This window comes from Candidatus Blochmanniella vafra str. BVAF, assembly GCF_000185985.2.
In the GTDB taxonomy this organism is placed as follows: Bacteria; Pseudomonadota; Gammaproteobacteria; order Enterobacterales; family Enterobacteriaceae; genus Blochmanniella; species Blochmanniella vafra.
The window spans coordinates 403,701-461,371 of record NC_014909.2; the positions used below are offsets into that span (position 1 = coordinate 403,701).

At 26.2% G+C, this 57,671-nt stretch carries 52 protein-coding genes and 1 tRNA gene (1 of these 53 only partly in view); 19 read left to right on the forward strand and 34 right to left on the reverse strand.

Going from position 1 to position 57,671, the window contains the following annotated elements; genetic code table 11:
* The 8 genes from pheT to BVAF_RS01815 form a co-directional block, all read left to right on the forward strand.
* Nucleotides 1-1,094, forward strand: the 3' portion of a protein-coding gene (gene pheT / locus BVAF_RS01780) for a phenylalanine--tRNA ligase subunit beta (protein WP_013516678.1). Its footprint begins 1,318 nt before the window's first position; the window shows 1,094 of its 2,412 coding nt (coding positions 1,319-2,412); the start codon falls outside the window, past its left edge; its stop codon occupies nucleotides 1,092-1,094.
* A gap of 205 nt (nucleotides 1,095-1,299) precedes the next feature.
* Nucleotides 1,300-2,316, forward strand: a complete 1,017-nt coding sequence (locus BVAF_RS01785; RefSeq protein WP_013516679.1) for a lipoate--protein ligase — start codon at nucleotides 1,300-1,302, stop codon at nucleotides 2,314-2,316.
* A gap of 323 nt (nucleotides 2,317-2,639) precedes the next feature.
* Nucleotides 2,640-3,029 carry an iron-sulfur cluster assembly accessory protein gene (locus tag BVAF_RS01790; protein WP_013516680.1) on the forward strand — a complete coding sequence of 130 codons (390 nt, stop codon included), beginning with the start codon at nucleotides 2,640-2,642 and terminating at the stop codon, nucleotides 3,027-3,029.
* Nucleotides 3,030-3,040: 11 nt separating this feature from the next.
* Nucleotides 3,041-4,540, forward strand: a complete 1,500-nt coding sequence (gene sufB / locus BVAF_RS01795) for a Fe-S cluster assembly protein SufB (RefSeq protein WP_013516681.1) — start codon at nucleotides 3,041-3,043, stop codon at nucleotides 4,538-4,540.
* A 73-nt stretch (nucleotides 4,541-4,613) separates the two neighbouring features.
* The gene (gene sufC, locus BVAF_RS01800; protein ID WP_013516682.1) at nucleotides 4,614-5,354 is read left to right on the forward strand and encodes a Fe-S cluster assembly ATPase SufC; all 741 of its coding nucleotides are present in this window, start codon (nucleotides 4,614-4,616) and stop codon (nucleotides 5,352-5,354) included.
* Nucleotides 5,338-6,630 carry a FeS cluster assembly protein SufD gene (locus BVAF_RS01805; protein ID WP_013516683.1) on the forward strand — a complete coding sequence of 431 codons (1,293 nt, stop codon included), beginning with the start codon at nucleotides 5,338-5,340 and terminating at the stop codon, nucleotides 6,628-6,630. Before sufC ends, BVAF_RS01805 begins: the two co-directional genes overlap by 17 nt.
* Nucleotide 6,631: 1 nt before the next feature.
* Nucleotides 6,632-7,867 (forward strand): SufS family cysteine desulfurase, encoded by a 1,236-nt coding sequence (locus tag BVAF_RS01810; protein ID WP_013516684.1) that lies wholly within the window; start codon nucleotides 6,632-6,634, stop codon nucleotides 7,865-7,867.
* Nucleotides 7,868-7,916: 49 nt separating this feature from the next.
* On the forward strand, nucleotides 7,917-8,393 hold the full coding sequence (locus BVAF_RS01815) for a SufE family protein (protein ID WP_013516685.1): 477 nt from the start codon (nucleotides 7,917-7,919) through the stop codon (nucleotides 8,391-8,393).
* A 77-nt stretch (nucleotides 8,394-8,470) separates the two neighbouring features.
* Here BVAF_RS01815 and BVAF_RS01820 read toward each other — a convergent pair whose 3' ends face one another.
* Nucleotides 8,471-8,707, reverse strand: a complete 237-nt coding sequence (locus BVAF_RS01820) for an LPP leucine zipper domain-containing protein (protein ID WP_013516686.1) — start codon at nucleotides 8,705-8,707, stop codon at nucleotides 8,471-8,473.
* Between the two features lie 187 nt (nucleotides 8,708-8,894).
* A tRNA-Val gene (locus BVAF_RS01825) sits at nucleotides 8,895-8,968 on the reverse strand.
* A 265-nt stretch (nucleotides 8,969-9,233) separates the two neighbouring features.
* Between BVAF_RS01825 and BVAF_RS01830 the strand changes: the two genes are divergently transcribed.
* Both BVAF_RS01830 and grxD read left to right on the forward strand, forming a co-directional pair.
* Nucleotides 9,234-9,866: a riboflavin synthase gene (locus BVAF_RS01830; protein WP_013516687.1), complete on the forward strand. Its 633-nt coding sequence runs from the start codon at nucleotides 9,234-9,236 to the stop codon at nucleotides 9,864-9,866.
* A gap of 50 nt (nucleotides 9,867-9,916) precedes the next feature.
* The gene (grxD, locus tag BVAF_RS01835) at nucleotides 9,917-10,249 is read left to right on the forward strand and encodes a Grx4 family monothiol glutaredoxin (RefSeq protein WP_013516688.1); all 333 of its coding nucleotides are present in this window, start codon (nucleotides 9,917-9,919) and stop codon (nucleotides 10,247-10,249) included.
* 64 nt (nucleotides 10,250-10,313) lie between these two features.
* Here grxD and rnt read toward each other — a convergent pair whose 3' ends face one another.
* Nucleotides 10,314-10,979 (reverse strand): ribonuclease T, encoded by a 666-nt coding sequence (rnt, locus tag BVAF_RS01840; RefSeq protein ID WP_013516689.1) that lies wholly within the window; start codon nucleotides 10,977-10,979, stop codon nucleotides 10,314-10,316.
* A gap of 482 nt (nucleotides 10,980-11,461) precedes the next feature.
* Here rnt and slyA point away from each other — a divergent pair, with 482 nt between their 5' ends.
* From slyA to tyrS, 3 genes are all read left to right on the forward strand, one after another.
* Entirely contained in the window at nucleotides 11,462-11,896 is a 435-nt protein-coding gene (gene slyA, locus BVAF_RS01845; protein WP_013516690.1) for a transcriptional regulator SlyA, read from the forward strand.
* Between the two features lie 251 nt (nucleotides 11,897-12,147).
* Complete coding sequence (pdxH, locus tag BVAF_RS01850) at nucleotides 12,148-12,798, forward strand: pyridoxamine 5'-phosphate oxidase (RefSeq protein WP_013516691.1); 651 nt, start codon at nucleotides 12,148-12,150, stop codon at nucleotides 12,796-12,798.
* 128 nt (nucleotides 12,799-12,926) lie between these two features.
* Nucleotides 12,927-14,207: a tyrosine--tRNA ligase gene (tyrS, locus tag BVAF_RS01855; protein WP_044026195.1), complete on the forward strand. Its 1,281-nt coding sequence runs from the start codon at nucleotides 12,927-12,929 to the stop codon at nucleotides 14,205-14,207.
* A 67-nt stretch (nucleotides 14,208-14,274) separates the two neighbouring features.
* On the opposite strand, the gene nth is transcribed toward tyrS, so the two are convergent.
* The gene (gene nth / locus BVAF_RS01860; protein ID WP_013516693.1) at nucleotides 14,275-14,925 is read right to left on the reverse strand and encodes an endonuclease III; all 651 of its coding nucleotides are present in this window, start codon (nucleotides 14,923-14,925) and stop codon (nucleotides 14,275-14,277) included.
* A 102-nt stretch (nucleotides 14,926-15,027) separates the two neighbouring features.
* Nucleotides 15,028-16,431, reverse strand: a complete 1,404-nt coding sequence (gene fumC, locus BVAF_RS01865) for a class II fumarate hydratase (protein ID WP_013516694.1) — start codon at nucleotides 16,429-16,431, stop codon at nucleotides 15,028-15,030.
* A gap of 130 nt (nucleotides 16,432-16,561) precedes the next feature.
* Here fumC and BVAF_RS01870 point away from each other — a divergent pair, with 130 nt between their 5' ends.
* Nucleotides 16,562-18,811 carry an inverse autotransporter beta domain-containing protein gene (locus tag BVAF_RS01870; protein ID WP_044026130.1) on the forward strand — a complete coding sequence of 750 codons (2,250 nt, stop codon included), beginning with the start codon at nucleotides 16,562-16,564 and terminating at the stop codon, nucleotides 18,809-18,811.
* Nucleotides 18,812-18,856: 45 nt separating this feature from the next.
* Here BVAF_RS01870 and BVAF_RS01875 read toward each other — a convergent pair whose 3' ends face one another.
* The 12 genes from BVAF_RS01875 to BVAF_RS03255 form a co-directional block, all read right to left on the reverse strand.
* Nucleotides 18,857-19,465, reverse strand: a complete 609-nt coding sequence (locus tag BVAF_RS01875; protein WP_013516696.1) for a UbiX family flavin prenyltransferase — start codon at nucleotides 19,463-19,465, stop codon at nucleotides 18,857-18,859.
* A gap of 114 nt (nucleotides 19,466-19,579) precedes the next feature.
* Nucleotides 19,580-20,377 (reverse strand): 3-deoxy-manno-octulosonate cytidylyltransferase, encoded by a 798-nt coding sequence (kdsB, locus tag BVAF_RS01880; RefSeq protein WP_013516697.1) that lies wholly within the window; start codon nucleotides 20,375-20,377, stop codon nucleotides 19,580-19,582.
* A 6-nt stretch (nucleotides 20,378-20,383) separates the two neighbouring features.
* A complete protein-coding gene (locus BVAF_RS01885) occupies nucleotides 20,384-20,575 on the reverse strand; it encodes a Trm112 family protein (RefSeq protein WP_044026196.1) in 192 nt (63 codons plus the stop codon).
* Between the two features lie 68 nt (nucleotides 20,576-20,643).
* Nucleotides 20,644-21,651, reverse strand: a complete 1,008-nt coding sequence (gene lpxK / locus BVAF_RS01890) for a tetraacyldisaccharide 4'-kinase (protein WP_013516699.1) — start codon at nucleotides 21,649-21,651, stop codon at nucleotides 20,644-20,646.
* Nucleotides 21,651-23,408, reverse strand: a complete 1,758-nt coding sequence (gene msbA / locus BVAF_RS01895) for a lipid A ABC transporter ATP-binding protein/permease MsbA (RefSeq protein ID WP_013516700.1) — start codon at nucleotides 23,406-23,408, stop codon at nucleotides 21,651-21,653. The genes lpxK and msbA overlap by 1 nt, the downstream gene beginning before the upstream one ends.
* A gap of 315 nt (nucleotides 23,409-23,723) precedes the next feature.
* Nucleotides 23,724-25,451: a 30S ribosomal protein S1 gene (gene rpsA / locus BVAF_RS01905; protein WP_013516701.1), complete on the reverse strand. Its 1,728-nt coding sequence runs from the start codon at nucleotides 25,449-25,451 to the stop codon at nucleotides 23,724-23,726.
* Between the two features lie 101 nt (nucleotides 25,452-25,552).
* Nucleotides 25,553-26,275 (reverse strand): (d)CMP kinase, encoded by a 723-nt coding sequence (gene cmk, locus BVAF_RS01910; RefSeq protein WP_236608338.1) that lies wholly within the window; start codon nucleotides 26,273-26,275, stop codon nucleotides 25,553-25,555.
* A gap of 97 nt (nucleotides 26,276-26,372) precedes the next feature.
* Nucleotides 26,373-27,698, reverse strand: a complete 1,326-nt coding sequence (aroA, locus tag BVAF_RS01915) for a 3-phosphoshikimate 1-carboxyvinyltransferase (RefSeq protein WP_013516703.1) — start codon at nucleotides 27,696-27,698, stop codon at nucleotides 26,373-26,375.
* 110 nt (nucleotides 27,699-27,808) lie between these two features.
* Nucleotides 27,809-28,912, reverse strand: coding sequence for a 3-phosphoserine/phosphohydroxythreonine transaminase (gene serC, locus BVAF_RS01920; RefSeq protein ID WP_013516704.1), 1,104 nt, complete (start codon nucleotides 28,910-28,912; stop codon nucleotides 27,809-27,811).
* Nucleotides 28,913-29,083: 171 nt separating this feature from the next.
* The gene (gene serS, locus BVAF_RS01925) at nucleotides 29,084-30,397 is read right to left on the reverse strand and encodes a serine--tRNA ligase (protein WP_013516705.1); all 1,314 of its coding nucleotides are present in this window, start codon (nucleotides 30,395-30,397) and stop codon (nucleotides 29,084-29,086) included.
* A gap of 595 nt (nucleotides 30,398-30,992) precedes the next feature.
* Entirely contained in the window at nucleotides 30,993-31,679 is a 687-nt protein-coding gene (gene lolA / locus BVAF_RS01930) for an outer membrane lipoprotein periplasmic chaperone LolA (RefSeq protein ID WP_236608339.1), read from the reverse strand.
* Nucleotides 31,680-31,691: 12 nt separating this feature from the next.
* Nucleotides 31,692-34,106, reverse strand: a complete 2,415-nt coding sequence (locus BVAF_RS03255; RefSeq protein WP_320408527.1) for a DNA translocase FtsK — start codon at nucleotides 34,104-34,106, stop codon at nucleotides 31,692-31,694.
* 383 nt (nucleotides 34,107-34,489) lie between these two features.
* Here BVAF_RS03255 and trxB point away from each other — a divergent pair, with 383 nt between their 5' ends.
* Together trxB and infA are read left to right on the forward strand one after the other, a co-directional pair.
* Nucleotides 34,490-35,461 (forward strand): thioredoxin-disulfide reductase, encoded by a 972-nt coding sequence (gene trxB, locus BVAF_RS01940; protein ID WP_013516708.1) that lies wholly within the window; start codon nucleotides 34,490-34,492, stop codon nucleotides 35,459-35,461.
* 138 nt (nucleotides 35,462-35,599) lie between these two features.
* Nucleotides 35,600-35,818, forward strand: a complete 219-nt coding sequence (gene infA, locus BVAF_RS01945; RefSeq protein WP_013516709.1) for a translation initiation factor IF-1 — start codon at nucleotides 35,600-35,602, stop codon at nucleotides 35,816-35,818.
* A gap of 77 nt (nucleotides 35,819-35,895) precedes the next feature.
* Here infA and BVAF_RS01950 read toward each other — a convergent pair whose 3' ends face one another.
* Nucleotides 35,896-38,088, reverse strand: coding sequence for a TonB-dependent receptor domain-containing protein (locus tag BVAF_RS01950; protein ID WP_013516710.1), 2,193 nt, complete (start codon nucleotides 38,086-38,088; stop codon nucleotides 35,896-35,898).
* Between the two features lie 347 nt (nucleotides 38,089-38,435).
* On the opposite strand from BVAF_RS01950, the gene BVAF_RS01955 reads away from it, so the two are divergent.
* Nucleotides 38,436-39,077, forward strand: coding sequence for a winged helix-turn-helix domain-containing protein (locus BVAF_RS01955; RefSeq protein WP_013516711.1), 642 nt, complete (start codon nucleotides 38,436-38,438; stop codon nucleotides 39,075-39,077).
* 247 nt (nucleotides 39,078-39,324) lie between these two features.
* On the opposite strand, the gene BVAF_RS01960 is transcribed toward BVAF_RS01955, so the two are convergent.
* Complete coding sequence (locus BVAF_RS01960) at nucleotides 39,325-40,005, reverse strand: transglycosylase SLT domain-containing protein (protein WP_013516712.1); 681 nt, start codon at nucleotides 40,003-40,005, stop codon at nucleotides 39,325-39,327.
* A gap of 750 nt (nucleotides 40,006-40,755) precedes the next feature.
* Here BVAF_RS01960 and mnmA point away from each other — a divergent pair.
* Together mnmA and purB are read left to right on the forward strand one after the other, a co-directional pair.
* The gene (gene mnmA / locus BVAF_RS01965; protein WP_013516713.1) at nucleotides 40,756-41,856 is read left to right on the forward strand and encodes a tRNA 2-thiouridine(34) synthase MnmA; all 1,101 of its coding nucleotides are present in this window, start codon (nucleotides 40,756-40,758) and stop codon (nucleotides 41,854-41,856) included.
* 185 nt (nucleotides 41,857-42,041) lie between these two features.
* Entirely contained in the window at nucleotides 42,042-43,430 is a 1,389-nt protein-coding gene (purB, locus tag BVAF_RS01970; protein ID WP_044026200.1) for an adenylosuccinate lyase, read from the forward strand.
* A gap of 148 nt (nucleotides 43,431-43,578) precedes the next feature.
* On the opposite strand, the gene BVAF_RS01975 is transcribed toward purB, so the two are convergent.
* The 15 genes from BVAF_RS01975 to rpmF form a co-directional block, all read right to left on the reverse strand.
* Entirely contained in the window at nucleotides 43,579-44,823 is a 1,245-nt protein-coding gene (locus BVAF_RS01975) for an FtsX-like permease family protein (RefSeq protein WP_013516715.1), read from the reverse strand.
* 17 nt (nucleotides 44,824-44,840) lie between these two features.
* Nucleotides 44,841-45,554 carry an ABC transporter ATP-binding protein gene (locus tag BVAF_RS01980; protein ID WP_013516716.1) on the reverse strand — a complete coding sequence of 238 codons (714 nt, stop codon included), beginning with the start codon at nucleotides 45,552-45,554 and terminating at the stop codon, nucleotides 44,841-44,843.
* Entirely contained in the window at nucleotides 45,547-46,758 is a 1,212-nt protein-coding gene (locus tag BVAF_RS01985; RefSeq protein WP_013516717.1) for an FtsX-like permease family protein, read from the reverse strand. Before BVAF_RS01985 ends, BVAF_RS01980 begins: the two co-directional genes overlap by 8 nt.
* Nucleotides 46,759-46,903: 145 nt before the next feature.
* Nucleotides 46,904-47,479: a hypothetical protein gene (locus tag BVAF_RS01990; protein ID WP_013516718.1), complete on the reverse strand. Its 576-nt coding sequence runs from the start codon at nucleotides 47,477-47,479 to the stop codon at nucleotides 46,904-46,906.
* A gap of 125 nt (nucleotides 47,480-47,604) precedes the next feature.
* Nucleotides 47,605-47,961 carry an HIT domain-containing protein gene (locus BVAF_RS01995; RefSeq protein ID WP_013516719.1) on the reverse strand — a complete coding sequence of 119 codons (357 nt, stop codon included), beginning with the start codon at nucleotides 47,959-47,961 and terminating at the stop codon, nucleotides 47,605-47,607.
* 60 nt (nucleotides 47,962-48,021) lie between these two features.
* Nucleotides 48,022-48,810 carry a YchF/TatD family DNA exonuclease gene (locus tag BVAF_RS02000; RefSeq protein WP_013516720.1) on the reverse strand — a complete coding sequence of 263 codons (789 nt, stop codon included), beginning with the start codon at nucleotides 48,808-48,810 and terminating at the stop codon, nucleotides 48,022-48,024.
* Nucleotides 48,811-48,814: 4 nt separating this feature from the next.
* Nucleotides 48,815-49,843: a DNA polymerase III subunit delta' C-terminal domain-containing protein gene (locus BVAF_RS02005; RefSeq protein ID WP_013516721.1), complete on the reverse strand. Its 1,029-nt coding sequence runs from the start codon at nucleotides 49,841-49,843 to the stop codon at nucleotides 48,815-48,817.
* Between the two features lie 7 nt (nucleotides 49,844-49,850).
* Entirely contained in the window at nucleotides 49,851-50,486 is a 636-nt protein-coding gene (gene tmk / locus BVAF_RS02010; RefSeq protein ID WP_013516722.1) for a dTMP kinase, read from the reverse strand.
* A gap of 218 nt (nucleotides 50,487-50,704) precedes the next feature.
* Nucleotides 50,705-51,523, reverse strand: a complete 819-nt coding sequence (gene pabC, locus BVAF_RS02015) for an aminodeoxychorismate lyase (protein ID WP_013516723.1) — start codon at nucleotides 51,521-51,523, stop codon at nucleotides 50,705-50,707.
* Nucleotides 51,524-51,814: 291 nt separating this feature from the next.
* Nucleotides 51,815-52,060, reverse strand: coding sequence for an acyl carrier protein (acpP, locus tag BVAF_RS02020; RefSeq protein WP_013516724.1), 246 nt, complete (start codon nucleotides 52,058-52,060; stop codon nucleotides 51,815-51,817).
* Nucleotides 52,061-52,218: 158 nt separating this feature from the next.
* A complete protein-coding gene (gene fabG, locus BVAF_RS02025; protein WP_013516725.1) occupies nucleotides 52,219-52,953 on the reverse strand; it encodes a 3-oxoacyl-ACP reductase FabG in 735 nt (244 codons plus the stop codon).
* Nucleotides 52,954-52,997: 44 nt separating this feature from the next.
* Nucleotides 52,998-53,960, reverse strand: a complete 963-nt coding sequence (gene fabD, locus BVAF_RS02030; RefSeq protein ID WP_013516726.1) for an ACP S-malonyltransferase — start codon at nucleotides 53,958-53,960, stop codon at nucleotides 52,998-53,000.
* 34 nt (nucleotides 53,961-53,994) lie between these two features.
* Nucleotides 53,995-54,951 carry a beta-ketoacyl-ACP synthase III gene (locus tag BVAF_RS02035; protein WP_013516727.1) on the reverse strand — a complete coding sequence of 319 codons (957 nt, stop codon included), beginning with the start codon at nucleotides 54,949-54,951 and terminating at the stop codon, nucleotides 53,995-53,997.
* A 6-nt stretch (nucleotides 54,952-54,957) separates the two neighbouring features.
* Nucleotides 54,958-56,004, reverse strand: a complete 1,047-nt coding sequence (plsX, locus tag BVAF_RS02040; protein ID WP_013516728.1) for a phosphate acyltransferase PlsX — start codon at nucleotides 56,002-56,004, stop codon at nucleotides 54,958-54,960.
* An 11-nt stretch (nucleotides 56,005-56,015) separates the two neighbouring features.
* On the reverse strand, nucleotides 56,016-56,198 hold the full coding sequence (gene rpmF / locus BVAF_RS02045; RefSeq protein ID WP_013516729.1) for a 50S ribosomal protein L32: 183 nt from the start codon (nucleotides 56,196-56,198) through the stop codon (nucleotides 56,016-56,018).
* Nucleotides 56,199-57,671: the final 1,473 nt, after the last annotated feature.

Sequence of the window (57,671 nt, forward strand, 5' to 3'; positions counted from 1 at the left end):
AAATAAATGTCAAAGATAATCTATGGATTGTATCGATTCCAACTTGGCGTTTTGATATCAATATAGAAGAAAATTTAATATCTGAAATTATACGTATATATGGATATAACAAAATCCCACAAGATTCAATTAAAACTGTATTAATCCCAAATTCTCTGCATACCCAACTTTCAAATGAAACAGTTACATTATCTAAATCCAAAATTATATTAATAGATCGAGGATATCAAGAAATAATTACATATAGTTTTATAAATCCTAATATTCAAAAATTAATGAAATTTCAAGATATAACTCCATTCACTTTAATTAATCCTATAAATCAAGAAATGTCTGTTATGAGATTATCTTTATGGCCAGGCCTTATTAAAACGATGTTATATAATCAAAATAGACAACAAAAAGATATTCGATTATTTGAAAGTGGAATGTGTTTTATCCCAAATAAAAATAATAATGACCAAGTATCTCACCAATTTATGTTATCCGGAATAAGATCCGAATTTAAAAATAACGAACATTGGGACTCAAAAATATCTTCAATAGATTTTTATGACATTAAAGGAGATGTGGAATCTGTATTAAATATGATTTATAGACACAATCAAATTATATTTAAAAGCTGTATTCATCCTGCACTACATCCTGGACAAAGAGCTGAAATATATTGTAATAATATACTAATAGGATATATAGGAATGATTCATCCTAAAATACAACATTTATTAGGTTTACGTGCAAATATATTGATGTTTGAATTATTTTGGGATGCAATCCCTAAATTTACATTATCTCAAATTACCTCTGTTTCTAAATTTCCGAAAAATCATCGAGATATTTCTTTTGTTCTACCAATATACATTTCTGCATCAGCTGTAATTGATGAATTAAAAAAACTTAATATTAATCAATTGATTTGCATTAAATTAATTGATTTATATACAGGAAAAAAAATTCCAATTGGATTCAAAAGCTTTACTATTAAACTAACTTTTCAAAGTAATACGCATACATTCCAAGAACAAGAAATTAAAGAAATACTGAATACATGTATTATTACATTACAAAAACGTTTTCATATTATTTTAAGATAAAATTTTATTTTTTAGAATTATCTTAAACTCTTATTAAATTTATCAATAAACTGTATTGTTCTTATAATAAAGAATACCTTTTATAAAAAAATGATATTAAATAACTGTTTATAATTTTATTTATTGTACAATATAATAAAATTATTTATATCCATACATTAAAAGTAATACTAATTTTTATTAAGCTTATTATAAAGGAAAAATTATGACGTCTCTACGATTGTTAGTTTCTAACTCTTATAATCCATGGTTTAATTTATCCTTAGAAGAACATACATTTCAAAATATGGAGAAAAATCAATCCATATTATTTCTTTGGAGAAATCAAAACACAGTAGTTATTGGAAGAGCTCAAAATGCTTGGAAAGAATGTAATACCCGCCGTATGACCCGAGATGGAATTAAGTTAGCTCGGAGATATAGTGGAGGAGGAGCTGTATTTCATGATTTAGGAAATACCTGCTTTACTTTTATGTCTACTCAACCAAAATATAACAAAAATATATCTTTAAACATAATTTTAAATGGATTAAATACTTTAGGAATTAAAGCTATAATTTCCGGAAGAAACGATATAGTTGTAGATACAACACAAGGACAACGAAAAATTAGTGGATCTGCGTATCGTAAAACAACGGATCGCCAATTACATCACGGTACGTTACTGTTAAATGTAAATCTCAATAAATTAACTTATTATTTAAACCCAGATTTTAAAAAATTAGAAAGTAAAGGTATTTCTTCCATAAAATCAAGAATAATTAACCTTAACAAACTAAAACCAGATATTGATCATGAAGAAGTTTGTCATACGATACAACAAGCTTTCTTTAAATATCATCAAGCATCTGAACAACAACCAGAATTAATTTCTATAAATGATTTGAATCATGTAATAGAATTTTCTAAACAATTTAATAAACAACGTAGTTGGGATTGGAATTTTGGCAATACCCCATCATTTACTCATTTATTAGACAAAAGATTTGATTGGGGAGGAGTAGAACTACACTTTGACATTGAACATGGAATAATCAATCGTAGTCAAATTTTTACTGATAGCTTAGATCCTGCTCCATTAGAAGAACTATCAAAAAAACTAATAGGAATCCCGTATAATTCTAGTAGTATACAAAACTGCTGTATAAAATGGATGGAAAATTGGCCTAAATTAAAAGAATTAGAAGAAGTAAAACTTTGGTTAGTAAAGAGTATTATTTAATTAATATTTTAAACTATTTTAGTATAAAATATATACCATTGTCTCAAAAGTTATTTAAATTATATATAACTATTATAAGACTAAAAGTTAATCGAGGCACATATAATGCTGAAAAATTTATAATAACTATTGTATTATATTAATAATAATATTAACTATACTCTGTAATTTATGCATTTAATTACGTAAATAAATAATTATTTATGTAATCTTTAAAAAAAAAATAAAGAGAATATTGACATATTCTTCAATTATTTCAACAAATTTTAATAAACGCTAATTATAATTTTATAAAAATTAATTAATTTTAATGGGTAGTTACAATGCAAAACACTATTGTACATAGTAATACATTTTTAAAATCCAATAAAAACATTCCTTGGAAAGGAGTTACATTAACAGATTCTGCAGCACAGCACATTCTTCAATTAATAAATAGAGAATCAAAAATTTTAGGATTAAAAATAACCATTAAAAAATCAGGATGTGCTGGATTAACTTATCAATTAAGTAAAGTGTTTTATCCTGAACAAAATACCGTAGTTTATGAACATAATAGAGCTAAACTATTCGTTCCAATAAATATCATGCCTATTATTGACGGTACAGAATTAGATTACATTCAGGACGGTTTAAACTATTCATTTAAATTTAATAACCCTAAAGCTCAATTTCACTGTGGTTGTGGAGAAAGTTTTAGAATATATAAATAGGTATAATAATTATGTTAAATAAAATTTCTAATATGGATGATATAGATCCAAAATTCAAACATAAAAATACAATAAATTATAAAGAGGGATTTTTTACAACGTTACAAAGTGAAGAATTTAATAAAGGAATTAATGAAAACGTAATTAGAGCTATTTCAAAAAAAAGATTAGAACCAGCATGGATGTTAAAGTTTAGATTATCAGGGTATCATGCGTGGAAAAATATGAAAGAACCACATTGGTTAAAAGGACATTACGACAAATTAGACTACAATGCTTATAGTTATTATTCAGCTCCCATTTGCACTGCAAATAATCAAAACAATAAACAAAAAAACGATCCAGTAAATACTTCAGATAAATCTAAATTTTTAAATAAAGAAGTAGAAAAAACATTTAATAAATTAGGTATACCACTCAATGACGAAGGGCAAGTAGCAATTGATGCGATTTTTGATTCTGTTTCTGTATCTACTACATATCGACAAACTTTATTAAAAAAAGGAATCATTTTTTGCTCTTTGAATGATGCTATTCATGATTATCCTCACTTAGTACAAAAATATTTAGGAACAGTAGTATCCTTTAATGATAATTTTTTTGCTGCATTAAACGCTGCAGTAATGTCTGATGGAACTTTTATATATATTCCTAAAAATGTACGATGCCCTATGGAATTATCTACATACTTTCGCATAAATTCAAAAATCACTGGCCAATTTGAGCGTACAATTTTAATTGCAGATATAGGTAGTTATGTCAGTTATATTGAAGGATGTTCAGCTCCAGCCCATAATAATTATCAGCTTCATGCAGCTGTAGTAGAAGTTATCGTGTTAAAAAATGCTCAAGTCAAATATTCAACAGTACAAAATTGGTTTTCTGGAAACACGAAAAACTCTAAAAACGGAATTTTAAATTTTGTTACTAAACGAGCATTATGCGCTGAAGAAAATTCTAAAATGTCTTGGACCCAATCTGAATCCGGATCCGCTATAACTTGGAAATATCCAAGTATCATTTTAAAAGGTAATAATGCTGTTGGAGAATTTTTTTCAGTAGCTATCACCAATGGATTTCAACAAGCTGATACTGGTACAAAAATGATTCATCTTGGAGAAAATACTCGTTCTACTATTATTTCAAAAGGAATTTCTGTCGGTAATAGTCAAAACACTTACCGAGGATTAGTGAAAATTATGCCAACTGCTTTTCACGCACGAAACTTTACTCAATGTGATTCCATGTTGATTGGCAACAAATGTGGGGCTCATACTTTTCCGTACATAGAATCTCATAATAATACCGCTCAACTAGAACATGAAGCCACAACCTCAAAAATTAATGATGATCAATTATTTTATTGTAGACAACGTGGCATTACTGAAGATAATGCTATTTCTATGATTGTAAATGGATTCTGCAAGGAGATATTATCAGAATTACCTTTAGAATTTTCTGTTGAAGCTCGTAAATTATTAGAAATAACCTTAGAGCATAGTGTAGGATAAAATCATAGTTTACATTAAAGATAATATATTTTTAATTCGACAAAAATTTCATAAATATCAGAGGAATAAAAAAGTGCTACTATCAATACAAAACTTAAATGTTAATATACAAGAAACATCTATTCTTAAAAAGTTCAATTTAGAAATTAATTTTGGGGAAATACATATAATTATGGGACCCAATGGATCTGGAAAAAGCACATTATCATCTGTCATATCTGGTCAACAAAATTATATTGTTACTAATGGAAAAATTTTATTTAAAGGAAAAGACTTGCTATCATTAAAACCAGAGGAACGCGCAGGAGAAGGAATTTTTGTAGCATTACAATATCCGGTAGAAATTCCAGGTATTAGCAATCAATTGTTTTTATATAGTGCTGTTAACGCGCTTAGAAAATACAGAAAACAACCTCCTATAGATCGTTTTACATTTCTTAATTCTGTTCAAGAAAAAATGAAATTATTAAAAATGCCTGAAGATTTATTATCTAGATCAGTAAATGTTGGATTTTCAGGGGGAGAAAAAAAACGAAATGATATATTGCAAATGATGATGTTAGAACCCATATTATGCATTTTAGATGAAACAGATTCTGGATTAGATATTGATGCTATCAAAATTGTTTATAATGGACTTAATTTTTTACGTAATAAAACACGAGCATTCATCATTATCACTCATTATGAAAGAATTTTAGAATATATTAAACCAGACTATGTACATATTTTATATAAAGGTCATATTAGGAAATCCGGAGATCTAACATTAGTCACCAAACTCGAGGAAAAAGGTTATGGTTGGATATGTTAAGGATAGTAAAACTCAAATATTGCGCCAATGGTATCTATTATTCAAACAACAACATAATAATTGTCTTTCTAATGCAGATATCAAACATTGGGAATTTGTAAAAAAATATAAAGCAACAGATAATACATATAATCTTAATAATTTTAATTTCTTTGAAAATTTGTCGAAATATCATTTTATAATTAATTCAAATTTAAATATTGATATATGTCTATACAATTCCATAAAACTTCCTATCGACTGTTATCGTGTGGTATTTATTAATGGGCAATTTTCCTTCAAATTCAGCGATAAAATAATTGATCCATGGATATTAACAATCCATCAAGGTTCTAAGCGGTATAACATATTTAATCCTCCCATTTGTCCAACAATGTTCTCGTATTTAACTGAATGTTTAAGTGATACTACAATACATATAAAATTACCTAAATCAATTGAAACAAAAAAACCATTATATTTACTACATATTAATTCAGGCACTAAAATACCTAATCAGTTATCTCTATCGAATTCTCACTATTATTTAGAAACAGAACAATACACTAACACATCTATTATAGAACATTTCGTTGGTATAAATGAAAATAGTTATTTGTTTAATACTAGATCATCCATCCTTATAGGCAAACAATCTAAACTCAATCATATTAGTTTAATATATGAAAATCAATCCAGCTATCATATATCAAATCAGGATATCAATATCAATAGTTGCGCTCATGCAAATAGCAACGTATTTATTATTTCAGGTTCTAAATTTACATCCCATCAAATAAATTCTAAAATTAATCACTCCCAATCATTTTTATCTTTAAATAGTTTAACTATTTTATTAAATAAAGAAATTGGTAAAATACAAACATATGTAGAACATAATAATCAAAATCATGCTACAAGTGAGCAATTACATAAAATTATAGCAAATGATCATAGTACTGGAGTATTTCAGGGTTTAATTAAAGTCAATAAAAATTCTATAAAAACTGATAGTAAAATGACTAATAATAATTTATTATTAAATAAATCTGCTTCGGTATATAGCAAACCAAAGCTCGAAATTTATTCCGATTCTGTTCAATGTGGTCATGGAGCAACAGTAGGATGTATTGATATGAATCATGTATTTTATTTAAATACACGAGGTATTGTAAAAAAAGATGCAATTAATATGTTAATTTATGCATTTACTATAGAAATTACAAAAAACATTACGCACCCGTTTCTGCAAGACGTAACAACACAAAAAATTAATCATATCTTATCAGGAATGTAATATGACAGTCGATTATCCCATAAAAAAAATAAGATCAAATTTTCCTATACTAAATAAAATGATTAATAAATATCCATTAACCTACCTGGATAACGCTGCTACTACTCAAAAACCTGATGTTGTTATCGAATCGCAAGCTTATTATTATAGAAATGAATGTTCTTCTGCTCATAGAAGTGTGCATAGTTTAAGTACTTTATCCACTGATTACATGGAAAAAACTAGATTATATGTAGCAAATTTTATTAATGCATCTAAATCAGAAGAAATAGTTTTCGTTAAAGGAACAACCGATGCTATTAATTTAATTGCCAACAGTTGGGGTCGTAATTTCATTAATTATGGAGATAATATTTTAATTAGTGAAATGGAACATCATTCTAATATTCTACCATGGCAAATTTTGGCAAAAGAAAAAAATATTAAGTTAAATTATATCCCGTTATTATATGATGGATCGTTAAATTTAACTAAATTATCCACATTGATAGATCACCGAACGCGGTTGGTATCAATAACACATATGTCTAATGTTGTGGGTATAATTAATCCATTAATTGAAATAATTAATATAGTACATACTAAAAGTAATGCGATAATATTAATAGATGGGGCTCAAGGTATTGCTCACCAATTAGTAGATGTACAAAAATTAAATTGTGATTTTTATGTATTTTCTGGACATAAAATATATGCTCCATCTGGAATTGGAATAATGTATGGAAAATCAGAATTACTAAAAAAAATGAAACCATGGATAGTAGGGGGTGGAATAGTTAAAGATGTCAGTTTAACACAAAATGCAACATTCATAGATTCTCCATGGAAATTTGAATCAGGTTCTTCTAATGTTAGTGGAATCGTAGCTTTAAGAAATGCTATTAAATATGTTAATTCTATAGGAATAGAAAATATTTTTAGACATGAAACCCAATTAATGTCTTATACAAGACATATGTTATTGAAAAAAAATTTAAATTTAATGCTATATAATAAAAATAATAAATCAAGTAGTATGATTGCCTTTAATTTTAAATTACATAATTCCTATGATATAGGAACATTGTTAAACCAATATGGGATTGCTATTAGGACAGGCCACCATTGCGCAATTCCTTTAATGAATCATTTTAAGGTTTCTGGAATGTGCAGAGCTTCTTTTGCTATGTATACTAATACAGAAGATATAGACCGTTTTATAGATGGACTAATTCGAATACAAAATTTATTTATATAAAATAATTTATTTGATTGTTGAAAATTTTAATTAATTAAAACAGCACAAAATGCTCCCTACAAAAAATCAATTGTTAAAAAATTTTTATAGTTGTGCTAATTGGGAAGAAAAATATCTATATATAATAGATCTTGGAAAATTGCTCCCAATCTTTCCTGAAAGATTTCGAACAACAAAATATTTAATCAAAAATTGCCAAAGCAATACTTGGATTGCTTTAATCCCTATTTTAAATAAGAAGCCCGATCAACATTTAAATAAAAATCAAAATACGTCCTTTGTAAAGTTTTATGGAGATAGCGATTCTGTCATTATTAAAGGAATTATTACAATAATCTTTATCGTATATCAAAATTTAAGCATTGAATCTATTATAAATTTTGATATACGACATTTCCTCACTCAATTAGCGCTAAATCAACATTTAACCATATCCAGATCCCAAGGGGTATATTCTATACTAGATGATATTCAAACTCAATCAAACAACTTATTATTATCAAGTTCAAAAACTCACCTTACATAATCCCCCTAACACAATAAGTTTATTAACTTAATAAAAGTCTCATATCCTTTTTTACATTATTAAACTAAATTATATTTTTATTTACGATATAAAGATATTTGATTATCAAGTCGTTTGTTAGCTCTATGTGCTTCATTTTTAGCTTGTTCTATTTCAGGTTTTAAAATATCAACATTGCTATTTAGCTGATCTAATCTAGTACTTAATTCTTGTACTTCTGCGGATAACTCCGTTATTTTCGTAGTACTTGCACAACTTACTAAAATTAAAGTACTGAAAACTGTCACAAAATACATTAATATTTTATTATTCATTTTTACACTCCAAAAAACGATTAAATTTTAATTACCTCATTTTATCTTAACCTTCATTTACCAAATAATCAAACTTTAATATTTATTAATATAAATAAAAAACGAATCATTGTAATATTAAAATTATCGATTTTTTCTTATTGTATATACTTAATATATTATACACATTATAATTTTTGACTTATTATGCGTTCTAATGGATTTGAACCATTGACCTCTACCATGTCACGGTAGCGCTCTGTCCATCTGAGCTAAGAACGCATACAATAAAATTATTTATTTAAATCTCTTATTACTATTAAAAACTTATTTAAGATTAACATTTAAATCTAGTAACATATCATCATGTATCATGATTAATTAAATGTAAAACAAATACAAAATAATAAATTAATTGTATTAATAATTATATAATAAAATTGGTAATTTTTATACTCAATACAAGACAATCATAATTTTATTTATCACAAGAATCTGTTACACTGCCATATATATGAATTTTATTACTAAAAAGTAGTTTGAGAATATGTTTTCAGGTATTATACAAGCTGTAGTTCCTGTACATCAAATTTATAAAGAAACAACTCACTTTATAAAATATACAATTAAATTTCCCCCTCATTTACTTATTAAATTAACAATTGGCTCTTCTATCTCCAACAATGGATGTTGTCTCACAGTAGTTTCTATTAATCAAAATTTAGTCAGTTTTCATATAATACATGAAACATTAAAATTAACTAATATGAATAAATTAAAAATAGGAGATTTAATTAATATAGAAAAGTCAATACGTTATAATTCAAGGATCGGAGGCCATTTAATGAATGGGCATGTTGATTGCACAGGAGAAATAAAAAAAGTAATAAATTTTAAAAAAAATAAAATAATATGGATTAAAATAAACAACAATTACTTTCAAAAATATATTATACAACAAGGATCTATTGGAATTGATGGAGTAAGTTTAACAATTAACAAAATTTTAAACAACTATATACGTATTTGTTTAATTCCACATACAACAAACAATACTACACTTGGAATAAAAAAGACAGGGAATATAGTCAATATTGAAATTGATTTCATAACTAAAATTATTACTAATACTACAGAAAAAATATTGTATAATGCAAATTATACCTTAATAAGGAAATAAAAATTTTTATCACCAAATATTATATATATGCTATAACTGGAAACATCACAATGAACAATACAATAAAAACAATCAAACAACAAATTAAAACACATCCAATCCTTTTATATATGAAAGGAACTCCTAATATATTTAAATGTGGATTTTCTTCAAAAGCTTCTCAAATCTTATCTGAATATATAAAATCTTTTGTATATATAGATGTTTTAGTACATACAGACATTCGATCAGCTTTACCAAGTTTTTCTAATTGGCCAACTTTTCCTCAATTATGGGTAGAAGGAAAATTAATAGGAGGATTTGATATTCTTTCTGACATGCATCAAGATGGAAGTTTGAAAAAACTTATTGACCCAATTAAAATAAAATACAATTTGGATTAATTAAAAATGTAAATAATTATTTAATCTGTGTCAAGCTTAATTTTAATTATATACATTATCCAAATCAATTATTAATACTTGATGATGGTGGCCATCCTCCAAGTCGTTTCCATATGTTTACTAATTCGCAAAATAAAATAGCAGTTTTTTCAGTATCATATAACGCAGAATGCGCTTTGCTTTTATCAAAAACAATACCGGCATGTTTACAAGCTGTAGCTAAAACTGTTTGACCAAATACTAATCCACTCAAAGCAGCAGTATCAAATGTAACAAAAGGATGGAATGGATTAACATTCATATTATTATTAGTATCACTAATACGTTCTATTGCAGCCATTATAAAACTATGGTCAAAAGAAGCATTATGAGCTACTATTATGGCCTTATGACATTCATGGATTTTAATACCCATATTAACCATTTTAAAAATTTCATTTAAAGCTTCTTGTTCTGTTACCGCAAACCGCAAAGGATTATTTGGATCAATTTTATTAAGAGCCAATGCTGAAGGGTGTAGATTAGCCCCAGGAAAAGATTTAATATTAAAATGCAAAACGTTATCCATACACAACCAACCATCTGAATCCATTTTTAAAGTAATTGTTGCAATTTCTAATAAAGCATCAGTATTAGCATTTAATCCTGCTGTTTCTACATCAATAACAACAGGATAAAAACCTCTAAATCTTGATTTTAAAGTATTATTTTTTTTATATTTATTCGTCATAAATCACTATAAAAATCAATTATACAATAGTATTCTTATTCATCAATTAAAATTCTATTGTAAACTCACATACAATAATATAATAAAATTACTCTACTACAATAATCAATTTTACAATAAATTCCACATCATCATGATAATGTTAAAATCCTAAAAAATATTATCAATAAAATTTAATTTCTATCCATACCTAAGAATCATAAAATATTTCATTTGCTTTAAAAATTAACATTATATATCAACTTATAGTACCTAATTTTAAAATAATTATCTATAATAATAAATATATGTTATATTCATACTTTATAAGTCATACTATATATGTAGAATATATATGATTTAAATCATAATTATAAATTATTTGTTTAAAATAATTAAAACTATAATTATATAAACTATACAAAATCATATCTGTATTAAAAATAAAAAATCAAAAAATTATATAATAAAATTCAAAAATTTTAGCAAAAGGAGAAAATAGATTGGAATCATCATTGGGGTCAAATTTAGCTCGCCTTGTTAAAATGTGGCGTACCTTAATTGATTATCGTTTAAAACCACTAAAGCTTACACAAACTCATTGGATTACATTATATAATATTTATCAATTACCTCCAGATCAGTCCCAAATTCAATTAGCAAAAGCTATAGGCATTGAACAACCATCTTTGGTCAGAACATTGGACCAACTTGAATTAAAAGGTTTAATTGTTAGAAATACCTGCCCTAATGATCGTAGAGCAAAGCGCATCACATTGACTCCAAAAGCAAAACCTATTATCATTAAAGTAAATCAAGTTATTAATATGACTAGAGTCGAAGTCTTTAATGGATTTACTTGCAAAGAAGTACATGAATTTAATAGTACTTTATTTAAATTAGAAAAAAATATAACGACTTTATATAACAATTCTTAATTATTTTTAAATATATATCTAATAATATTAATTTATAATAAATCAAAATATATAGAAATTTTAATTTTTGATTATTAGATCAAACCCATAATAAAATAGGTCAGAAATTTATCTACTCTAGATTATTCAAGAAAATTTATATTAATTATTTAATCTAATTGCTGTCTGTGTTAAAATTAATTTGAAGTATTATATTAAATAATGAAATCAGCTATATTTTATACGGAAAATATATAATTTAATACTAAATAATGATAATCAATTCATTTGAAATTTTCAATACAAGAAGAGAGTACAACTTAGGAACATTACGAAGATCAAATTTAACCACCAATCCTATGGATTTGTTTTCTAAATGGCTGCAAGAGGCTTATCTAAAAAAAATACCTGATCCAAATGCAATGTGCATATCAACAGTGGATCGTACAGGACAACCATTTCAACGACTAGTATTATTAAAATATTTTAATGATGAAACAATGATGTTTTTTACAAATTTGAAAAGTCGTAAATCCATACATTTAATTGATAATCCTAAAATAAGTTTATGCTTTCCTTGGAGTATAATAGATAGACAAGTTATCGTTACGGGTAACGTTAATAAACTTTCTCAAAAAGAAGTGTCACAATATTTTTATACAAGACCAAAAAATAATCAAATTAGTACTTGGGCGTCTAGACAATCCTCTATTGTTTCATCTCGCAATATATTCGAAAACAAATTTTTAAAATTTAAAACTAAATACTTAAACAAAAATATTCCGTTTCCAAAATTTTGGGGTGGATATAAAATCTATATCAATAGTATTGAATTCTGGCAAGGAGGAATGTATCGATTGCATGATCGCTTTATATATAGAAAAAATAAAAAAAAATGGTCTGTTGATCGTTTATCCCCTTAAAGTGTAATTATTATTTATAATATTTATTATATACGAAAATTTTCAAAATATTGTTTATAATAATTAAATTACTTTATAATGTAATTATATTTATTATGGAATTAATATACATGAAAACTTATAATTCAATTACTAATGTTGACGTGATAAATTATTTATATGAACGCGGATTTATAGCTCAAATTACTAATAAGAACATATTAAACTCAATATTACAATCAAAATCAATAACCTTATACTGTGGATTCGATCCTACTTCTGATAGTTTACATATTGGTCATTTAGTTCCACTACTATGTTTAAAAAAATTTCAAAAATTTGGACATAAACCGATAATTTTATTAGGTGGGGCTACAGGATTAATTGGTGATCCAAGTTTCAAAGATTCTGAACGTCAACTAAATCCAATGAACACAATTCAACAGTGGATCGAAAAAATTAAGTCACAAATTTCTTCATTTATTGATTTAAATAGTAAAAATCATCCTCACAACATTCATATTGTTAACAATTACACATGGTTTTCCTCTACAAATATTTTAACATTTTTAAGAGATATAGGAAAATTTTTTTCTATAAATAAAATGATAAATAAAGATTTTATAAAAAAACGCTTAAAAGAAGATAATTGTGGAATTTCTTATACTGAATTTTCATATAATTTAATGCAAAGTTATGATTTTTTTTATTTATATAAAAATTATGGAGTAATATTACAAATTGGAGGTTCAGATCAATGGGGCAACATCATATCTGGTATTGACTTAATTAGACGTATATACAACAAAAAAACTTATGGCATTACAGTGCCTTTATTAACAACTATAAATAACATCAAATTTGGAAAAACAGAAAAAAATACAATTTGGATTGATCCAAATAAAACTAGTCCATACAAATTTTACCAATATTGGTTAAATATTGATGATAAACAAGTATGTTCTTTTCTGAAAATATTTACAGATATGAATATAGAACAAATTAATTTTTTAGAAAAAAAAATGAATAACAACTATTTTATTCCTATCACTAAAACAACACTGGCAGAAAAAATAACTAAATTGATACACGGAAAACAAGGATTAAAATCAGCTCAACGTATTACAAAAAATATCTTTTATGATCACCCCCTTGACTTAACTTTAGAAGATTTTAATCAACTAGCTAAAGATGGAATTCCTAGTATTATACTGAAAAAAGATATTACATTACAACAAGCTTTAGTAGAATCAAAATTAGCAACTTCTAAATCTCAAGCTCGATATTTTATTGAATCTCATGCTATTACAATTAATAAAATCAAACAGCTAAATAAACAATACATTTTTAATAATACTGATAGACTATTTAATTCTTATACATTATTAAAAAAAGGGAAAAAGCATTCTTGTTTAATTCAATGGAAATAAATTATAAAAATTTGTGTATTACAATAACAATAATATCAACAATTTTTTATAATTATTCAATACAACATTAAAAACCAAAAAATTTTTTCATGTCAAATTCACATAAACTATTAATAACACAACTATTACAACTGGGTTTTTTAGCATGACATGTATTTCGGCCATGTCGTATTAACCATAAATGACAATTTTTTTTAAATTCTCTTGGTACTACAGAAATCAATTTCTGTTCTACAGCAGCGACATTATTCCCAATTGCAAATTTACTTCTATTACAGAATCTGAATACATGAGTGTCTACAGCAATAGTAGGCCAACCAAAAATTACATTTAAAATAATACTAGCAGTTTTTCGACCCACTCCTGGTAATGATTCTAATTCTTCTCGATTTTCTGGTAAAAACCCATTAAATTTTTCTATTAACAACTGACAAATTTTTATTATATTAACTGCTTTAGAATTAAATAATCCAATGGATCTAATATAATATCTAATTCTATTGATTCCAAGAAATAACATATCCTGAGGAGTATTAGCAACTTGAAATAAACTTTCAGTTACTTTATTAACTTGAACATCTCGAGCACGTGCTGATAATAATACTGCAATAAGTAATTCAAATGGAGAATGATAAATCAACTCAGTATCATAAGTTGTGATATTAGCATTGTAATCTCGTAATTTACATAAAATTTGGTAACGTTTAATACGATTCATATTATGCGAGTAATAAAAACTTTATTGTTTAAATAATTTATATGATTGCTGTAAAAAATTTAACTGTAAAATATAAAAAAAATTTAATACAATATTGACAAATTACAATAATTTAGTTTCAGTAGGATGAATCATGTTATCAGGATTAACCCATTCATCAAATTGATCTTCAGAAATATATCCCAATTTTTCTGCTGCAGTTTTTAAAGTTACTCCCGTTAACTCAGCTTCTTTAGCAATTTGCGCTGATTTTTCATATCCAATATGCAAACTCAATGCAGTTACTAACATTATCGATTTATCTAATAACTCTTTTATTCGCTTAATATTTGGTTGTAATCCAACAACACAATAATCATGAAAATTTCTTATCCCATCTGATAGTAATCGTACTGATTGTAAAAAATTATAAATTATTAATGGCCTATACACATTTAATTCTAAATTTCCAGATGCTCCTCCAATCCCTATGCTAACATCATTACCCATAACTTGACAACATAACATGGTCATAGACTCGCATTGAGTAGGATTAACTTTACCAGGCATCATCGAACTCCCAGGCTCATTAGCTGGAATAATTATTTCCCCAATTCCACATCGGGGGCCAGATGCTAATAATCGTATATCATTTGCAATTTTCATCATAGATGTAGCTAATCCTTTTAATGCTCCATGACTATGAACTAATGCATTACATGTAGATAAAGATTCAAACTTATTTGGTGCACTTACAAAAGTATGATTAATTAAACGAGATAATTCAAGTACAACTCGTTCATCATATTCTGGATGCGCTCCAAAACCAGTTCCTACAGCTGTTCCTCCTAATGCTAATGTACTTAAATAGGGAATATGAAGTTTAATATGATCTATATCTTTTCTTAACATAAAATCCCATCCGGAAATTTCTTGACCTAAAGTGAGTGGAATAGCATCTTGCAGATGAGTACGGCCAATTTTAATAATATCACGAAACTGAATAGATTTTTTTAATAAAGTTTTTTGCAATATTTTAACTGTAGGTATTAATTGTTCCTTTAAACTGATAATAATTGCTATATGCATAGCGCTGGGAAAGACATCATTAGAACTTTGACTTTTATTAACATGATCATTTGGATGTACTAATAATTTTTTTTTGTTTCCTAATTTCTTTTTTAGTAATTCATTAGCTCGATTAGATAAAACTTCGTTTATATTCATGTTACTTTGAGTACCTGATCCAGTTTGCCAAACTGATAACGGAAATTCACTTTCATGGATTCCAGATAATACTTCATCTGCGGCTTTAATAATAGCCTCAGATCTGTTAAAATCAAGTAATTTTAAATCGAAATTTACTTGAGCAGCAGCACGTTTAATAAACGCTAGTGACTTGATTAATTCTAAAGGCATTTTTTCGTAAGAAATATTAAAATATTTCAATGATAGTTCTGTTTGAGGTCCCCATAAGTTATGAGATAAATCTAAAGATTTATGAATTAACTTAGTATATTTAGTCATTATTATTATAAAATATTGAATTATCGTTTTAATAATGTAAATATTATATGTTATTCAAAATAAACGCAATGAATTGTTAATAACTTAAAAAAATCTACAATATTTAATTTAAACACAATTATAATTTTATATGAAATTTTATATATATTTATATGCTATATTTATGCTTCCTATGATGAAAATATGTAATGCAAACAACGTCAATGCGCATAATGCTTTTATTAATTCTCTTATACCAATTAGTATAAACAGTGATATAGATCACTTATACAAAAATGAAATTTTATCAAATAAATTTATACGACTAATTAATAATAATAAAGAAGATATCAATCTTAACAACGCCCATAAATTTTATTTATATCGTATGTATAAAAATAATATTACCAATACACTCCAATATAATTATAAAGTTTTACCTTTTTTTTACCATTATAAAAATGATAATCAATTTCGAATACAACTTAAAAATGATTCAATTAACATATTACGTGTTATGCATAAATATTTATGGAATCATATATATGGAACAACATTATCTTTTGTTCAAGCAGGTATAAAAAAAACTGTTTCTAAAGAAAAAATTGCAATTTTAGGAATCGGAAAAAGACATGTACATAATAATAAACATGTTATAGGATGTAATTCTTTTATTTATTTTCCTATATTTAATCGACAAACACATCCTTACTTTTTAAATTTAGGAGGAGAATATTGGTATAATAATTTAGTTTGTTTATTTAAGAGCTATTATACTATTAATAGTACCCCCAACTTTTATAAACCTTTTTGTTTCTACACGTCTTATATATATCCAAAAACCGGATATCAAATATGTATAGAAAATAAACTTCCATATATCTCAGAACTAAAAAGCCAAATAAAAATAGAAAAATTTATTTACAGGAAAAAAAATAATAACATATTTGATTGCATCAATAAGCACCATAATCATTGCTTATATATTAATTTAATATATACTCCTATTCCCTTATTAGATATTAAAATTGACAATTTATTCATACAAAAAAAATATTATGATACTACTTGCTCTATATCATTAAATTATCAATATAATATACCATTTCAACAACACATTAATAATAAACAATATTTGTATAATCAAAGTAAATCAATAATTTCAAATAATTTAAATGCTATTTTAGAACCCTTTATACCATCTTCCAAATTGTGTATGATTAATTCAACTAATAATTATGGTATTATTGATTTATCTAAATCTAATCAAGAAATTACTGGATATCCTGGAGAGATAAAATTAATCAAAATAATTGGAAATAATCATGAATCAAATTTAACATGGGACATGCAAAATTTTTATAATCAAGGGGGTCAAATGTTACATGTAAAACATGATATGTATGCAATTTCATTTCCTAAAATTCCTTTAGAAAAAGAAGTGTATATTTTATTCTCTAAAAATGAGAATCATAATTGTACAAATAATTCAATTAATCACATTAAACAAAAAATAAAAATTTTAGTAAATAATTATGCTCAAACAACATTAACCTCTCAATTAAATAATACCTTATTGTTTAACAATGATAACATTAGTAATAATCAGTCTACATTATTATCTGATTCTACTAATAATTTAGTAAAATCAGATGAAAACCATGAAATTTACACGAATACAATAACTACTCATGATAATAATAAAGTTATTAATTATTATTACCCTATTACAGAACAACAAAAAAACCAAGATACTAATGATGTCGATGTTTTACACGATAATCACAATACAACAACATCAGAAAATTCACTTAATAAAACAATAGATGGTATTCAAGAAAAATCAAATTCCAATTCTATCTCTTTGTCACCTCCTCCACCACCTCCTATGCCTCTACAACTTTATTCAACACAAATAGAAACAAAATTATTACCAAAAAAAATATATAATGATGATTCAGAGTTATTTTTAATCTCAAAATCAACACAACCTTCTCAACTTGATGAAAAATTAGAAAAAAACACTGATAACTCTACTATTACGATAACTAATATTAATATTCCAACAACTAGCAGGAATAACTCATGTATAAAAAATGATGATAATTATCATCAATTAAAAACGAATAATAGTAATAATAATCTATCTTATCTTATACCCATGCACAAACAATTTAAATTCTCATCAATCAATTCAGATGAATATATTAAAAAATTGGAAAATTCTATACTAGAACGTAAGAAGCTCAGATGCACAAGTGAAATGGAAAAAATACTTAGCAAACTACACTTATCATCATCATTTTCTTCTATTGAAGACTCTGTAGAGACAAACGATAGTTCTGATAATTTTAGTACTTCGTCTACTAACACTCAAAATATAAACACAAAAAAAAATTAATAGCGAAATAGACCCTGCTTTACTGTTTAATTATCGAGTTTCATCCTATTTTTCTCTACTGAGAAAATTATTTTTTATACCCAACCATTCATCATTATTTGTTTTACACTTCTTACTACATATTCCAAATAAATTTATAGCTCTTTTTACATTATAAGAAACAATATCATCAATAGTTTTAGGATAAGTATAATATGCAGGAACTGGGGGCATAATAATCGCTCCAATTTCAGAAAGCTGAACCATAGTGCGTAAATGTCCTAAATGTAATGGAGTCTCTCTAACTATTAAAACCAATTTTCGTTTTTCTTTTAATATTACATCTGCCGCTCGACTAATTAAAGAAGATGTTATCCCTGATTGAATTTCTGACATAGTTTTAATAGAACAAGGAGCTATTAACATTCCTAAAGTTTGATAAGAACCACTTGATATAGCTGCACCAATATCTTGAGAAAAATACACAAAGTCTGCTAATTTTTGAATATCTTGCCTAGTAATATTCATTTCATAACGTAAAGTGATTAAAGCATTTCTAGTGAGTATCAAATGAGATTCTACATTACACTGTTTTAACATATATAACGCTTTTATTCCATAAATACCTCCGGAGGCTCCTGATATTCCTACAACTAAACGCAATTTTTGATTCATCTTCATCCTAAATCACCGATCATATATTATGTATATAATTATAATAACAACAATAATTAGCTTAATAAATTAAAAATAATTTTTAATTTACCTTGTTGATCAACATATATTTTATTACTTATTAGCTTGTTTTTTTAAAAATAACTTGTTAACATATTTTAATGATTCTACAGTATCTACGCTAATAATATTCGATGTATTATTATGAATGATAGATACATGTATAGTCTCTCCTATCCATAACACTCGTAATTGTTCAAGATTTTCAAACTCTTCTAACGGACTTTTATCCCATTGCGAATAATGCTGAAGAAAATCAGCTCGATATGCATAGACTCCAATATGCCTTAACCATAACGAATTTATGATTTCTCCCGAATAATTATTCTCCTTAACCCAAGGGATCATAGATCTAGAAAAATAAAGAGCATTGTTATACATGTTTATTACTACTTTAACAATATTACAGTCTTTAACCTCATAATAATATTTTATAGGAGAAGCCAAGGTTGCTACTCTAATGTTATTTTTTTTAGATACTGCATATATAGATCTAACTACTTGATGAATCATAAAAGAGGAAATTAAAGGTTCATCTCCTTGCAAATGCACAATAATTTGTTTATCTTTAAATTTATGTAAAGTAACTACCTCTAATAAACGTTCTGTGCCAGATTTATGTGTAGATTTAGTTAAGCAAACCTCAACTTTATCCTTTAATAAAGAATATTCTGATTCAATTACTTGTTGAATACGAATATTATCAACCGCTACAATTATTTTACTTGCTTGACTAGTTAAAGCTTGTTCTATGACTCGAATAATCATAGGCTTCCCTTGAATATCAGCCAACAACTTTCCTGGGAAACGAGTTGAAAAAAATCGAGCCGGTATTATAATTATAAAATTCATAAATACTCACAATTTTTTATTAATTTTATTGGCTGAATTTTTTAATAGAACTGGAATGCCCTCTTTTATTGGAAAAAACACCTTATCAATGAAACAAATTAATTTAGTTTTTTTTAAATTTAAAAATAGTTTTTTATGGCAAATAGGGCATACAATAATTTCTAGTAACTTTTTTTTATTATCTAATAATCTAGGCACATCCAATATAGTATATATATCAATTAATAAAATTTTACTACCACGATTAAAGCTAGCATATTAATTTACTACTTATTATTAAACTGCTTAATTGTGCCCTCCACACTATATAGTAATTTTTCAGTATCTGAAGGATGTATTTCCACATCTATATATACATACCACCAATTTTTATGAGCAAAATTCAAACATTTTACAGCATCTTTTTCGGTCATAAACAATACTTCATTATGGGAAACAAGAGCAGTCAACATTTGTTCAGAGTACACATGATGATCAGAAAATGCAACAGTTTTAATAGGAATAATTCCATTCTTTTTTAATGTATTAAAAAATTGATTAGGATATCCAATTCCTGCTATAGCTACAACATTTTTAAAAGCTCTAATAGTTTTTTTTTCTCCAGTTACAATATTAATGACTGCGCTAGGATACAATTGCATTAATATCTCTCCTGATTTAATAGAACCATTACTATCTGCTTTATTTACAATAATTGCTTGAACAGTATTAAGTCTAGTTATTCGCTCTCGCATAGGACCTGCTGGTAACCAATATCCATTTCCAAATCGAAAAGAATTATTAATAATTACCCATTCTATATCTCTAAACAATGCATAATGTTGTAACCCATCATCACTAATTATAATATCCAAACCAGATTGTACTTGTAATAAAGCTAATACAGCATCTACTCTTTTAGGAGAAACAGCAACTAATACACCTGTACGTTTCCAAATTAACATTGGTTCATCACCACATTCATTACTACTTGTCAGCTCATTCACTATAATTGGGTATTCATTGGATTTACCTCCATAACCTCTAGAAACTACCCCAACCTTCCATCCCCGAATCGTTAATTGTTTTATTAACCATAACACCATGGGTGTCTTTCCATTTCCTCCTGCAGTTAAATTTCCTATCACTATTACTGGTACTGAAAATTTATAGATCTTACGCCAACCGTATTGATAACTAACACGATTCAAAATACTTAATAAACCATATATCCAAGATAGCGGTAATAAAAATAAACAACATAAAGATGAATTAAACCAAATACGAAAAAACATTAAGAAAACTGTAATTTATATAATTGTGCATAAATACCTTGCAAACTTAACAAATCTATATGTACTCCTTGTTCTATAATACACCCGTTTTCAACAACTAAAATCTCATCTGATTTTTCAATAGTAGATAATCTATGTGCTACAACAATTAATAATTTTTTATTTTTTTTTAATACATCCAAAGATTGATAAATCATGTGTTCTGATTCAGAGTCTAAAGCAGAAGTAGCTTCGTCTAAAATTAAAATAGGACAATCCCTTAGTAATGCTCGAGCTATAGCAATTCGTTGACGTTGTCCATTTGATAATAATATTCCATTTTCTCCTACAATAGTATCTAAACCATATTTCATCTGAGAAATAAAATCCATAGCACACGCCATGCGAGCTGCCGTTTCTATAGAATCTCTGGAATAAAAATGCTCTCTAGCATAAGCAATATTATTTGCAATAGTATCATTAAATAAATATACATTTTGAGTAACCACGGCAACTTGATCGCGTAAAGAAGAAAGAGTATAATCGTTTAAATTTAATCCATCAAGCAATATACGACCTTGATAAACATTATAAAAACGAGTCAACAAATTAACAATGGTAGATTTTCCTGATCCAGATCTTCCAACTAATGCTACAATTTGTCCTGATTTAAGGGTACAGTTAATATTAGACAAAGAAGGAGTATTTTTTTCAGGATAAAAAAAAGTAACATTATCAAAAATAAGATCACCTTTTACTTTATTAACATGAAAGGTACCTATGTTTATTTCTGTTTTTAAGTCTAAAATCGAAAATAAAGTTTGACAAGCTGCCATCCCTTTTTGAAATTGAGCACTAACATTAGTTAAAGATTTAAGAGGTTTCATCAAAGCTATCATAGATGAAAAAATGACAGTAATTGTTCCCGCGCTAAGAATTTCCATAATTCTAGGGATACTAGCAATATATAACACACAAGCTAAAGCTAATGAGGCAATAAATTGAATTAATGGCTCAAAAATAGATGACACTTGTACCATTTTCATACTATATTGTCTCATTTGATTACTGAAATAATTAAACCGTTTCTGTTCAATATGTTGACCGCCAAATATCAATATTTCTCTATGTCCCTTAAGCATTTGTTCAACCCTATTAGCAATCTGACCCATAGCGTTTTGAATTTTTTTACTAATTTCTATGAATTTATTGAATACTAATTTTAATCCAAAAGAAATGACTGGTATAATTAGAATTAGAATTAATGATAATTGCCAACTGTAATAAAACATTACAAAACATAATCCAACAATCGATGCTCCTTCTCGAATCACAGTAATTAAAGCTCCAGAAGAAGAAGAAGCAACTTGATCTGCATCATAAGTAATATGAGATACTAACGTAGCTGTAGATTGTTTTACGAAAAATGAAACTGGCATATTCATAATATGTTTGAATAAAAGACGTCTAATTTTCATTACCACTTTTCCAGACACCCAAGATATACAGTAAGTTGATATAAATCCACTTACTCCACGAATGCTCATCAAACCCATTAAAGCTAATGACATCCATACAAATACATCTCTATTAGCTTGTCCGAAACCATCATCCAATAACGGTTTCAATAACGCTAACATTAAGGCATCGCTCATTGCATTAATAACTAAAGTAATTGATGCAGCAATTAACCCTAACTTGAAAGGAAAAATAATAGGCCAAAGACGCTGAAAAGTTTTCCAAGCGGACGAAGAACAGCTATTATTAAAATAACGCATTTATATACCTAAATAGCAAACTTAATATATAATCAACACATTGATACATACTCACTGATAAATCAATAACTATTTTTTTATAAAAACAATTAATATCTTCAAGGATTAAGAAATTCCATATATTATTGTAACATATTAAAAAATAATTTTTATTTATATAGCTATTAGATTTATTTTTTAATAGACAACCCCTATATCCAATAATATTAAATTTATGTATATAAATAATAGTTACTTTGTTGATATACTCATACCAATAAATTAGATATATTAATATATCTAATACCACTTTATTAATACAATCATCAAACTGTTTTAGTCATGTTTAGTAGCCGCTTTAAATGCTTCAATCATAACGCTAGAAAAATTATTTTTATCTTTTTCAAAATGTTTTTCATTATTTATCATGTCAACTTCAGATTTTTTTTGATTTTCACAAGAATGATATAAAATTAAATTAATTATCCTATTCTTCCTATCTATGCTATCTAACTTCGCTTGTATGGCATTTCCTATTTTTAAATAGGGCAATTTTTTAATAAATTCCTGTTTTACTATTAATAAATTAGGTTCATTATATGAGTGATCCTCAAGGTTTAAATGACCCATTATAGAATTAGTTCCATCTAATTTGACAATCAATTTTTTTTTGTTATGGTCTATAGAAACAATACTTCCAGAAACAATACTACTTTTTTTATGAATAGATAGGAAAGAATTCAAAGGATCTTCTGTTAATTGTTTTATACTGAGCGAAATACGTTCTCGTTCTATATCTACTTGAAGAACAACAGCTTCAATTTCATCTCCTTTTTTATACTTATTTATAGATTCTTCATTAACCATATCCCAGGAAATATCAGACAGATGTACTAACCCATCAATTCCTCCTTCTAATCCAATAAAAATACCAAAATCAGTTACTGATTTAATTTTTCCTGAAACTTTATCACCTCGAGTATACATTTCTGAAAATTTTTGCCAAGGATTAATTTTACATTGCTTTAATCCCAACGATATTCTTCTTCTATCTTTATCTATATCTAATACTATAACTTCAATTAAATCTCCTATTGCTACTACTTTAGAAGGTTGAATATTTTTATTAGTCCAATCCATCTCAGAAATATGAACTAATCCTTCCACCCCCCCTTTAATTTCAATAAAACACCCATAATCAGTTAAATTTGTCACCTTACCTACTAATTTATCTCCTTCTTTATAATTGTGAATTACAGATGCCCATGGATCATCTTGCAACTGCTTCAATCCTAATGATACTCGAATACGCTCTTTATCGAATTTCAATACTTTTACAGTAATAGAATCTCCTATATTAATTACATCACTAGGATGCTTAACTCGCTTCCATGAAATATCAGTAATATGTAATAATCCATCTATTCCACCTAAGTCAATAAAAGCTCCATAATCTGTTAAATTTTTTACCAATCCTTTTAGGACTACCCCTTCATGTAATTTATTTAATAGTTGGTCCCGTTCAGCGCTATTTTCAGATTCAATTGCAGCTCGACGCGAAACTACCACATTATTACGTTTATAATCTAATTTTATTACTTTAAATTCACAGATTTGACCTTCTAAATCTAATGTGTCTTTAATTGGCCTAACATCTACTAAAGAACCAGGTAAAAAGGCACGTATTCCGTTTAATTCGACTGTAAACCCTCCTTTTACCTTGCCGTTAATAATACCCTCAACTGTAGTAGTGTCTCGATATGCTTGTTCCAAAAATAACCAAGATTCAAGTCGCTTTGCTTTTTCTCTAGACAATACAGTTTCTCCAAAACCGTCTTCTATTGCATCTAATATTACATCAACAGAATCCCCAATTGCTATTTCTAATTCTCCTTTGGAATTATAAAATTGATCAATAGGTATAGCAGATTCAGATTTTAAACCAGCATCGACCCAAACTACATCTTTAAAAATAGATATAACGGTACCTTGTATAACAGAACCAGGTTTCGTTTTTATTTTTTGTAAAGATTCCTTAAATAATTGAGCAAATGATTCTATCATTGTTTAATCTTCAGTCGTTAATAATACTCATCAAACAATCCATATTGATGTAGCTTTATATTTTCTTTATCATAATCAAATCCTTGATTATGTATGATTTTTTATATATTGCACAATGGTATATCAACTTGTTTCATATATGTTAAAACTTTATTTGTTACTTCATTTTCAGATAAATCTGTTGAATCTAACATTAATGCATCAACTGATGGGATTAATGGAGCAATCTTTCGAGTATAGTCCCGATTATCACGTTCTCTTATTTGAGATAAGAGACAATTAAAATTAACATTAAAATTTGTTTTCTGCAACTGGTCTAACCGTCTTTGTTCTCGTTTTCTTTCAGAAGCATAAAGAAATATTTTTACCATTGCATTAGGAAAAACTATAGTCCCCATATCTCTTCCATCAGCAACAAGACCTGGCCATATACAAAATTTACGCTGATATCTTAATAAAGAAGCTCGAAGTTTTGGAAATATAGCGATTTTTGAAGCAAGATTTCCTATAATTTCCGTATAGATATTTTTATCAATTTCTTTTTTATTTAACAAAACAATAAACCGATTATTTTTTCTTAAAAAATCAATCTTTATCAAAGGAATAAGCATTATTAATTTAATTTCGTTATTTGTATCAATATTGTTATCTAAAGCTATTGATGCTAAAATTCTATATATTATTCCTGAATCTAATAAATTCCATCCCAAAATATTTGATAATCTTCTAGATAATGTTCCTTTTCCTACTCCACTAGGACCATCAATAGTAATAACTGGAATGATATTTCCATTGTTAAAGCTACTACTCATTTGTTTACTCATAATAATATGTTTAATACATCTCTACTAATCTATAAAATAAAAATTTAATAAAACTTTTATAATAGTACCCTATTTTATTGTTTCTATTTAATCAAAGTTATTGCTGTGTATTACTAATTTTAAAAAATTGATTAAAAAAATCTGGAAAAGTCTTACAAATACATTGTGGATTATCAATAATTACAGATACACCGGATAAAGCAATTAAAGAAAAACACATTGCTATACGATGATCATGATAAGTATTAATATAAGCTGATTGTATTTTTTGTGGAGCAAAAATGTATAAATAATCATACCCTTCTATTACTTTTGCTCCTACCTTTCTTAATTCAGTAGCCATTGCATATAATCGATCACTTTCTTTAACTCTCCAATTATAAATATTACGTAGTATCATAGGAATTTTTTTTTCTATCGTAAATAATGCAATAATAGCAAGAGTCATTGCTGCATCAGGCATATGGTTTACATCAATATCAATAGAAGCATTGAGAGTAGTTCCACGGGTACATTCGATATAATTATCTCCCCAGGAAACAAAAGCTCCCATCCTATTTAATATGTCAGAAAAATATACATCCCCCTGCTTACTATGTTTATCTATTCCTAATACCTTGACAGTACCTCCTTTTATAGCCGATGCTGCTAAAAAATAAGAAGCACTAGAAGCATCCCCTTCAATGATATATTCCTTTGGAGATACATATAACCTATTCCCTTCACAATAAAAAATTTTATAATCTTGATGTTGTATTGTAATACCAAAAATTTTCATAATTGATAAAGTCAAATCAATATATGGTTTAGACACTAATTTTCCATCCACTTTAATACATGTATTTTCCGGAGCTAATGGAATCATCATTAATATAGAAGATAAAAATTGACTAGAAATATTTCCTTGAATAATTATTGTTCCTCCACGATAACCTCCATTTAAACACACAGGAACATGATATTCTTTTTTCAAGTAATTTATTTGACTACCACCTTGTCTTAAGGCATGTATTAAATGATGAATAGGTCTTTCTTGCATTCTTACATCACCAGTTAACATAATATTTTGTGAAGTTACAATAGATAAAGCTGCAATTAAAGGTCTCACAACAGTGCCAGCATTTCCTAAAAATAAAGTTAATTGGGGATGAAGACTACTTTTATTTTGAAATTGCAATGGACCTCCTATTCCATCGATCTCACAAATTTTACGATCAGAAGACAACTTATATTGTATTCCTAATTTATACAGTGCATTTAGCATGTATTGTACGTCATCACTATCGAGTAAATTAATTAACCGAGTAGTTCCAACAGATTGAGCTGCTAATAATAATGCTCGATTTGATATACTTTTCGATCCAGGAAGAGATACAGTCCCATTGACTTTATATATAGGATCCAATTTAATAAAATTATTCATCTATATTAACTCTGTTTAACAAATTAAACCACCTATGATTATGAAAGTAATTCTATAAAATAATTTATATAATTTTTTGCATATGTATAATACAAACTATATTTTCTATTTCAACTACATTGTCTTGAAAAAAAATTCATAAACTTAATTAAATTAAGTACTCCTTCTAAAGTCATAGCATTATATATAGATGCTCTAATTCCTCCATGAATTTTATGTCCTTTTAATCCATATAATCCAAAAAATTTAGATTCTTCTAAAAACAAATAAGTCAATTTTTCCCTCTTTAAAAAAAAAGGAACATTCATTATAGAGCGATATTTATAGTTAATATTATTATAATAACAATCACTATCATCTATAGCTTTATATAATAAAGCTGATTTCTTTTTATTAAATTCATTAATTTTACTTAATCCTCCTAATTTTTTTAGCCATTCTAAAACTAAGTTAGCAATATACCAAGATATAGTAACTGGGGTATTAAACATAGAATTATTACTTAAAAGAATTTCATAATCTAAAATAGCTGGTATTTTTTTATAATTAGATACGGTATTAAAAATTAAATCGTTTCGAATGATAACTACTGTTAAACCAGGTACACCAATATTTTTCTGAGCTGATGCGTAAATAATGCCAAAACGATTAATATCTATAGGTTGAGATAACAACATTGAAGAACAATCAGCAATTAAAATTTTTGTTTCAGAAAAAATTGGAATATCATTAATAGATATGCCAGAAATTGTCTCATTAGGACAATAATGAATATAAAGACTATCTTTAGAAATGTTCCATTCATTAATGGGTTTTATAAAATAAAACCCATTAATATCTTTATCAAGAACATTGACAATATTGACATTACAAAATTTTTGAGCTTCTATTGCGGCTCTATATCCCCAATATCCAGTATTTATATAATCAATATTACCTGTAGGTTTCTTTAATAAATTCATAGGAATTGCTGAAAATTGAGCACGTGCCCCTCCTTGACAAAAAAGAATAGTATAATTACTGGGCACATCTAAAAGAATTCTTAAATTTCTTTGTGTCTTTTGGGCCAACTCTTCAAATTCAGAACTACGGTGACTAATTTCCATAACAGATATGCCAAGATTATTCCAATTTAATAATTCTTCTTTTATTTGGTTTAAAACCGATTCTGGCAACATTGATGGACCAGCACTAAAATTAAATTTTTTTTTCATATAACTTTTGTGTTCAAATAATGTTAACAATCAATTATATCAATTAATACAATACAATAACAATATACGAAAAATTATCTCATGCAATTACCAGTAAACCAACTAAAAACACATGCATTAATTTCTAACTATTTAATTCATAAAATTCTCATACACCATTCAGTATAAATATTAATAATGAATATGAGTAATGCCATGCATATATGAATGTAATACCTTAGGTATTTTAATGCATCTATCTTTTTGTAATTGACAATTCTCTAGAATTGCTACTAATGTTCTACCTACAGCCAATCCAGATGCATTTAATGTATGTAATAACATTGTTTTTTTATAAATTTTATTTCTAAAACGAGCTTTTATACGGCGTGCTTGAAAATCTTTTACATTTGAACAAGAAGCGATTTCACAATAAGAATTATGAGTAGGTAACCAAACTTCTAAGTCATACGTTTTACATGAAGAAAAACTAATATTTCCTGCACATAATAACGTTTTTCTATACGGTAATTCAAGTAATTGTAATACTTGTTCTGAATGATTAGTTATTTCTTCTAATGCCTGAGTAGATTTATTTGGATGAACCATTTGCACTAATTCAACCTTATCAAATTGATGAGTTCGAATTAATCCATGTGTACGATAACCGTATGTGCCGGCTTCCAATCGAAAACATGGAGTATGAGCCACCATTTTAATAGGTAATTCATCTTCATTAACAATGATGTCTCTCATTAAATTAATCAACGGTACTTCTCCTGTCGGTATTAATGTATATGATTTATTTTTGATTTTACTACAATTGATATCAACGATAGACTGAGTATGAAACAAATCTTTATAAAATTTAGGCAATTGACCTGCTCCATATAACGAATCTGTATTTACTAAATAAGGTACATAATATTCTTGATATCCGTGATTTTTAATATGTGTATCCATCATAAATTGAGATAATGCCCTATATAAACGGGCTATTTTTCCTTTTAACACAATAAAACGACTGCCAGCAATTTTTGATGCACTCGATAAATCTATTTCCCCTATTAATTTACCTAATGTTACATGATCAATTGGCTTAAAATCATCGTATCTATTTAAATTCCCCCAACGCATAATCTCCACATTATCCTGCTCTGTAGTGCCATTAGGAATATTATCATCAGGGATATTAGGTAAGGATAATTGATATTGTTTTATTTTTTTTTGCAAAACCTTAATTTTGAATTTAATTGAGGTTAGCTGATCATTCAATAAATTAGCTTGTTTACACAAAGATTGAATATCTTCCTGTTGAGATTTAATTTTCCCAATAATTTTAGAAATAGATTTTTTATCAGATTGTATTTTTTCTATTTTTTTTTGCAAAACCTTACGTAAATTATTTTGTTGTCTTAATTCACTTGTATTTAATAAAAATTGCTTACGAGCTAATCTTTTATAAACCCAATCTGTATTATTATATAATAGTTTAGGATCTAACATATATAAAAATCCCATCTTTTATGTTATATAAAAATTATCTATATAAACATCATGTGATTATTATTGATAATAATCATAATATCTTGTACTAAAAATTAAAAATTTTCTTACATATTCGAATACTATTGATAATTATCAATCACAAATCTCAGTTTAAACCAACGTCTACTTCATTGGTATTCTACAAATAATAATGCATATAAGAATATATGCCTAAAATTTTGTCATTATTAAATTTAAATTAAACATACTATACAAAAACTCCCTAAAAATACAATCACTATTAATCATAGCTAACTCTAGCAACTATTAAATAACCAACTGTATACTGCGTAATTATATTGCGTAACATCAAATTCATATTTGAAATATTTACTCATATAATGAATATATATCCTAACATATTTAATCAAAAATAAAAAATCACATAAAAACTAAATACAGTCAAATTTAATTTCACAATATCTAGAACAATATGCCTTTCTGGATATTGCATAATATCATGATTATTCTCTAAATAAATTAATTCAATATAATACTTCCCCTATGGTACATATTAAACATTATTGAAAATTCATTAATTCAAAAAATATTTTTATCTTCTTTGATCATCTAATTGCATATCTTTAGAAATAAAAAAATTAAATTTATCTTTATCAATAAAATTAACGCACTGATTGGATAAATAATAATTAACACGTTGTCCATTTTCTTCCTCAACATTAATCTGATTAATGACTCCATCTTTATTAATTTGTATTGCACACTCTTTTATATGAAGAGAATTATCATGCATTGATTTTAAATAAAACCAATCTTCTTTCTGAAGAATAATATAATTTTGATATACAAATAAATTAGAACTGAATAGTAACTCTAAAAAAATATTTCCAGCAATTTGATTTTTTAAACAATATGCTACAACTTGTTTAAGTTTTGGCACATAAAACCAAACTGTCTGACCATCAGAGACCAAAACAAACTCCTCTGGATCAGTGAAATGCCAACGAAAAAGATTAGGTCGTTTTACCCATAATTCACCTCGAGCTATTTCTATATTTTCTTCATAATCAAAAAAATAAACTTTTTGAATAAAATTAACATAAAATTTATTTACTAAATTTAATCTATTTTGTAAAACAGAAGACGATGAAATAACTTGAGTTTGTATTGACTGTAACATGAACATGCTAAAACAAATATGTACTATTAACTTCCCTATACCATGGAATTTATTTGTCACCATGCCCCATACATATCTAAAATAAAAATCACTAAACATAATCACAATAAATTAATAGTGCTTCTGAGTTGTCCAAAATTTAACTACTGAACATATTTCTTCATCTTGTACACATGCGCCATGTATTCTAACAAGCATAGAAGAATTAGCGGGTAAGTATAACATATCTCCTTTTCCCAATAAAGACTCAGCTCCAGATTGCCCAAGAATAGTACGAGAATCTATTTTACTAGATACGGTAAACGCTATACGAGCTGGAATATTTGCTTTAATCAATCCAGTTATGACATTTACTGATGGTCTTTGTGTAGACAAAATCAAATGGATACCAGCTGCACGTGCTTTTTGAGTTAATCTAGTAATTAATACTTCTATTTTTTTATCAGTTAAAATCATCAAATCAGATAATTCATCTATAATAATGACAATATAAGGCAATTTTTTAGTTATCTCAAAACAAAATACATTATTCTCAATAGTATCTTGAGTAAAAATAGACTGTTCTACTTGATTATTGTAATTTTCTAAATTACGTACGTTTAATATAGACATCAATTTATATCGACGTTCCATTTCTATAATACATAATTGTAATATAGACTCAACATCGTTCACATCAGTAATTACTTTTTTTAAAAGATGAGGAATATTTGAATATACTGATAATTCTAGAATTTTAGGATCAATCATAATAAAACGTACCTCTTCTGGAGTAGATTTATACAGCATACTAATAATCATGGAATTAATTCCCATAGATTTTCCAGAACCAGTAGTACCTGAAACTAACAAATGAGGCATATTCCTCAAATCAGCAATCACAGGTATACCACAAATATCCTTACCTAGTGCTAATGCTAATGGAGAATTCATATTCCGAAAGTTCTCTGAACTAATTATTTCTTCTAAAAATACTATATCTCGATTTTTATTAGGAATTTCTAAACCAATATAAGGTGTTTCAGGAATTACCTCGATTACTCGAACAGCTCTAACAGATAAAGAACGAGCCAAATCTAATGATAAACCAGAAATTTTAGATGATTTTATTCCAGCAGATAAATTTAATGCAAATAAAGTAACTACTGGACCTGAAGTAATTTGCATCACCTTAGCTTTAATACGATACTCTAATAATTTACTTTCTATTAATTCAGCATCTTGTTCAAATTTAAAACTGTTTATCGATTTTTTTTTAACATTTGATATTAAAAGATTTTTGTTAGGTAAACCTAAGTTGATAGTATCATTATATTTCTTTTTAGGCACAATAATGGAATGATAATGGTTCATGTTATTTTGAGGTAATGTTTTTTTTTGTAAATTTGACTTGATAAATTTTGTTTTATCTCGATTTTTACGATTATGAAAAATACTATCAGACTTATGATTCATAAATTTGAATAAAGTATGATTGCGATTTACATTATTATTAAAAAGCATAAACATATTTTTAGAAAAAATTTTTTTTGAATAGCAATTAGATTTTTCATCAACATTTTTATTACTATAATTAATACGATCGAGTGTATTTATAAATTTAATACGATTGCTACAATAATATTGATTATTACCATCAACATTTAATTTAAATTGATCTGATTTAGGTATATTAATATGTTGTTGTTGATCTCTATTATTTAACCAATTCCATTCTACACACCCAAAGTTCATTGCTGAAGGTAATGATGAAATAATATTATTACAGATTGGAGAGTTAGTAAAACTAACAAACTGAGTACTTTTATCACAATTCTTGATTAAAAGTTTACTTATTTTACTCTGTCGATTAAAAAATTTTTTATACACAACATATTTTTTTTTAAAATAAATAGATGACATTATACTAGAACAACAAAAAACTTTCTGAACATAATAATTTAGTTTACTAATACTTGTTAGTGACTTACCAAAAATAATATGCAAAATATATATTATTTTTTTATATATTTTTGCTATTAAATTTAAAAAATTTTGATTAAAAAAATACATACAACCGATAATACTAATTGAAATTAAATTCATGATAATATAGTATAAAAAATATTGGGGAACTTTAATGATATTAAGTAATATACTACCTATAATTCCTCCAGGAGCAAAATAAAAAATATCATTCATAATTGATTGAGCACATACACAACATATGAGTAAAAATATAAATATTGCTATTAATTCTAAAAAAAAGATAAAAACAGGTCTGTTATTTTTATTTAAAAAAAATTTCCACAAGTAGAATAATATAAATAATGGCATAATATAAGCTACTACCCCAAATGAAAAAAATAAAAAATCAGCAATTCTAGCACCTACCTTACCTCCTATGTTACTACACATTAATTCATTGTAACCGATGTGTTGCATCCATCCAGGGTCTGCTGGATCAAAACTAAATAATATCATTACTATATATACAAATATAAAACCGAGTATAATAATACGTATCAATATCAAGTTTATCTCCAAAAATTATTTTTAATTAAATTGATATATTAATATCCAAATAAAAATTAATAAGCATTTTAACAAACTCTATACTACATTCATACATACGATCTTATAAAAATAAGAACATTATTATATCAATTCTTATTGTAAAATTACAAAATCTATGCTTTAAGCTCTAAGCAACTTATTATTGCAATATCAAATTTGGTTCAATCACAATAAATTATATATATAAACAATATTAAACAATATTTTTTTTATTAATGCTCATAAATTATTGATGCAATATACTGCCTATGCCATCAAATAAAACATAAATATATTTATGTACTATTACTATAAAAAATTATAAAATTTTAATTATATAAATAATAAAATCATCAAAAAGGAATATATTAATTATGAAAAATAAAAATAAACATTGTAAATTGCTTATATTAGGTTCTGGACCAGCTGGATATACAGCAGCAATTTATTCTGCTAGAGCTAATTTAAGCCCCATACTAATTTCAGGTTTAGAAATTGGGGGCCAATTAAGCACTACTTTGAGCATAGAAAATTGGCCTGGAGATTCAGAAAATTTAACAGGCCCGAGTCTTATGAATCGTATGAAAGCTCATGCAATTAAATTCAATACTAACATTATTGATGATCATATTATTAAAGTTAACTTCCAAAAACGTCCTTTTCAACTATATGGAAATACAAATCAATATACATGTGACTCTTTAATTATAAGTACTGGTGGATCTGCTCGAAGTTTAGGAATACCTTCCGAAATCAAATATAAAGGGAAAGGCGTATCCTCATGCGCTACATGTGATGGATTTTTTTTTAATAAAGAAACAGTTGCAGTAATTGGAGGAGGTAATACTGCAGTAGAAGAAAGCTTATACTTATCCAACATCGCTCACACAGTACATCTTGTACATAGACGTTCTCAATTTACATCAGAAAAAATATTAATTGATAGATTGATGGAAAAAGTATATAAAGGAAACATTGTGTTACATACTAATTGTATTGTAAAAACAATATTAGGTAACGATTTAGAAGTTACCGGATTGAGAATAAAAAATACTATTCTTTTAAAAGAATATACCATTGATCTAAAAGGGGTCTTTATCGCTATTGGATATAATCCAAATACTAGCATTTTTTGTCATCAACTGAAATTAAACGATAATGGATATATTTGTGTAAACTCTAAAAATGATAATAACAACGCCACTACAGCTACTTCTGTGCCCGGTATATTCGCAGCAGGAGATGTAATGGACTACATGTACCGACAAGCAATTACTGCTTCAGGAACAGGATGCATGGCTGCAATAGACGCAGAAAGATTCTTGTCCACCATACAAAATAACTAAAACAATTACCACTATATTAGCAATTATAACTATATGTTATAATATAACACATAATATAATAAAAATTAAATTATTAAATAATAATCATGATGAGACCCGATATAAAGTTACTCTACGTCTTATAATAAGAGATGTCATATGATAAAAGAAGAAAATATTGAAATGAACGGTATAGTATTAGACACTTTGCCTAATACTATGTTCAGAGTGCGTTTAGAAAACGGACATATAATTATGGCGCATATTTCCGGAAAAATTAGAAAAAATTACATTAGAATTTTAACAGGAGATAAAGTCACTGTAGAACTAACCCCATATGATTTGAGCAAGGGACGAATTATTTTTCGAAGCAGATAAAATAAATATAATACTTCACAATAAGAGATATAGCTGCAGCAAGTTATTGTGAAATTGTTATATTTTAACTTTATTGCTTATAATATAATTTCTGCTTTAATCCACCATGTTCGACCTGATTCATAAATAAGTTTTTTTGAGTTATATTGAGTTACATCATAATTATTTAAAAAATTATTTACATGTTCTCTATAAGTTTTATTCAAAATATTATCAATACCAACAGTATATGTATAATAATTAGGAATTCTCCATGCTAAATATGCGGATATTACCCCAAAACCTGGCGTATGCAATATATCTTGTGTATATTTTTTAAATAAAAAATTATAGGAACAAAAAGTAGATAAAAACTTTTCTATATATTGCGATGATGAGACCAATCTCCATAATATTCCTAAATTATAATTTTGTTTTTTAAATTGACATGTAAATTTCCCTTCTAAAGGAGGGATAGTAGGTAATATACATTGATTATCCTTATTTATACCCCAAGCCCATGATATATTACTTTTACCAAGCCAATAATCATTTAATTTATAACTTACACCCATTTCAGTCCCACATATATTAGCATTCGAATTCTTCATACAATCAACAATATTGTCCTGTATCAAATTACTATCAACATTATTGTTATATTTATAACAAATAAAATCTTTTATATACCCTATATAAGACGTTATCCATCCATCTATTTTTGTTTTTTTTAAATGAGCCCCCATATCTATCTGAATAGTTTTTTCAGGCTTTAATTGAAAAATTAGATTCTTACTTTTTATATTGTCATTAAACCTATTTAATATCAATTCCCAATAATCAGGCAAACGTTGACATACACCTACTCCAAGATAATATAAAAATTCCGGATAAATAACACCTTCATATCTCATAAACCCAGCTGGATATGTCACATCTCTATAATACACAGCATAACAATCATCGTGTATATCAACAACACTATGTTCTATTCTAATTCCTCCGATAATTTTTTTATTTGGTAACATATTAAAAATAAATTCATTAAATATTCCTGAATCTAAAGAATAATTATGTATTTTAGAATCACACATCAATTGAGTATTTTTTCTATATTGATTAATTTGAATATCAATGCCGCTATAAAACTGAAAATTTTCCCATTGACATGTAATAAAGCCTCGAGACCCCCATAAAGACCGTTCTACATCATTAACATTAGTTTTACATTGAGTAGAACAACAATAATATTGTTTTGGAATCAATGTCGATGATAAATTTTTAACAAAAGATACCGTAGAATCAATCATGATATGATGTATATGATGATACCAGGATTGAATTTCAATTGAATTTAAAACATCATTAATACCTGGGGTTTCTATTCTAAATCCATAACTTTCTCTAGCAAAACATAATCCATCCATACCTGTAACTGCATAATTTACTCTAGAATTCCCTTGACCTAAATTAATATCTATAAATGTATTAGATCTAAAATTAAATGATAAAATAGCATCTGCACTCCACTTGTACCACGCAGAATGCACTGGGTGATTATTGCCATCATAATAATTTCCAGAGTAATTACAATTACCTATCAATCTAATATAGCCATATTTGTTACCTAATATACTGTCTATATTTCTATATATGCTATCATTCGATCCAACAATCATACTACTACAAGTTTTGATTTGTGGTGAATTAAAATGGGGATGATAACGCCGAAATTGTAAAATACCTCCTGAAGTTACTGGCCCCCATAACACCGTTTGAGGACCTTTAATTATATTTAAAATATCAAAAGTCTCCGGAATAATATAAGCGGTAGCAGGATCCATGCCAGAACAACAAGCTCCAATTATTTCACCAGAATCCGCTAAAATACGTATTTTGGAACTAGTTATTCCTCTTAATACAAAATTATTATTAGTCCCCCCATTACGAATCATAGAAAATCCTGGTATATTTTTCAAATAATCAACAGAATCAGTAATAAATGAATAATGTTGTAATGATTTTATAGAATCAGACACAGAAATCAATGAAGTATTTACTTCAGCAATGATAGTAACAACTTTGTTATTTTTACTATCTTTAAATAACGGAGGAAATTTTTTACAAGTAAGCGTTGAAGACGTTTTATGTTGCAATGAACCAGATGATAAATAATCATCATTGGCGTAAATGTTATTAGTTATGCATAAAATGCATATACATGTCGCTATATATAAAACAAAATAAATTACGCTTTTTAAAAAATCATTAGATACATATTTCAGTATCACTATATCCTCTTTTTTTATATAATTATCATTATTATACTTTCATATGACTAATAATTAGTTATATATTAAAAAATATTTATTTTTAACCCTTAATTATGTAAAACAATTTTTATATATTATTCTGATTGTTATACTTTAATGTTATAATAACGTAACATACTTATAAGAGTCTATCAAAATATATAATATATACTAGATTTTTAAGATATCTTATTGTATTCTTTTTAATTAATTAATAAGTAAATAACGGATACCTTAAGGGGCCGTATTTTAAAAGATATACATATGCTCTTTATATGACATATATATAATTCTTAGTTTGTTTATGTGTAAATGGGAATTATTAAATGCAATATATTATTCATTCGAATATAATTTTTGATACTACAGAATATATATTAAAATCATTACACAATGACAACAATTTAATAAAATTATCTAATTCTTCTGGCCGAATTTTAGAAGAACTGATCAAACATCGTCATACCGGATCCCCAGTTACTCGAGAACACTTATTTACAGTAGTGTGGAAATCCTACGGGTTAGAACCATCTCATGGAAACTTAAATCAACAAATTAGTTTAATAAGAAAAAATTTAGCCATTTTTGGAGTAGATTCATCTTCTATTCTAACTATTCCTAAACGAGGATTAAAATTAAATAATCAACTAACAATAAAACAAATAGAAAATGATCCCGAAAATAATTATATTTCCCCGAATCAATATGCTCATGATTCTACCAAATCCAACATTGACAAAAACGACAATATTACATCACGTAACTCTAATCCGTTTCATACTCAAACCTATATAAAATACATTATTACCTTAATAATTACACTATTTTTTGTATTTACCATAGGTTTTATATATCTATACAATAAAACCAACAGTATCAAATTATACTGTTGTAAAGAAATCAATTCATGTAATATCTGTACTTTTCCTATTATATCAGAATTCGAGTTTCAAAACAATGAAACATAATATCTTAAAACTATTTAAGTATAAATTAAAAATATAAAAACTATTATAATGCTACTCTGTATATAAAAACACGTATCATTTATATACATAAATCATTATTTCTCATACATATAAAGACAATTTTTTCTAATTTACTAAAATTATTATCATGGTGATTAATTAATAAATAACTTCATTAAATTATCTTCTATATACTTAATAGAAATTAATTTAAATATTCACTTGCATCACAATATTGTTCTATACATCAATGTTTAGCATAATTTTTATTATTTAACATATACACAGAATTCACTTTAAATAAATAACGATACGCTTGAACAGAAGGATGATGATATTGAATATACTGGCAAAATTGTTTTGAATTAAGTTTATTAATTTTTTTTATAGCTTGGGTATGATCTAACGTAGAAAAAATTTTTAACAATGCCCCCAGTCCATTCACATACGCCACTATCATAGCATATCGTCTAGTTTTCAAATTCATTATATCTGCTAGCTGGTTTTGTAATATATATAAATAAGCAGTACCTAATTCAATATTAGTGACTGCATTTTTTAATTCTGCAACACTAGGCTGTCCAAGCCGTCCTTTCAACCGATAAATATCTTTACCAGCAGTATCTGCCTTTATTTGCATTAACCCAACAGCATTAGATTTACTAACTACGTTTGGATTATAATTAGATTCTACTTGAATAATAGATTTTATTAATAACGCATCTACACCATATAATTTAGAGTAATAATTTATATGTTTATCATATGTTTCTGATAAACTAATTTGTTTTTTTGAATTAGAATAATTGTTTGTTTGTTGTTTTAAAAAACATAATGTTTCTTGATTGTTGTTCAAACGAGGTGAAATCATTATGCATCCCGGTATTATTATTATTAAAAAAATAATATATACTAAATAAAATTTCATTTAAATATTTGAATTAAAAATAATATTTTTCTATACTTACAATTGAAATTAAGATTATATTACGTATCATTATTAAAAAATAAATAACTTAACGATCATTTTAAAATAAATATGTATTTCAATACAATTGAATATATATACTTCTCATGCATCAAACTAATATCAATAAATTTAATTCAATAATTTATTAAAAATTTTCTATTTGTAGAAACGATTCAATGAGTATTAATCAATTAAGTAAAACATAACTATTATAGCCTATTCATAACTCATCTAATTTTTCATAACACATGATACAACTATTCACTAGAATAATGATATTATATCATTAATTTTTCGCATAACTTTAACTAATTAAATAGCCTTGTCATGTTTTTATAACACAAAATATTTAAAATAATATAAATACAAATTATGTAAAGAACATATAAACATTACGTCATAACCAATCATATCTATCATAATTATTTATACATATATATAAATTGATAATAAAATAACTTATAAATATAATATTTTATTATAAATATACAAATATATACATGTTAATATGTATTAATAAAACAATTTATTATATTATTATGTAAATATCTAAAATATTTACATTGTAAACAGAAAATTAATTTAAAAAAATAAATATATGTTACAGTACTTACTTAAAATAATTTAAAATATTTTATTTTTTATATGTGAGTTATTTAATAAAAATATTACAATTATGATTATATATACAATATTCCATATTAATTCATGAAAAAAGTTATTGTAGGCATATCTGGAGGTGTAGATTCATCAGTGTCAGCGTGGTTATTAAAAAAAAGAGGATACAAAGTTGAAGGACTGTTTATGAAAAATTGGGAAAATGATGATACTCAAGAATTTTGTGCTTCAAAATCTGATTTGATAGACGCATGTTCTGTTTGTAATACTCTTAAAATACCTCTACACACCGTCAATTTTTCACGAGAATATTGGAACAATGTTTTTAAAGTATTTTTAAAATTATATAATATTGGACTAACACCTAATCCTGACATTTTATGTAACAAAGAAATTAAATTTAAATATTTTTTAGAATTTGCTATTGAAGATTTAGGAGCAGATTTTATAGCTACAGGACATTACGTACGGCGCATAAATTTTAACAATAAAATTAGTCTCATACGGGGAATTGATCTTAATAAAGATCAAAGTTATTTTTTATATACATTGAATCAGCAACAACTCAAACATTGTTTATTTCCTATAGGAAATTTTACTAAATTAAAAGTACGAAGTATTGCTAAAAAGTTGAATTTAATTACAGCAAATAAAAAAGATTCAATGGGAATCTGTTTTATTGGAAAACGTAACTTTAAAAAATTTCTTAGCAATTACATACCAATACAACCAGGTCCAATAGTTAATGTACATGGTTATAAAATTGGCACGCATCAAGGTGTCCCTTTTTATACAATAGGACAAAGAAAGGGATTAAATATAGGAGGAATAAAAAATAGTAACGGAAAACCATGGTATGTAGTAGATAAAAAAATTGAAAATAATTCACTAATTGTAGCCCAAGGGATTAATCATCCATGCCTGATGTCTAATCAATTTGTTGTTCAACAAATATTTTGGATTGAAGAATGTATATTAACATCACCTTTACAATGTTCCGTCAAAACCCGATATCGACAACCAGACTCTAAATGTTATATATTTCCTATATCAAAAAATAACTTAAGAATCATTTTAAAATATCCCATAACAGCAATTACTCCCGGGCAATCAGCTGTTTTTTATTTAAACGAGCGTTGTTTAGGAGGGGGAATAATTACAAAACACTTTCCATTAATGAGCACACAATAAATTAAAATTAATTTTTTAACTATTATCTAAATAGTACTATGTTATTAAACATAGAGATTTTTTATCTTTTTAGAAAAATTTTTAGATTAAAAATATGTTTTTAAGTATATTACCACAAAATAATCGTATAAAAATAAAATAAATATTTTATGAAATCATAAAATCAACTAAAAGGTACATATGTGATCAAATACTCTCCTTTAACTGCAATATCTCCGATCGACGGACGTTATCATAATTATACCCACTCATTAAGAAATATTTTCAGCGAATTTGGTTTTCTAAAATTTCGAGTACAAATTGAAATTTGTTGGTTGAAAAAAATATCCAATACACAAGAAATCACGGAAGTTCCTATATTTACTGAAACTGAACATAATTTTCTTAACAACTTAGTCGATGACTTTAGCATAAAAGATGCAAAATACATAAAAAAAATAGAACGCGTAACAAACCACGATGTCAAAGCTATAGAATATTTCCTAAAAGAAAAAATTAACGTAGTTCCTAGTTTAAAAAAGAAGATAAATGAATTCATTCATTTTGCTTGCACATCAGAAGATATTAATAACCTTGCATATGGATTAATGTTAATTCATACTAAAAACATAATTATATTACCGATATGGAGAAAAATTATTAATTCAATTAAACAGTTAAGTATAAATTACAAAGAGATTCCAATACTTTCTAGAACCCACGGACAACCAGCTAGTCCATCTACTATGGGAAAAGAAATGGCTAATGTTGCATATAGATTAATTCGACAATTTCATCATTTACAATTAATTAAAATTTTAGGTAAAATAAATGGAGCAGTTGGAAATTATAATGCTCATATTATAGCATATCCACGTATAAACTGGAGAAAATTCGATGAAGAATTTGTTACGTCTTTAGGGATATCGTGGAATCCATATACAACTCAAATAGAACCACATGACTATATAGCTGAAATATCCGATTGCATTGCTCGATTCAATACTATTTTAATAAATTTTAATCAAAATATATGGGGATATATTTCTTTAAATTATTTTACGCAAAAACATGAAAGTTATGAAATTGGCTCATCTACTATGCCTCATAAAATTAACCCTATAAATTTTGAAAATTCTGAGGGAAATTTAGGATTATCAAATGCTATTTTGAAGCATTTTTCTGAAAAATTACCAATATCTCGTTGGCAAAGAGATTTAAGTGATTCTACTGTTTTAAGAAATTTAGGAGTAGCTATAGGATACTCTTTAATTTCTTATTATAATACCTTACAAGGAATAGACAAATTAATAATTAATGAAAAATATTTATCACAAGATTTAAATAAAAATTGGATGATATTAGGCGAAGCATTACAAACAGTAATGAAACGATACAATATCCATAATGCATATGAACGCACAAAAGATTTCATGTTTAATTATAGTAACAATATTAATGCAAATTCAATAAAATCATTTATTGATTCATTACCGTTACCAACAATAGAAAAAAATAGGCTTAAAAAAATTACCCCATCTGATTACATTGGATTAGCATCTATTTTAGCATCAGATATAGAAAAAATAAAATAAAAATCAGCACTTACTTATGTTTTAATTTATACACATGCACATACATTATGTGTGTGTAATAACGATGATTAATTATGTCCCTTCTTAAAAAAAATGAAGGGAGTTTAATCTACCACTGTAACACAGCTCAATAAAATATAATGGTAATTTATCTTAATATTCGAAACAAATTAATCTTTCGTACTTTTAATGATCCATACCAACTAATTAGAAAACCTAATAATAACACTACAATCAATAACAAATATATATCTAAGATATGCACTTGAACTGGTAAAAAATCAATAAAATATACTGATTTAGCATCAAAATTAATTTTAAATAAATTAATATATCTAGCGCCAAAATTTTTTAAGATTAAAGAAACCAATACTCCTAACCCAACACCAATTACACTAGAGACACAATAAATAAGAAATCCATACCATAAAAATATACGTTGAATTAATATAGCCTGAGCACCGATTGCTCTTAATACAGCGATATCATAATTTTTATGTTTTGTTAATAAAATTAACACTGTGATTACACTAAAACATGAAACCCCTATAATTAAAATTACAGATAAGTATATAATTATACGAACTATTTGAATATCATGATAAATATATCCATACATATCTATCCAACTGCTTATTTTAATATTTTTATTAATCATAAATTTCATATTTTTAATTATTTTTTTTATATGAAAAACATTATTTACTGAAAATTCTATCCCGTCCACACCTAATCTATTATTGTAATAATTTTGAGCATCTAACAAAGATATAATGGCAAGGCTATTATCCAAATAGCTATGTAATTTTAATATTCCAGAAACTTGTAAGGATACTTGTTTAGTTAAGGCTAACCTATTATCTAAATTAAAATTATTAACTAAAAAAACAGTAATCCAATCACCTTCTTTAATATTTAAAGCTATTGATACTCCTTCCCCCAAAATAATTTGATTTTTATTTTCACAAAAACGCTTCCAAGAATCTTTTTCTATAAAATTAGTTAATACATGATCATATATATTTACATTATTTAACAAATTTACACTTTTTATATAAACCAAGTGCCATTTATTATGAAATTTAATAATACTAGAAAAATGAATATAAGGACTAGCATTAATAACCTGAGGGATTTTTATTACATATGTTAGTATTTCTTTCCAATTAATTAATGGAATATTATTAACTGTAGTAATTTCTCCGTGTGGCACTATTGACAAAATACGCTTACTTAATTCATATTCAAAACCGTTTATTATACTGAAAATAATTATAGATACAGCAATACCAACACCTATTACAATAACAGAAACCAAAGATATCAAAGAAGCCAAAATATTTCGTTTACCCCCTTGATAAAATCGTAATGCAATCCTTAAAGATAAAAACATGATTTTAAAATATAATTCTAAAGATAATTATTTTGTATATTTTTCAATACTCCATTTGATAAAATAAAAATTTTATGGCACTTTCGAGCTAAATTTGGATCATGAGTTGCTATAACAAAAGTTGTATTATAACTTGAATTTATTTTTTTTAATAATTCAAAAAAATTATCTGAATTCTGTTCATCTAGATTTCCCGTTGGCTCATCTGCTAAAACTAAAGCAGGATTATTAATAATAGATCTAATAATTGCTATCCTTTGACTTTCTCCTCCAGATAATTCATGAGGATGATGATTGCTTCGATCTTGCAATCCAATTAATTCTAATAAAATTTGAGCCTTTTTTTTTGCTATATTTAATTTCATTCCTCCAATTAATAATGGCATTGCGACATTTTCTAAAACAGAAAAATCTGATAATAAATGATGAAACTGATATATAAACCCTATACGCTTATTTCGTATGAACGCGCAATTCTTATCAGATAATTTATTTAAAGCATATCCCTCAAAAAACACATCACCTGAATTTGGCTTATCTAAACCTCCCATTAAATGTAATAACGTGCTTTTTCCAGATCCAGATGTTCCCATAATAGCAATAATCTCATTATATTGCACAGAAATAGTAATACAATTTAATACTTTTATTGAAAATTTAGGACATTCATAGTACTTTACTAATTGTATACAATTTAATAACACAGAATTAGTACGCTCTTTTTTAACCATGACGCAGTATCTGGATTGCTCGAATAGACGACATCCTCCAAGCAGGAAATAATATAATCAATAAATTTAATACACAAATTATTATGATTATACTGAATATTTGAATATATTGTATTTCTACAGGAAAATATATTTTTTCTGAAGAAATATTAAAAAATAATAATATTTGATTTAATTTTATAGAAAATAATAATCCTAAACCAATGCCTAATACTATTCCAATAATACTATTACTCATACCTTGCATGATAAACAATATTAAAACTTGACTGCGATTAAATCCACATGTTTTTAATATTGCTATTTCTTTTTGTTTTTCTACTATCGATAAAACTAAAAAAGCAACAATATTACATCCAGATATAATGATTATTAAAATAAATAATAAAAACATTATACTTTTTTCCATTTTTATAGCTTGAAATAATGATCCTTTATATTCACGCCAATCTTTCCAAATCCAATCTTTAGGAATATCTAAATAATCAAATTTATTAAGTTTAAAAGGTTCATGTACCCATATTCTCCAACCCGTGACGCACCGATCAGGATAATGTAATAAAACCGCAGCATCGTCTTTATGCATTAATACCTGATTCGTATCAAACCCTCCGTTATTAGAAAAATAAATATCTGATATTGTAAACAGTCGTTGACTAAAAAGACACCCAATAGGAGTAATTTGATTAACCGATGGAACAATAATACGAATTTGATCATTTATTTTTACTGATAATTTTTGAGCTAATTCTGATCCAATAATAATATTATACTCCCCTGATACTAACTTAGTTATATTATTATTTTGTTTTAAATATTTAGATAATGGCTCAAAATGGTTAGGATCAATTCCTAATAGCATTCCTAAAGATATTTCTTTAAGGCCTTGCAATATAATATTAGAAATAACTAATGGTTTAAAATATGCTATGTTATCTGACATTTCGTGAAATAAAAAATTAGGAATATTGTTTACATGTGTATACCCTGAGGAAGAAGTAATTAAAATATGAGGGGTTAAATATAAAAGATTTTTTTTTAACTCACTCTCAAATCCATTCATTACAGATAATATTATTATCATTACTGCTATACTAAGCATAATAAAAATGCTAGAAACCCAATAAATATATCGACTAAATTGATTTATTGTTTTCCCAAAAATATACCGAAAAGCGATAAAACATACTACAGCAATATGCATACTATTTTACTAAAAAATATTTAATTTTGAAAATATTGATCCAATTTTATTAAATAACTCTTTAAATATTAAGCATACGTAATCTAAAAACTATACTGCATTATTATTTAGTAATATAAAAAAAATATAATCAACATATTTTACATTACAATGACATATCATCATTACTTTTTATATTATTAACAACACGTAAAATTTCCCCAGTATTAGATGATAGCAATTGTAATTCTACATTAAATCCTTGCATATCTCCATCATAGATATTACCATAAATTATATAATCAGCTTTTAAATAATTCGCTACTTTCACAGAAAATTCATAAGAATTAACAACATCTTCATAGGAAACTTCTAATTCTCGATATATATGATACAATTTATTTAAACTTATAATAGTATACGTATCATTATTATTTTCCAAAATCAAATTAATCAAAATATTTGTAATATTGATTGTTTGTACCACCCTACTGCTATTGTTTTTAAAAATATTTATTAACACAGAACTATTATAATTAATATTATCCTTAAAAAAGGATACATCCTGTAACATTTTATACAAAATAATTTTCCAATTAACTACTATCATACTCTCAATAACATCATGCAATTCAGAATTTACTGTTTTAATAATAACTGCAATCGCTATATTATCAACAATACACATGCCAATATTAATAAAAAAAACTATACTAAAAACTAATCCAGTATTTTTTCTCATATCTACAACATAATAATATACTACTTATCAAAGGATAAAATCCTGTTACATTTTTAAACTAAAATCATTGCAATGTAATGAAAAATAATTTTAAAAAAATATATAAATTAATTAAAACGATATGATTAATAATCTTGATGTAATAATGGACCAAGTAATTTACCTCCTAATAAATGCATATGTAAATGATAAATTTCTTGACCAGAATTTTTATTACAATTCACTATTAATCTATAACCTGAAATATTTATATTTTTTTTAGCTGCTATTTTTGATGCTACTAAAAACAATCTCCCCAAAGTTATTTCATGTTCAACTTTTACATCATTTACGGTAGGAATTAATATATTCGGCACAATTAAAATATGAATAGGAGCTTTCGGATACAAATCATAAAATGCAGTAACTAAATCATCTTGATATACGAGATCAATTTTTACCTTTTTTTGAATAATATCTATGAATGGATTATTTTTTTTCATTAATTTCCTTTAAATAACAAACATTATTACACAACAACAACTTACTATATAATTAATACATTATAATTCGACGCGAAATAATTCACAAAAATTAGATGTAGTAATAGATGCTATTTCATCTAGAGAAATTTTCTTTATATCAGAAATATATCGAGCAATATCATATACATAAGCAGGTTGATTTTCTAAACCTCTATAAGGAACAGGAGTAAGATAAGGAGAATCTGTTTCTAATAACATTCGATTCTCTGGTACGTATTGAATAACTTTTTTAAAATTATCAATATTTTTAAATGTTACCATCCCAGAAAAAGATATATAAAAATTCATATTCAATAAAATTCTAGCAGAATCTATATCGTCGCAAAAACAATGAAGGACCCCTTTACATTGTTTAGCCCCTGTTTCATTTAATAAAATTAAAACGTCTTTCATAGCATTACGACTATGCACAACCAACGGCTTATCTATATTTTTAGCAATATCTATATGTTGGCAAAATATTTCTTTTTGTACATTTTTATTACTTATGTTATGATAATAATCTAATCCTGTTTCTCCAATAGCTATTACATTATCGTTAAAAACAAAATTATTCAATTTATTTAAATCCACTCTTTTAATGGTGAAATCACATATATTCATTGGATGAATACCACAAGAAAATAATACATCTTTTCTATATCCAACAAATTGGATCATATTTTCATAATCTGATAAATCAGTACTGACTGATAAGACTAATTTGACTCCTTTTTGATATGCTTTACTTAAAACATCTGATATATCTGCATGAACATTATGATAATTTAATTTATTAAGATGACAATGAGAATCAATCAAAAACATAACATTAAATACTCCATAATTGAGAACATGTTTCTACTAAATTTTGTTCCCAGTGTAATAAACGACAAGTTAATAATAATTCATGATTAATACTATCAAATTTTTGAAAATAATGAAATAAAATTAACCATTGTTTTAATTGCTCATGTAAAGCGAAAACACTCCACTGCATAGATACAATATAAATCAATTTTAATTGATCTAAATTTATAAAAAAATCTTCTTGAATGCCTTGTTTGTATTTTAATGCATCTAAAAGTACAGTTATCAACCAGCACACAGATACATTCATATATTTTTTAGAATTCAAAAGTGACAACAATTGTAAATAAGATTTATTTTTACACACATTCTTAAGAATATCATACAATCCTAAACGATAATTCCACATATCCGACGATTTTAACATAAATTTAGCTAATATAGGAGATCCATAATTTAATCTTAAAGCAGTCCTAATAGATACATTATCATTATTACCCCCTTCTTCTTGTGTTTTTATCCATTTTAATCCTATATGTTCTGGAGGAGATAAAATAAACCACCTCATACATCGACTTCTTATAGTTGCAGGAATATACATATACTCTCTAGTTTTTAAAAAAAAATAAGTATTTATAGGCGGTTCTTCTATAATCTTAAGAAGTAAATTGACAGATTCAGCATTTAAGTATTCTATATATTTTATAAAAACAACTCTCACCTTATTATATATAGTGTGTTCATAAATCGAATTTATACAAATTTTTATTAAATCTGTATTTATAGTTGGAGCGTGATTTTGCAAACATAATTGATAATAATTGGGATATTGTTCGATATTCATTAAATAACAATGATGACAAACATCACAATATTCCATATTAATAGGGTTTTCACAAATTAACCAACGAGCAAGAAATTCAATTAATCTATCCTCACCATTATCCCATTTACTACTAAAAAGCATCGCATGATGCCCCTTATTTATGCAGTAAGAATGTAAAATCCGATAATAAATAGTTTTTAACCACGGATACCACTGTATTTTCATATTAAATTTATTTAAACCAATTATATAGCCATACATCCAAATATTGATAAATAGATCGAGAAACTATTTCTAAACTTTGATTGGCATTAATTGTAATAATATTTTTTTGAATAGCAGCAACTTTCTTATAATATTCTCGTACTTTATAAAAAAAACTCAAAGGTTCTTTTTCAATACGATCTAACTTGTCTCTATTTTTTACACGCAATAAACTAATTTCTGGAGCAATATCTAGATAAAATATTAAATGTGGAAATAAATTATTTATTACACTTTTAGATAATAAATACAAAAAAAATTCATCAACCCCCCGACCTCCACCTTGATATGCAAAAGAAGATAAATCAAATCTATCTCCAATAACCCAATCACCTTTAGTCAAAGCTGGTTTTACAATGTTTTCTAATAACTGAGAACGTGCTGCATATAACATCAACACTTCTGTCATATTAGTAATAGATTCATCTATAGCGCCATTCTTAATTAAGAATCGTAACGAATCTGAAATTTTTGTACCTCCCGGTTCATGAACAGTGATTAAATTAGTAATATTATTATTATTAAAATATTGGACTATTTTAGAAACAATAGTAGTTTTACCCGATCCATCTAATCCCTCAACTACAATAAATTTATTATTCATACTATAGATAATTGATAAAATACACAGCCATTATAATTGATTAAATCTAAACCTCTCGGGTAAATTTAAAATATATTACTACACCTTTGTTTCTACAACATCATTTTTAATAATTTAATGCATATAATTTTTTTAAAAATAATTATGTAATTTACACCATCACTTTTTCATATTTTACACAAAAAATACAACAAACTCTTTTTTTATAAAAAAGATAATTAGTTTATTATATGAAATTTTAATAAATTTAATAATGTTTTATCAGAATAAAAATAATTATTGATGACATTTACAGATGCTAATGGTAATAAAGAATTAGTAATAAACACTTCTTCCATTTCTTTTAAATGTTCTATTCCTACCATTACTTCTTGTACAACGTAACCTAAATCAGGTAATATTTTTAATATCACTTGCCTAATCACTCCATTTACCCCTGCATGATGCAAATAAGGAGTAAATACTTTATTTTTTTTACGCCAAAAAATATTAGCACTACAACATTCAACAATATTGTTTTCAGTATCTAATACTAATACATCATCAATATTTTTTTTATTTCGATATATTTCTGAGGCAATTAAAACTTGTTCTAAACGGTTTAAATGTTTAATTCCTGATAAAAGAGGATTTCTCGATAATCGTATAGAACTTATTTTTAAACGCACACCAGAATAACACAACTTTTTATAATGTTCAGAACACGGAAGAACACGAATAATACGTAATATTTCCAATTTATCATCAAAACCATATCCATACACTACTCTATCATAACTCATTCGAGTTATGATAATTTTTATTATTCCATATTTACTATAATTTGCCGCTTTTAAAATTTCTTTGTATAAAATATGAAAATTTACATTATCAAACATTAATCGTCGGGCTGACAAAATCAATCTATCCATATGATAACTAAGCCATTGCACTTCTCCTTTTTTAATTTGAGAAGTTGTAAAAAATCCGTCTCCAAAATGTAAAGCACGATTATTTAACGATATTTGCGTTTGTAAAACTCCATTAACCCAATACATTTTATATTCATTAATAATATCAATAGTAAAATCAAACTCTTTTTACGTTTAAATACCTGTATTTAAATATTATATTAAACGCTTCTTAAGAATATTTGTATTTTGTAATTAAAATAATACTCAAAAACAAAAATTAAAATTCATACATTCATTATACTATTTTACAAAATTAAAAATTAATATGACTATACAATTGTAATTTCTAAAAATTCAACACTTAATTCCTGGACGTAATATACATATTTTAAATTCAATAATAAAATAATTTTGATTCATTCATATATTATATAACTAGATTAGTTTGTTGTGATTAACATTAATAAAATCTATAGCTGATTGAACAGTGGTAATTTTTTCTGCTTCTTCATCTGGAATTTCTATATCAAATTCTTCTTCTAATGCCATAACTAATTCTACAGTATCTAACGAATCTGCTCCTAAATCATCAATGAATGAAGCATGATTTACTACTTCTTCTTTTTTCACTCCTAATTGCTCGCTAATTATAGCTTTTACTTTTTCTTCAACAGTACTCATACTTTTATCCTATCAAAGTGATACCATAAATTTATTTTCAATAACTAATTGAAATAAATCTTTAATATATATTCTCGTTTTAATAAAAAAACATCTATAATAAATCAAAATAAATAATTAAATTTATTACCAAATAGTGGTTATTCAAATAAATTACTTCATCCCATATACATTCCTCCATTTACATGTATAGTTTGGCCGGTAATATAACTTGAATCATCAGATGCAAAAAATACTACCGCATTAGCTACATCTTTAGGATTACCAAAACGACGTATTGGAATTTTAGATAAAATATTCTCTTTTTGCTTATCAGTCAAATTTTTTGTCATATCAGTATCAATAAACCCTGGAGTTACCACATTCACAGTAATACCCCAAGACGCCACTTCTTTGGCTAATGATTTTGTAAATCCAATTAAACCTGATTTGGCTGCTGCATAATTTACCTGACCAACATTTCCTATCATACTTACTACAGAACTTATATTAATAATCCTACCATAATGATTTTTAATCATTGGTTTTATTACTGCCTTAGACATTCTATATACCGCATTGAGATTAACATCTATTACTGATTTCCATTCATCGTCTTTCATGTATACCAGAATATTATCTTGAGTAATACCAGCATTATTGACTAATATATCTATATGACCAAATTCCTTATGTATTTCTTGTAAACAAAAATTAATTGAATACTGTTTAGTAACATCTAAACAAACCCCCTTTCCTTTGCTACCCAAATACATATTAATATTTTTTACACCACCTTCATCAGTAGCTGTACCTATCACTGTAGCCCCATAACTTACAAACAATTCAGAAATAATTCTTCCAATTCCTTTTCGAGCTCCAGTTACTAAAATATTTTTTTTTATAAAAATCATCTGTATATATGTTCCTGTTTAATAATTTTTCAAATAAGAAATAATTAATTTTTTACACACATATTTATCGCTGTTAATAATCTATTAATATTATTTATCGATAAACTAAATATATTATCATACATAGATCTCTGTATTAATTGAGTTAATACCTTTCCAGGGCCCATCTCTAAAAATTTTTCAATATTGTTACCAATAATTTTTTGAATAATTTCATGCCAACGCACTGGGGTATACAATTGACGTATTAATGCATCACGAATCGCTAATGGCTCTGATTCAATTGATACATCAGTATTATTTATAATTGGTATTTTAGGTGGATAAATCTTTACCTTTTTTAAAGCTTCTTTAAATTTATTAACCATTGGTTTCATTATAATACAATGCGATGGCACACTAATTGGCAAAAATTTAACATATTTTGCTCCTGCTTTTTTACAAAATAAATTTACTTTTTCTACTGCTTTTATGTGTCCTGAAATAACTATATTGCCAGGAGCATTAAACCCAGCAGGAGCAACAATTTGATTGTATATAGATTCAGTCATTTTACAAAATTCAATTACAGTATCATTATTTAACCCAATAATTACAGACATAGCTCCATCTCCATATGGAGATACTTCTTGCATTAATTTACTTCGAACCATTATTAATTTTACTGCAGATAATAAATCTATACTTTCAGAACACACTAAAGCAGAATATTCTCCTAAACTGTGACCAGCCATTAAATTTGGTATTTGCCCTCCTTGTTCTCTCCATACCCTCCAAATAATCACCGAAGCCGTTAAAATAGCTGGCTGAGCGTAACAAGTTTTATTTAATTTGGTAATAGGCCCATATTGTGTTAATCTCCATATATCATAATTTAAAATTTCCGACACCTCATCAAAAATTTTTCGTACTAATTTGTAACGAGTAGCAAAATCTGATAACATACCCAAATGTTGTGATGATTGACCAGGAAACACCACAGCTAAAGTCTTATCTTTAGTATTCATATATTATTTATATTTCCTTTAATATTAATGTATTTTATAAACGTAATAAAACCGATCCCCACGTAAGTCCAGCCCCGAATGCTTCTAATAATAGTAATTGATTTAATTTAATACGTCCATCTCGAACAGCTTCATCTAATGCTAAAGGAACAGAGGCAGCTGAAGTATTTCCATGTTTATCAAGTGTAATTACTATTTTTTTCATATCTATATTCAATCGTTTAGCAGCTGCTGAAATAATTCTTAAATTGGCTTGATGAGGTATTAACCAATCTAATTCATCTTGATGTAGATCATTTTCTTTTAAAGTTTCCTGCACAATATGTGTGCACACAGAAATAGCCATTTTAAATAATTTATTGCCAGCCATTGTTAAATGTACAGAAGAACAAGAATTATTAAATCTGTTATAATTAGGAAGAGTGAGTAGATGTCCATATTTTCCATTTGCATGCAAACGTGTAGAAATAATCCCAGGGTTTTTTGAACGACCTAATATTACTGCTCCAGCTCCGTCTCCAAATAAAATCAACGTACCTCGGTCTTTAGGATTTAAAGAATGACTTAAAATATCTGAACCTACAATTAACGCATATTCTGCAGTACCGTGCTTAATATATTGATCCGCTACATTCAATGCATATATAAAACCAGAACAAGCTGCTGATAAATCAAAAGCAATAGTATCACGTATATTCAAATCACGTTGAATCTGACAGGCTGAGCTAGGAAATGCATGACTAGAAGATGTTGTAGCAACAATAATAACGCCTATTTTATTAGGCTGCACGTTCGACATATCTAAAGCTTTTCGGGACGCAAAATAACCCATTTTTGCAACAGTTTCATAAGAATTAGAGATACGACGCTCTTGAATACCAGTACGTGCTATAATCCATTCATTTGAAGTATCTACCATTTTTTCTAATACAACATTTGATCTAATATGTGCAGGTAAATAACTTCCTGTTCCAAAAATTCTAGTAAACATATATTATTAATAATAATTATTTTGATATGATAACATTTGACTTAATCGATCAGCAATTTTCTCTGGTATTCTTCTCTCTACCGAATGAACAGCTTGAATTATAGCTTTAGTAAATGCATGTTGATTAGCTCCTCCATGACTTTTAATTACTGTGTTATGCAACCCCACCAAATATGCTCCATTATATCGATCTGGATTTAATTGGATAAATTTTTTAAAAAAAATCTTACTAAACCAATGCTTAATATGTTCAATCACATAACAATATATTGTATTTTTTTCTTCTGATTTTTGAAACACAGACAAAACAACCCTTATAACCCCTTCCATAGTTTTCAATGTAATATTTCCAATAAATCCATCACAAACTATAACATCTGTTTTACCTGCTAATAAATCATTAGCTTCAATATATCCAATATATCGAATCGATGAAATAGTATGTAATATTTTTGACGCTTGACGAATATTATCTAAGCCTTTAGATTCTTCAGATCCTATATTTAACAAAGCTACTTTAGGATTACCTATCCCTACAATCTGTTCTGATAATACTGTTCCCATAATTGCAAACTGCACTAACATCGAACCACTACAAGCAATATTAGCACCTAAATCTAAAATTACAGTTTTCCCTTTGTTTTGATGAGGAAGAAATGTTGTTAATGCAGGCCGATCAATTCCATTGATAGGCTTAAGTACTAACTTGGATAATCCCATAAGAGCCCCAGTATTACCCGCACTAACACAAGCTTGAGCATTTCCTGACTTAATTAATTCTAAAGCAATTCGCATGGAAGTATCTTTACTTACTCTAATAGCTTGAGATGGTCTATCATTATCGCTAATTACTGATTTTGAAGGAATTATAGTTAACCTGTTAATATATTTGCTATTAAATTTTTTTAAAACAGATCTAATCATACTAGGATTACCAACTAACAGACAAACAAGTCTTGGACACAAATCCAATGCCTCTAAAGAAGCGGGGACAATAACTCTAGGGCCAAAATCCCCCCCCATTGTATCTAGAGCAAGAACTAAATGTTTCAACGCTATTTATATTATTGAGAATTATTTTTTTCAACCATTTTAAGTCCTTTATAAAAACCATCGGTAGTAATACAATGACGACGATGAATCTCTTTTGAGATCTGATCTACTGATATATTTGTTAGTTTCAAAGCATTATGAGAACGACGCATACCTCGTCTAGAACGAGTAGATTTATTTTGTTGAACCGCCATAATACACCTCTATTTATTTAATATTACCCTACTAATTACAAATTAACGATAACATGACCCTTATGATCAAATTGATATGTATATATATACCATATACATAATAAAAATATATTATTCAAAACTAAAATCACATAATTATGTACAAAACACTAACTTTCACCTATACCTATTTATAGGTATAAAAATATACATGTTTAAAGCTTGCTAATCGTTAGTCAAAACATTTTCCCAGCTTATTTTACGATTATTAGCGTGTCATATATTTATTTATAAAATAATTAATAATGTATTAAAAATATATTTAAATCAATCAATACTACAAAAATATTTTATATAAATTCAAATATGAAAATAATTATTGAAATAATATACATTATTTTTCTATAAGAAACGATATATATAATATATAATCAACTCAAAATTTATACATTCCGCTATTATATGTACTTATTCTATATTTAAAATACATATACGTATATTTATTTTCATAAATAACCAATCTTCTTACGCTATTTTTTAATTTTTACTACTATATTTACTATCCTGATCCCATTATAACACGCAATAATATCTATAATAAAAATTACATACCAGGTATTTGGAGACATACCCTACATTTAATGTATTAGCATAAATAATAATAAATTTTTTAATAATTTATCTAGATATTTACGTATTTAACTATTAAGCTAAAAATTAAACTCATTTCATATTACATATATATAAATAACATATTATTCTTCTTATTAAGATAAATTAATTACAAAAACACAATACTGAACATAAAATCTATCGACATCTTCCCAATCTTTATAATTGAAAGAATATTTAATATTTGTACACAATCATTATATATATAAAATATATTAAATATTTTAAAAGTGCATTTTTATTTATTATTATTAATCAAGTATTAGTATTGTAAATATATTAGTGAGTAATATTATACCCTAACTTATGAATATTATTCATACACACAACACTGATAATGAATAACAATATTGGTGCAATTTACTGTCTTTTTATACAAATAAAGCTCTTAATTTTTACTAACGTTAAAAATAAGTATTTTTTTAATATACTATTTATTACAATTTATAATATTTGTTATCCCTAATTTCAAACGTTGAAAATTAACATATTTAACGAAATTCTAATAAATCTTCTGCCTAAAATTATGTTAATTTATTCTTGGCTTTAACTCTCTTATTAAAAAAATTAATTATTAAAACCATTAATTTTAATATTATTTAAATAGACATACAATTACTAATTCTTAAACTATAAAAATTTTCAAAAAAAATTCAATATATAGAAATAATATTCCTCGCTTTGAGTAAAATCACAGTAATACATTAATTATGTTCATATAATAAAATTATTAATTATGAAATCCATACGAATACAAACCTAAACCAAATAAAATAAATATTTAAATATAATATTCTGGTACATATAATGAATATTATTAAT

Excerpts from the sequence above, each read along its gene's own strand:
- BVAF_RS01785 (WP_013516679.1), top strand. The coding sequence starts at position 1,300 with ATGACGTCTCTACGATTGTTAGTTTCTAACTCTTATAATCCATGGTTT.
- BVAF_RS01790 (WP_013516680.1), top strand. The coding sequence starts at position 2,640 with ATGCAAAACACTATTGTACATAGTAATACATTTTTAAAATCCAATAAA.
- sufB (WP_013516681.1), top strand. The coding sequence starts at position 3,041 with ATGTTAAATAAAATTTCTAATATGGATGATATAGATCCAAAATTCAAA.
- BVAF_RS01805 (WP_013516683.1), top strand. The coding sequence starts at position 5,338 with ATGGTTGGATATGTTAAGGATAGTAAAACTCAAATATTGCGCCAATGG.
- BVAF_RS01810 (WP_013516684.1), top strand. The coding sequence starts at position 6,632 with ATGACAGTCGATTATCCCATAAAAAAAATAAGATCAAATTTTCCTATA.
- BVAF_RS01815 (WP_013516685.1), top strand. The coding sequence starts at position 7,917 with ATGCTCCCTACAAAAAATCAATTGTTAAAAAATTTTTATAGTTGTGCT.
- BVAF_RS01820 (WP_013516686.1), bottom strand. The coding sequence starts at position 8,707 with ATGAATAATAAAATATTAATGTATTTTGTGACAGTTTTCAGTACTTTA.
- BVAF_RS01830 (WP_013516687.1), top strand. The coding sequence starts at position 9,234 with ATGTTTTCAGGTATTATACAAGCTGTAGTTCCTGTACATCAAATTTAT.
- grxD (WP_013516688.1), top strand. The coding sequence starts at position 9,917 with ATGAACAATACAATAAAAACAATCAAACAACAAATTAAAACACATCCA.
- rnt (WP_013516689.1), bottom strand. The coding sequence starts at position 10,979 with ATGACGAATAAATATAAAAAAAATAATACTTTAAAATCAAGATTTAGA.
- pdxH (WP_013516691.1), top strand. The coding sequence starts at position 12,148 with ATGATAATCAATTCATTTGAAATTTTCAATACAAGAAGAGAGTACAAC.
- nth (WP_013516693.1), bottom strand. The coding sequence starts at position 14,925 with ATGAATCGTATTAAACGTTACCAAATTTTATGTAAATTACGAGATTAC.
- fumC (WP_013516694.1), bottom strand. The coding sequence starts at position 16,431 with ATGACTAAATATACTAAGTTAATTCATAAATCTTTAGATTTATCTCAT.
- BVAF_RS01870 (WP_044026130.1), top strand. The coding sequence starts at position 16,562 with ATGAAATTTTATATATATTTATATGCTATATTTATGCTTCCTATGATG.
- BVAF_RS01875 (WP_013516696.1), bottom strand. The coding sequence starts at position 19,465 with ATGAATCAAAAATTGCGTTTAGTTGTAGGAATATCAGGAGCCTCCGGA.
- kdsB (WP_013516697.1), bottom strand. The coding sequence starts at position 20,377 with ATGAATTTTATAATTATAATACCGGCTCGATTTTTTTCAACTCGTTTC.
- lpxK (WP_013516699.1), bottom strand. The coding sequence starts at position 21,651 with ATGTTTTTTCGTATTTGGTTTAATTCATCTTTATGTTGTTTATTTTTA.
- msbA (WP_013516700.1), bottom strand. The coding sequence starts at position 23,408 with ATGCGTTATTTTAATAATAGCTGTTCTTCGTCCGCTTGGAAAACTTTT.
- rpsA (WP_013516701.1), bottom strand. The coding sequence starts at position 25,451 with ATGATAGAATCATTTGCTCAATTATTTAAGGAATCTTTACAAAAAATA.
- cmk (WP_236608338.1), bottom strand. The coding sequence starts at position 26,275 with ATGAGTAAACAAATGAGTAGTAGCTTTAACAATGGAAATATCATTCCA.
- aroA (WP_013516703.1), bottom strand. The coding sequence starts at position 27,698 with ATGAATAATTTTATTAAATTGGATCCTATATATAAAGTCAATGGGACT.
- serC (WP_013516704.1), bottom strand. The coding sequence starts at position 28,912 with ATGAAAAAAAAATTTAATTTTAGTGCTGGTCCATCAATGTTGCCAGAA.
- serS (WP_013516705.1), bottom strand. The coding sequence starts at position 30,397 with ATGTTAGATCCTAAACTATTATATAATAATACAGATTGGGTTTATAAA.
- lolA (WP_236608339.1), bottom strand. The coding sequence starts at position 31,679 with ATGTTTAGTGATTTTTATTTTAGATATGTATGGGGCATGGTGACAAAT.
- trxB (WP_013516708.1), top strand. The coding sequence starts at position 34,490 with ATGAAAAATAAAAATAAACATTGTAAATTGCTTATATTAGGTTCTGGA.
- infA (WP_013516709.1), top strand. The coding sequence starts at position 35,600 with ATGATAAAAGAAGAAAATATTGAAATGAACGGTATAGTATTAGACACT.
- BVAF_RS01955 (WP_013516711.1), top strand. The coding sequence starts at position 38,436 with ATGCAATATATTATTCATTCGAATATAATTTTTGATACTACAGAATAT.
- BVAF_RS01960 (WP_013516712.1), bottom strand. The coding sequence starts at position 40,005 with ATGAAATTTTATTTAGTATATATTATTTTTTTAATAATAATAATACCG.
- mnmA (WP_013516713.1), top strand. The coding sequence starts at position 40,756 with ATGAAAAAAGTTATTGTAGGCATATCTGGAGGTGTAGATTCATCAGTG.
- BVAF_RS01975 (WP_013516715.1), bottom strand. The coding sequence starts at position 44,823 with ATGTTTTTATCTTTAAGGATTGCATTACGATTTTATCAAGGGGGTAAA.
- BVAF_RS01980 (WP_013516716.1), bottom strand. The coding sequence starts at position 45,554 with ATGGTTAAAAAAGAGCGTACTAATTCTGTGTTATTAAATTGTATACAA.
- BVAF_RS01985 (WP_013516717.1), bottom strand. The coding sequence starts at position 46,758 with ATGCATATTGCTGTAGTATGTTTTATCGCTTTTCGGTATATTTTTGGG.
- BVAF_RS01990 (WP_013516718.1), bottom strand. The coding sequence starts at position 47,479 with ATGAGAAAAAATACTGGATTAGTTTTTAGTATAGTTTTTTTTATTAAT.
- BVAF_RS01995 (WP_013516719.1), bottom strand. The coding sequence starts at position 47,961 with ATGAAAAAAAATAATCCATTCATAGATATTATTCAAAAAAAGGTAAAA.
- BVAF_RS02000 (WP_013516720.1), bottom strand. The coding sequence starts at position 48,810 with ATGTTTTTGATTGATTCTCATTGTCATCTTAATAAATTAAATTATCAT.
- BVAF_RS02005 (WP_013516721.1), bottom strand. The coding sequence starts at position 49,843 with ATGAAAATACAGTGGTATCCGTGGTTAAAAACTATTTATTATCGGATT.
- tmk (WP_013516722.1), bottom strand. The coding sequence starts at position 50,486 with ATGAATAATAAATTTATTGTAGTTGAGGGATTAGATGGATCGGGTAAA.
- pabC (WP_013516723.1), bottom strand. The coding sequence starts at position 51,523 with ATGTATTGGGTTAATGGAGTTTTACAAACGCAAATATCGTTAAATAAT.
- acpP (WP_013516724.1), bottom strand. The coding sequence starts at position 52,060 with ATGAGTACTGTTGAAGAAAAAGTAAAAGCTATAATTAGCGAGCAATTA.
- fabG (WP_013516725.1), bottom strand. The coding sequence starts at position 52,953 with ATGATTTTTATAAAAAAAAATATTTTAGTAACTGGAGCTCGAAAAGGA.
- fabD (WP_013516726.1), bottom strand. The coding sequence starts at position 53,960 with ATGAATACTAAAGATAAGACTTTAGCTGTGGTGTTTCCTGGTCAATCA.
- BVAF_RS02035 (WP_013516727.1), bottom strand. The coding sequence starts at position 54,951 with ATGTTTACTAGAATTTTTGGAACAGGAAGTTATTTACCTGCACATATT.
- rpmF (WP_013516729.1), bottom strand. The coding sequence starts at position 56,198 with ATGGCGGTTCAACAAAATAAATCTACTCGTTCTAGACGAGGTATGCGT.